This window comes from Sphingomonas sp. LC-1 (genome assembly GCF_025371035.1).
In the GTDB taxonomy this organism is placed as follows: Bacteria; Pseudomonadota; Alphaproteobacteria; order Sphingomonadales; family Sphingomonadaceae; genus Sphingomonas; species Sphingomonas sanguinis_E.
The window spans coordinates 115,343-173,013 of the sequence record NZ_JANZXB010000005.1 but is presented as its reverse complement, the minus strand read 5'-3'; the positions used below and the strand labels follow the sequence as shown (position 1 = coordinate 173,013).

At 63.6% G+C, this 57,671-nt stretch carries 48 protein-coding genes and 1 pseudogene (2 of these 49 running past the window's edge); 23 read left to right on the top strand and 26 right to left on the bottom strand.

All coding sequences use genetic code 11. The features are described from left to right. Window positions 1-635, bottom strand: the 5' portion of a protein-coding gene (locus NZL82_RS09410; protein ID WP_261269498.1) for a hypothetical protein. The gene continues 394 nt to the left of window position 1, outside the view; the window shows 635 of its 1,029 coding nt (coding positions 1-635); its start codon is at window positions 633-635; its stop codon lies beyond the left edge, outside the window. 184 nt (window positions 636-819) lie between these two features. Here NZL82_RS09410 and NZL82_RS09405 point away from each other — a divergent pair, with 184 nt between their 5' ends. The 6 genes from NZL82_RS09405 to NZL82_RS09380 all read left to right on the top strand — a co-directional run bounded on the left by NZL82_RS09405 (window position 820) and on the right by NZL82_RS09380 (window position 4,996). Next, window positions 820-1,593 carry an SDR family oxidoreductase gene (locus NZL82_RS09405; RefSeq protein WP_261269497.1) on the top strand — a complete coding sequence of 258 codons (774 nt, stop codon included), beginning with the start codon at window positions 820-822 and terminating at the stop codon, window positions 1,591-1,593. A gap of 40 nt (window positions 1,594-1,633) precedes the next feature. Beyond that, the gene (locus NZL82_RS09400) at window positions 1,634-2,029 is read left to right on the top strand and encodes a hypothetical protein (RefSeq protein ID WP_314732881.1); all 396 of its coding nucleotides are present in this window, start codon (window positions 1,634-1,636) and stop codon (window positions 2,027-2,029) included. Further along, window positions 2,026-2,580 carry a transcriptional regulator gene (locus NZL82_RS09395; protein WP_261269496.1) on the top strand — a complete coding sequence of 185 codons (555 nt, stop codon included), beginning with the start codon at window positions 2,026-2,028 and terminating at the stop codon, window positions 2,578-2,580. The genes NZL82_RS09400 and NZL82_RS09395 overlap by 4 nt, the downstream gene beginning before the upstream one ends. Further along, a complete protein-coding gene (locus NZL82_RS09390; protein ID WP_261269495.1) occupies window positions 2,577-3,437 on the top strand; it encodes an alpha/beta hydrolase in 861 nt (286 codons plus the stop codon). The genes NZL82_RS09395 and NZL82_RS09390 overlap by 4 nt, the downstream gene beginning before the upstream one ends. A gap of 102 nt (window positions 3,438-3,539) precedes the next feature. Continuing rightward, on the top strand, window positions 3,540-4,130 hold the full coding sequence (locus tag NZL82_RS09385) for an NADPH-dependent FMN reductase (protein WP_261269494.1): 591 nt from the start codon (window positions 3,540-3,542) through the stop codon (window positions 4,128-4,130). Between the two features lie 56 nt (window positions 4,131-4,186). Beyond that, window positions 4,187-4,996 carry a transporter gene (locus NZL82_RS09380; protein WP_261269493.1) on the top strand — a complete coding sequence of 270 codons (810 nt, stop codon included), beginning with the start codon at window positions 4,187-4,189 and terminating at the stop codon, window positions 4,994-4,996. Between the two features lie 3 nt (window positions 4,997-4,999). Here NZL82_RS09380 and NZL82_RS09375 read toward each other — a convergent pair whose 3' ends face one another. Both NZL82_RS09375 and NZL82_RS09370 read right to left on the bottom strand, forming a co-directional pair. Then, a complete protein-coding gene (locus NZL82_RS09375; RefSeq protein ID WP_261269492.1) occupies window positions 5,000-5,671 on the bottom strand; it encodes an anti-sigma factor domain-containing protein in 672 nt (223 codons plus the stop codon). Beyond that, the gene (locus NZL82_RS09370; RefSeq protein WP_261269491.1) at window positions 5,661-6,233 is read right to left on the bottom strand and encodes a sigma-70 family RNA polymerase sigma factor; all 573 of its coding nucleotides are present in this window, start codon (window positions 6,231-6,233) and stop codon (window positions 5,661-5,663) included. The genes NZL82_RS09375 and NZL82_RS09370 overlap by 11 nt, the downstream gene beginning before the upstream one ends. A 72-nt stretch (window positions 6,234-6,305) precedes the next feature. Between NZL82_RS09370 and NZL82_RS09365 the strand changes: the two genes are divergently transcribed. Next, on the top strand, window positions 6,306-7,208 hold the full coding sequence (locus NZL82_RS09365; RefSeq protein ID WP_261269490.1) for a Gfo/Idh/MocA family protein: 903 nt from the start codon (window positions 6,306-6,308) through the stop codon (window positions 7,206-7,208). Here the strand turns inward: NZL82_RS09365 and NZL82_RS09360 are convergent. Next, entirely contained in the window at window positions 7,205-7,585 is a 381-nt protein-coding gene (locus NZL82_RS09360; protein WP_261269489.1) for a helix-turn-helix domain-containing protein, read from the bottom strand. The genes NZL82_RS09365 and NZL82_RS09360 overlap by 4 nt on opposite strands. 91 nt (window positions 7,586-7,676) lie before the next feature. On the opposite strand from NZL82_RS09360, the gene NZL82_RS09355 reads away from it, so the two are divergent. Next, the gene (locus tag NZL82_RS09355; RefSeq protein ID WP_261269488.1) at window positions 7,677-8,738 is read left to right on the top strand and encodes an SDR family oxidoreductase; all 1,062 of its coding nucleotides are present in this window, start codon (window positions 7,677-7,679) and stop codon (window positions 8,736-8,738) included. Between the two features lie 4 nt (window positions 8,739-8,742). Here NZL82_RS09355 and ligD read toward each other — a convergent pair whose 3' ends face one another. Together ligD and NZL82_RS09345 are read right to left on the bottom strand one after the other, a co-directional pair. Then, a complete protein-coding gene (gene ligD / locus NZL82_RS09350) occupies window positions 8,743-11,184 on the bottom strand; it encodes a DNA ligase D (RefSeq protein ID WP_261269487.1) in 2,442 nt (813 codons plus the stop codon). Continuing rightward, window positions 11,177-12,058, bottom strand: coding sequence for a Ku protein (locus tag NZL82_RS09345; protein ID WP_261269486.1), 882 nt, complete (start codon window positions 12,056-12,058; stop codon window positions 11,177-11,179). Before NZL82_RS09345 ends, ligD begins: the two co-directional genes overlap by 8 nt. A gap of 67 nt (window positions 12,059-12,125) precedes the next feature. On the opposite strand from NZL82_RS09345, the gene NZL82_RS09340 reads away from it, so the two are divergent. Then, complete coding sequence (locus NZL82_RS09340) at window positions 12,126-12,659, top strand: hypothetical protein (RefSeq protein ID WP_261269485.1); 534 nt, start codon at window positions 12,126-12,128, stop codon at window positions 12,657-12,659. A 221-nt stretch (window positions 12,660-12,880) separates the two neighbouring features. Here NZL82_RS09340 and NZL82_RS09335 read toward each other — a convergent pair whose 3' ends face one another. Genes NZL82_RS09335 through NZL82_RS09320 form a run of 4 tightly spaced genes read right to left on the bottom strand, consistent with a single transcriptional unit; the run spans window position 12,881 to window position 16,135 of the window. Continuing rightward, window positions 12,881-13,441, bottom strand: a complete 561-nt coding sequence (locus NZL82_RS09335) for a class I SAM-dependent methyltransferase (RefSeq protein WP_261269484.1) — start codon at window positions 13,439-13,441, stop codon at window positions 12,881-12,883. A 14-nt stretch (window positions 13,442-13,455) separates the two neighbouring features. Beyond that, entirely contained in the window at window positions 13,456-14,106 is a 651-nt protein-coding gene (locus tag NZL82_RS09330) for a PIG-L deacetylase family protein (RefSeq protein ID WP_261269483.1), read from the bottom strand. Continuing rightward, window positions 14,103-15,107 carry an acyl-CoA dehydrogenase family protein gene (locus NZL82_RS09325; RefSeq protein ID WP_261269482.1) on the bottom strand — a complete coding sequence of 335 codons (1,005 nt, stop codon included), beginning with the start codon at window positions 15,105-15,107 and terminating at the stop codon, window positions 14,103-14,105. The genes NZL82_RS09330 and NZL82_RS09325 overlap by 4 nt, the downstream gene beginning before the upstream one ends. Then, entirely contained in the window at window positions 15,089-16,135 is a 1,047-nt protein-coding gene (locus NZL82_RS09320) for a glycosyltransferase family 2 protein (protein ID WP_261269481.1), read from the bottom strand. The genes NZL82_RS09325 and NZL82_RS09320 overlap by 19 nt, the downstream gene beginning before the upstream one ends. Before the next feature lie 178 nt (window positions 16,136-16,313). Here NZL82_RS09320 and NZL82_RS09315 point away from each other — a divergent pair, with 178 nt between their 5' ends. Then, window positions 16,314-18,491 carry a catalase gene (locus NZL82_RS09315; RefSeq protein WP_261269480.1) on the top strand — a complete coding sequence of 726 codons (2,178 nt, stop codon included), beginning with the start codon at window positions 16,314-16,316 and terminating at the stop codon, window positions 18,489-18,491. 52 nt (window positions 18,492-18,543) lie between these two features. Here NZL82_RS09315 and NZL82_RS09310 read toward each other — a convergent pair whose 3' ends face one another. Then, on the bottom strand, window positions 18,544-19,863 hold the full coding sequence (locus NZL82_RS09310; protein WP_261269479.1) for an MFS transporter: 1,320 nt from the start codon (window positions 19,861-19,863) through the stop codon (window positions 18,544-18,546). Between the two features lies 1 nt (window position 19,864). After that, window positions 19,865-21,076: a D-mannonate dehydratase ManD gene (manD, locus tag NZL82_RS09305; RefSeq protein WP_261269478.1), complete on the bottom strand. Its 1,212-nt coding sequence runs from the start codon at window positions 21,074-21,076 to the stop codon at window positions 19,865-19,867. Window positions 21,077-21,340: 264 nt separating this feature from the next. On the opposite strand from manD, the gene NZL82_RS09300 reads away from it, so the two are divergent. Next, entirely contained in the window at window positions 21,341-23,434 is a 2,094-nt protein-coding gene (locus NZL82_RS09300; protein WP_261269477.1) for an alpha-glucuronidase family glycosyl hydrolase, read from the top strand. A gap of 275 nt (window positions 23,435-23,709) precedes the next feature. On the opposite strand, the gene NZL82_RS09295 is transcribed toward NZL82_RS09300, so the two are convergent. Further along, window positions 23,710-23,892: a hypothetical protein gene (locus NZL82_RS09295; RefSeq protein ID WP_261269476.1), complete on the bottom strand. Its 183-nt coding sequence runs from the start codon at window positions 23,890-23,892 to the stop codon at window positions 23,710-23,712. Between the two features lie 56 nt (window positions 23,893-23,948). Between NZL82_RS09295 and NZL82_RS09290 the strand changes: the two genes are divergently transcribed. Then, window positions 23,949-27,095, top strand: a complete 3,147-nt coding sequence (locus NZL82_RS09290; RefSeq protein ID WP_261269475.1) for a TonB-dependent receptor — start codon at window positions 23,949-23,951, stop codon at window positions 27,093-27,095. Between the two features lie 54 nt (window positions 27,096-27,149). Here NZL82_RS09290 and NZL82_RS09285 read toward each other — a convergent pair whose 3' ends face one another. Next, the gene (locus NZL82_RS09285) at window positions 27,150-28,736 is read right to left on the bottom strand and encodes an amidase (RefSeq protein ID WP_261269474.1); all 1,587 of its coding nucleotides are present in this window, start codon (window positions 28,734-28,736) and stop codon (window positions 27,150-27,152) included. A 220-nt stretch (window positions 28,737-28,956) separates the two neighbouring features. On the opposite strand from NZL82_RS09285, the gene NZL82_RS09280 reads away from it, so the two are divergent. From NZL82_RS09280 to NZL82_RS09270, 3 genes are read left to right on the top strand one after another with little or no spacing between them, the layout of a single operon-like run. After that, entirely contained in the window at window positions 28,957-29,826 is an 870-nt protein-coding gene (locus NZL82_RS09280) for a CDP-alcohol phosphatidyltransferase family protein (RefSeq protein ID WP_261269473.1), read from the top strand. Next, window positions 29,823-30,914, top strand: a complete 1,092-nt coding sequence (locus NZL82_RS09275; protein WP_261269472.1) for an inositol-3-phosphate synthase — start codon at window positions 29,823-29,825, stop codon at window positions 30,912-30,914. Before NZL82_RS09280 ends, NZL82_RS09275 begins: the two co-directional genes overlap by 4 nt. Window position 30,915: 1 nt before the next feature. Beyond that, window positions 30,916-31,641, top strand: a complete 726-nt coding sequence (locus NZL82_RS09270) for an NTP transferase domain-containing protein (RefSeq protein ID WP_261269471.1) — start codon at window positions 30,916-30,918, stop codon at window positions 31,639-31,641. Between the two features lie 45 nt (window positions 31,642-31,686). Here the strand turns inward: NZL82_RS09270 and NZL82_RS09265 are convergent, their stop codons facing one another. Then, complete coding sequence (locus tag NZL82_RS09265; RefSeq protein ID WP_261269470.1) at window positions 31,687-32,532, bottom strand: oxidoreductase; 846 nt, start codon at window positions 32,530-32,532, stop codon at window positions 31,687-31,689. 275 nt (window positions 32,533-32,807) lie between these two features. Here NZL82_RS09265 and NZL82_RS09260 point away from each other — a divergent pair, with 275 nt between their 5' ends. The 5 genes from NZL82_RS09260 (at window position 32,808) to NZL82_RS09240 (ending at window position 39,681) form a co-directional block, all read left to right on the top strand. Then, window positions 32,808-33,794: a serine hydrolase gene (locus NZL82_RS09260; RefSeq protein WP_405051362.1), complete on the top strand. Its 987-nt coding sequence runs from the start codon at window positions 32,808-32,810 to the stop codon at window positions 33,792-33,794. A gap of 150 nt (window positions 33,795-33,944) precedes the next feature. Further along, window positions 33,945-34,457: a GAF domain-containing protein gene (locus NZL82_RS09255; RefSeq protein ID WP_261269468.1), complete on the top strand. Its 513-nt coding sequence runs from the start codon at window positions 33,945-33,947 to the stop codon at window positions 34,455-34,457. After that, window positions 34,454-36,505: a bifunctional diguanylate cyclase/phosphodiesterase gene (locus tag NZL82_RS09250; RefSeq protein ID WP_261269467.1), complete on the top strand. Its 2,052-nt coding sequence runs from the start codon at window positions 34,454-34,456 to the stop codon at window positions 36,503-36,505. The genes NZL82_RS09255 and NZL82_RS09250 overlap by 4 nt, the downstream gene beginning before the upstream one ends. 101 nt (window positions 36,506-36,606) lie before the next feature. Next, complete coding sequence (locus NZL82_RS09245) at window positions 36,607-37,518, top strand: hypothetical protein (protein ID WP_261269466.1); 912 nt, start codon at window positions 36,607-36,609, stop codon at window positions 37,516-37,518. 120 nt (window positions 37,519-37,638) lie between these two features. Further along, window positions 37,639-39,681, top strand: coding sequence for a M13 family metallopeptidase (locus tag NZL82_RS09240; protein ID WP_261269465.1), 2,043 nt, complete (start codon window positions 37,639-37,641; stop codon window positions 39,679-39,681). Window positions 39,682-39,725: 44 nt separating this feature from the next. On the opposite strand, the gene NZL82_RS09235 is transcribed toward NZL82_RS09240, so the two are convergent. Further along, the gene (locus NZL82_RS09235) at window positions 39,726-40,994 is read right to left on the bottom strand and encodes an amidohydrolase family protein (protein WP_261269464.1); all 1,269 of its coding nucleotides are present in this window, start codon (window positions 40,992-40,994) and stop codon (window positions 39,726-39,728) included. Window positions 40,995-41,022: 28 nt separating this feature from the next. On the opposite strand from NZL82_RS09235, the gene NZL82_RS09230 reads away from it, so the two are divergent. Beyond that, window positions 41,023-43,206 carry a penicillin acylase family protein gene (locus NZL82_RS09230; protein WP_261269463.1) on the top strand — a complete coding sequence of 728 codons (2,184 nt, stop codon included), beginning with the start codon at window positions 41,023-41,025 and terminating at the stop codon, window positions 43,204-43,206. Here the strand turns inward: NZL82_RS09230 and NZL82_RS09225 are convergent. The 6 genes and pseudogenes from NZL82_RS09225 to NZL82_RS09200 form a co-directional block, all read right to left on the bottom strand. Beyond that, the gene (locus tag NZL82_RS09225; protein WP_261269610.1) at window positions 43,203-43,505 is read right to left on the bottom strand and encodes a hypothetical protein; all 303 of its coding nucleotides are present in this window, start codon (window positions 43,503-43,505) and stop codon (window positions 43,203-43,205) included. The genes NZL82_RS09230 and NZL82_RS09225 overlap by 4 nt on opposite strands. A gap of 84 nt (window positions 43,506-43,589) precedes the next feature. Next, window positions 43,590-44,036, bottom strand: a pseudogene (locus tag NZL82_RS09220) (alpha/beta hydrolase family esterase); the annotation flags it as partial. Between the two features lie 141 nt (window positions 44,037-44,177). Then, complete coding sequence (locus tag NZL82_RS09215) at window positions 44,178-45,386, bottom strand: MFS transporter (protein ID WP_261269462.1); 1,209 nt, start codon at window positions 45,384-45,386, stop codon at window positions 44,178-44,180. A 232-nt stretch (window positions 45,387-45,618) separates the two neighbouring features. Beyond that, window positions 45,619-46,488, bottom strand: coding sequence for a formylglycine-generating enzyme family protein (locus NZL82_RS09210; protein ID WP_261269461.1), 870 nt, complete (start codon window positions 46,486-46,488; stop codon window positions 45,619-45,621). After that, window positions 46,485-48,257, bottom strand: a complete 1,773-nt coding sequence (locus NZL82_RS09205) for an arylsulfatase (protein WP_405051356.1) — start codon at window positions 48,255-48,257, stop codon at window positions 46,485-46,487. Before NZL82_RS09205 ends, NZL82_RS09210 begins: the two co-directional genes overlap by 4 nt. Window positions 48,258-48,389: 132 nt before the next feature. Then, on the bottom strand, window positions 48,390-49,658 hold the full coding sequence (locus tag NZL82_RS09200) for an MFS transporter (RefSeq protein WP_261269459.1): 1,269 nt from the start codon (window positions 49,656-49,658) through the stop codon (window positions 48,390-48,392). A 212-nt stretch (window positions 49,659-49,870) separates the two neighbouring features. Between NZL82_RS09200 and NZL82_RS09195 the strand changes: the two genes are divergently transcribed. Continuing rightward, entirely contained in the window at window positions 49,871-50,536 is a 666-nt protein-coding gene (locus NZL82_RS09195) for a phosphatase PAP2 family protein (RefSeq protein WP_261269458.1), read from the top strand. On the opposite strand, the gene NZL82_RS09190 is transcribed toward NZL82_RS09195, so the two are convergent. The 3 genes from NZL82_RS09190 to NZL82_RS09180 form a co-directional block, all read right to left on the bottom strand. Further along, complete coding sequence (locus NZL82_RS09190; RefSeq protein WP_261269457.1) at window positions 50,434-51,528, bottom strand: YdcF family protein; 1,095 nt, start codon at window positions 51,526-51,528, stop codon at window positions 50,434-50,436. The genes NZL82_RS09195 and NZL82_RS09190 overlap by 103 nt on opposite strands. 5 nt (window positions 51,529-51,533) lie before the next feature. Further along, a complete protein-coding gene (locus NZL82_RS09185) occupies window positions 51,534-54,062 on the bottom strand; it encodes a TonB-dependent receptor (protein ID WP_261269456.1) in 2,529 nt (842 codons plus the stop codon). Window positions 54,063-54,187: 125 nt separating this feature from the next. Continuing rightward, on the bottom strand, window positions 54,188-56,212 hold the full coding sequence (locus NZL82_RS09180) for a glycoside hydrolase domain-containing protein (RefSeq protein WP_261269455.1): 2,025 nt from the start codon (window positions 56,210-56,212) through the stop codon (window positions 54,188-54,190). A 207-nt stretch (window positions 56,213-56,419) separates the two neighbouring features. Here NZL82_RS09180 and NZL82_RS09175 point away from each other — a divergent pair, with 207 nt between their 5' ends. After that, window positions 56,420-56,707: a hypothetical protein gene (locus tag NZL82_RS09175; RefSeq protein ID WP_261269454.1), complete on the top strand. Its 288-nt coding sequence runs from the start codon at window positions 56,420-56,422 to the stop codon at window positions 56,705-56,707. Between the two features lie 75 nt (window positions 56,708-56,782). Here NZL82_RS09175 and NZL82_RS09170 read toward each other — a convergent pair whose 3' ends face one another. Further along, window positions 56,783-57,671, bottom strand: partial view of an exo 1,3/1,4-beta-D-glucan glucohydrolase gene (locus NZL82_RS09170; RefSeq protein ID WP_261269603.1) — the end only. It continues 1,589 nt past the right edge of the window; 889 of the gene's 2,478 nt are visible here — the last part of the coding sequence; its start codon lies beyond the right edge, outside the window — the gene reads right to left on this strand; the stop codon is at window positions 56,783-56,785.

Genomic DNA, 57,671 nt, shown 5'->3' with positions numbered 1-57,671 from the left:
TCTCGCCGGGGATCGGACATGTCCCAATGCATCGCTAGAGAGAATACCCCGATGCCGCACAACAACAGGATCGGCCAGACGCCCTGTTTAATGTCCGGGAAAGCCGCCATCAGCAAGCCGATCGCTACCACGACCAGCGCCGCCGCCCCCGCCGCGACCGTGATCGGGACCATGAAACGACGCCAATGCAGCCAGGCCGACCCGGCCGAGATCAAACCGATACCCGCAGCCGCCAGCGCACCCGCCGTGCCGTCGATATGGGGCCAGACCGTGTCGATCAGGCCGATCAGCCCACCTGCCACGCCACCGACAAATGCAAGCAGCAACAGGATGCTCGGCAAGCCCATCCGCCGCCGTTCGGTAAAATAAAAGGCCAGCATCCACGCCGCCGCAGCGATGAATGCCCCGCCCAGTCCATGGCTGATCCGAAAGCCGATCTGTCCCAGGGCCGCGAGCAGCAACGCGATCGCGATCGACACGAATATATCGTTGAAGCCGGTGAGCAGCCGGAAATGCTCCTCGTCTACGGTCGGTGCGGCGTGAACCGTGGCGACATGTCGCCGCAGCGCGGCTGCGGCATCGGGGGAAATGGCCCCCGCCGCCACCGCACCGTCAATGTCGCTCTCGCTATACATGGACGTTCTCCCTGTTGAGGAATCGGACGATCGCGCATGTGTGTTATTTAGTCAATACACGCTGCCGATGTAGCTTCCGCTTATGCCTGGCCCGCAGGATGCGTGACCTTTAGTTCATGCAACCGGAACGCTGCCCAACAGCTTGAGTTGACACGAATTGACTCCGGCCAAGGGACAGAGACCCATGAAGACCACTGGCAACACGATCCTGATGACCGGCGGCGGAAGCGGTATTGGGGAAGCACTGGCCCATCGGTTCCATGATCGCGGCGACTCCGTGATCATTGCCGGCCGCCGCCAGGACGCTCTGGACCGCGCCGCCGCCGGGCGCGATCGTATCCATACGGTTTTGCTCGACGTCGAGGATGTCGGCGCAGTGGACGCTTTCGCCGAGCGGATCGTCCGCGACTTTCCGGCGCTGAATGTGCTGTTCAACAATGCTGGCATCATGAAGTTCGAGGATTTGACGCAGCGGCGCGACCTGGCTGACGCCGAGGCGACACTGGCGATCAACATTCTGGGCCCCATACGCCTGACCAATGCCCTGATCGATCATCTGACCCATGTCCCCGACGCGGCCATTGTCAACGTGACGTCGGGGCTCGCCTTCGTTCCTCTGGTCGCCGCCCCCACCTATTCGGCGAGCAAGGCCGCGATCCATTCCTATACCGTGTCGTTGCGGACGCAGTTGGCCGGCAAGGTAGAGATCATCGAACTTGCGCCGCCGGGAGTTCGGACCGACCTGACACCAGGACAGGCCAATCGACCGGGATATATGCCTTTGGAGGCGTTCGCCGATGCCGTTGCAGCACAATTCGCGCTGCAGCCCACACCGTCCGAAATCCTGGTCGATGAGGTCCAGTTCCTCCGTCAGGCGGAGCGGGAGGGACGGTTCGACACGACGCTGAAGACATTGACCGAGCGCGCGGCACAGCAGCGCGAGGCGGGCAACCGGTGAACTGGATGGTGCGGCGTGGATCCGGTGGACCGGCCAACCGATGCGGCACCAACTGCCTCGCAGCGGCATCGTGAATAAAGCTGCCGAAACGTTGCCTGCCGCCGCCAGCGGAGGCCAGCCAAGAATGACGCCGGACGGACGCTATATCGTCGTTCGAGGACGCTTGTGGCGCAGGAGCAATCCTCATCTCGGCGCGAGCGAACGACAAACCCTGGTCGACACGCTGATACAGGCGCGGCGCTTCGTTCAGAAGGCATTGCGCAGTGGGGACGATGTGGAACTCCGCCTCGCGCGGTCACAGGTTCAGGCGGCCAAGGTGGCACTGGGCGAACGCGGCCCGGTCTGGTGGACAGATGGCAGCCCTGACCTCAACCGGCGAATGGCTCGGAATACCGGCTATGCCGAATGGTATGCGGCATTGGAGGAGGAGCGATGAACGTGTTCCTGGATTTCGAGGCCTCATCCCTTTCGGATCGAAGCTACCCGATCGAGGTCGCCTGGATATTCGAAGACGGCCGGTCCGAAAGCCATTTGATCGCTCCTGCCCCCGGCTGGGACGATTGGGACGATGCGGCCGAACATATTCATGGTCTCTCCCGAGACCTTCTCGTCGGCGAGGGCGTCTCGCACGAGGTGGTGGCACAGCGCATGGTGGAAGAATTGTCGCCTCACGCGCTGTTCGCCAGTGCGCCCTCTTGGGACGGTAAATGGTTGAGCCTGTTGCTACGGACGGCGGGGCTGCCGCGCCACGCTTTGCGGCTTCGGGATACGGATGTCGCGCTTCGAGAGAGTGCGGCGCTTATCCTCCGTGATGCATGTCCTCCGGATCGGGTCGAGGCCCTGATCGATGAACTCGTCGCTTGGGCGAACGCGACCAAGGACAAATCGCCCGCTCATCGGGCTCTCGCTGACGCGACAGAGGAGTTGGCTGTCTGGCAGAGGTTGCGGGACCGTGCTTCGTCGGTCGCCCGAGCGGATCGCCCATGAGGCGTTCGGGCGTTCGCGCAGGCGTGACGGCATTGCTGGCGGTATTGGCGGCGAGTTGTTCGCCGCTGACGACCTTCGACGCCCTTGTGCCAAAGGATCGGGGCGGCATCCGGGTGGCGAAGGATGTCGCTTATGGTCCCGATCTGCGGCAGCGGCTCGATGTCTACGTTCCCCGTGTCCCGTCGCAAGGTCGACGCCCCGTGGTCGTGTTTTTCTACGGCGGGAGTTGGAACAGCGGCACGCGTGCGGGCTATGCCTTTGTCGGCCGCGCGCTCGCCGCCCAAGGGTTCGTGACCATCATCCCGGATTACCGGCTCGTACCGGCTGTCGAATATCCGGCCTTCGTTCAGGATGGAGCGGCGGCGGTGCGCTGGTCCGCCACCCATGCCGGGAACTATGAGGGCGATGGTCGCTCGATCGTCTTAATGGGCCATTCGGCCGGCGCGTACATCGCTGCGATGCTGGCCGTGGACCCGCGTTGGCTGGGCGACACGCGAGCCGTCGTGAAGGGATTGGTCGGGCTCGCCGGCCCCTATGATTTTGCGCCATTCAATGTGGATGCGAGCCGGGCGGCCTTCGGTCGTTTCCCCAAGCCCGCCGAAACGCAGCCAGTGACCTGGGCCGGAGCGGGAGATCCGCCTGCCCTTTTGCTCTACGGGGCGGACGACAAGGTCGTAGAGCCCCGGAACAGCCTGGCGCTCGCCGCGAAACTTCGTGACGGGGGTGTCGCGGCCGAGCTTCGGTCCTATCCAAAGCTCGGTCATGTGGGCATCCTGCTGGCCCTCGCACGACCGTTTCGCGGGCGTGCTTCGGTATTGCAGGATGTGACCGGTTTCGTTCGTCGGGTAACACATTGATCCGTCGCATGGAATGGCGCCCGAACGAAGGGCGCTTCACTGCCCCCGGATCATCCCCGGCTCGGCAGCGTTATGCGATGGTCATGATGTTCGAGATAAGCGATGGCCGACCGCATTTTGGTCTTCTACGGTTCCTATCGATCGGATCGACAGGGCATACGTTTGGCCAACTATCTCGTCCGATCCTTTGCGGAGCGGGGCGCCGACGTCGAGTTGATCGATGCACAGGCCATCGGCTTGCCGATGCTAGACCGTATGTACAAGGAGTATCCGGCCGGAGAGGCCCCTTTGGCGATGGAGCGGCTCGCCAGCCAGATTCGAGACGCTGACGCCTTCGTCTTCGTGACGGGCGAATATAATTGGGGCCAACAACCGGGCCTGAAGAACCTGACCGATCATTTCCTGGAGGAATGGTTCTGGCGACCCGCCGCCATCGCGAGCTACTCGGCCGGGCGGCTGGCCGGTGCCCATGCCAGTGTCGCATGGCACGGTAGCTTGTCCGAGATGGGCATGGTCGTCATCTCGACTACGCTAGCTGTGGGGGGTATCGGTCAGGCGCTCGATGCGGATGGTCGGCCGATCGGAGACGGCGGCCAGGCACTGACGCGCACCTTTCCGCGTTTCGCCGACGACCTGGCATGGTGGACATCCGCCGCGCGCGAACAACGGGCTCGTGCCACGCCCCCCTATTGACGCGTTGCGCCCTGCTAGCCAAAGCGGCAGGTAATTCAGGCAGTTAGGGGGTGATCATGCGAAGAACAGTGATGGGGTTGTTGGGCATCATGGCTGTTGCGGCGGCTGCCCCCGCTCTTGCCGAAGACGATGAGCCCCGCTTCTGTCCCACCCGGCCCAGCATTGGCGGCTCAAGCTGCACCACCGAGCCCGGCCGCGTCCATGTCGAGGTCTCGACCCTGGACTGGCAACGCGACGATCAATCCGATCAGCGTGACGATCGGATCATCACGGCGGATATTTTGACCCGCGTCGGGATCGGCAAGAATACCGAGTTGCAATTCGACTGGGTCGGTTACGGCCACGACCGCACGCGGGACAAGACGGATGGCAGCGTCGATACCATCACCGGTACCGGCGACATGACATTCGCGATCCGCCAGCATCTGGCCGGGCAGAAGGGCAAGGCCTTCTCGGCGGGCGTGCAGGCATTCTTCACCGCCCCGACAGGGCGCTACCCTGTCGGCGAAGGCACCTGGTCGACGGGCGTCATCGTCCCCGTCCAATATGAACTGACCGAAAAGCTTGCGATTGCGCTGACCGGAGAGGCCGATGCTGCGGCCAATGAATCCGGCATGGGCCGTCATCTGGCCTATAGCGAGATTACCGGCCTGCGATACAAGTTCACCGAGAAGGTCACCGCCACCGCCGAACTATCGCTGGAGCGGGATGACGAACCCGACCAGCATGAGACCATGGCGCTTGCCGCGCTATCCGCCGCATGGCGGCCGACAAAGGTCATGCAACTCGACATTCTCGCTGTTGCTGGACTCAATCACGCGTCACCGGGCTTGCGTCTCGTGACCGGTGGCGCGTTGCTCTTCTGATCGTCAAGTCGTCGCCAAGGTGCCAGTGGCCACAACCGGACCTGTCGGGGTCGGTTCGGGCGATCCTCCTGGCGGTTCGATCGAAATGGCGAGTACCGCGCCGGTCCGAAGGTCTTGGCGACGGGCGGTCGGAACGATGATGCGCGTCGCACCGTCTCTGTTCAACAGACCCAGCGAGTAAGGTTTTCCTTCGCGAAGCACCCAAAGCTGCGCGATCTTGCCCTCCGGGGCCAGCGCATTGCCTGCGATGCGGAGCTCGCCGCGATCCATATTCACCGTCGTGCCGATCGGCTTGGCGTCCTTTGCCTCCGGGGCCAGCGCCGCGATCATCAGATTGGGTGAGCGAGCCTCAGGAAGCGGAAGTGATACCGGCTCGGGGCGTGGCAACAGGAACAGCAGCAATATGGCAGCGATCGCGACTGCGGCCGAGGCGGTCGCCCATATCGGCGTGCGCGGCTTGGCGGCAGGCGCAGCGACGATCTGCGCTGTGATATGGGCAGGCGCATCTGCGGGACGATAATCGTCGAAGAGATGGGCGAAGTGATTGCGCCACCATTCAACCTCCGCCGCGAAATGCGGGTCGGACAAGATCCGACGAAGCGCGGCTGCGCGTTCCTCGCCATCGAGCAGCCCCAGCACCAGTTCGCCGGCCATCATATCGGGATCAGTCGTCACCGACGCACCCCCGCAATTGCATCAGGCCTCGCCGGACCCATGTCTTCATCGTGCTCAGCGGCACGCCCTTCGCATCGGCCAGTTCGGCATAGGTCTTGCCGTCGAAGAACGCGGTTCGGATCGCGTCGCGTTGGCGGACTTCCAATGCTTCGAGGCATTCGTGAAGCCGTTGTGCCGTCTCCGTTCGCTCGACGGTCAGGGACTGATCGGGTGAGTCATCCGCGATCTCGGCGGCGGCGTCTATCGGCGAGGTCGGCCTTTTGCGACGCGCGCGCACCCAGTCGATTGAGCGGTTGCGTGCGATGGTGGCGAGCCAGGCCATGGGGCTCGCCTGCCCCGGTTGAAACGCCCCTGCCCGTTTCCAGATGGTGGTGTAAACGTCGTGCAGGACATCCTCGGCGGAACTGCGATCACCGCATATCCGAAGGCAGATGCCGAACAGCTTGGCGGATGTCATTCGGTATAATTCGCTGAGCGCGTCCTGATCCTCCGCCCCAATACGGTCCAGCGCGTCGCACAATTTGACACGCGCCTCGATGGGATCGGTTGGGATAGAGTGCACCGGGATTTGGTAGACATTCGGGCCTGCGGACGCAATCCGTCATGGCTCCCGAAGAGGAGCTAGGAGACGGATATGCGCGTGCTAGTCATTGGTTTGGGCGACATCGCCCACAAGGCCTATCTGCCCGTTCTGGCGACCCGCCCCGATGTCGAGCTGCACCTCGCCACCCGCAACGCGCGAACCCTGACGGAAGCCGGACGCGCCTTTCACGCCGTTGGCACCTATTCCAGCCTGGACGATGCGATGGCCAGCGGGCATTTCGACGCCGCCTTCGTCCATGCCGCAACCGAGGCGCATCCGTCCTTGGTGCGACACTTGCTCGATCGCCGCATCCCGACATTCGTCGACAAGCCCTTGGCCGACAATCTGGCGGAGGCCGAGCAGCTGGTGGCTTTGGCGGAGCGTCAAAGGACATTGTTGGCCGTCGGTTTCAACCGCCGGTTCGCACCCGCCTATACCGCGCTCAAGGGGTCGGGGGCGAACCTGATCATGATGGAGAAGCACCGCCACCGCCAACCGGATGTGCCGCGCCGCGTGATCTTCGACGATTTCATCCATGTCATCGATACGCTGCTGTTTCTCGCACCGTCATCGGTGACCCGTCATAGCATTGAGGTCCATGGCGAAGGCGGATCACTATCTGCCATCATCCTGACATTGGCGGGCGAAGGCTTCACCGCGATCGGGACCATGCACCGCGATAGCGGGCTGAACGAGGAACGGCTGGACGTGATCGGAAACGGTCTGCGGCAATCCGTGCTGAATATCTCGGACCGAATTCGCCTGGACGGGACCGAATGTCATGAGCGCCGGGGTGACTGGACGTCAGTCGGGCAACAGCGTGGTTTCGACGCAATGTGCTCCGATTTCCTGTCGGCGGTCCGCGAGGGACGGCCTACACGTGCCGACGACATTCTGGCCACCCACACGCTTTGCGAGGTGGCGACCCTCCAGGCCGAGCAGTCGGTCGCCTAGCTTCGCCGCGACGTTGCGCGAGGGACGAGGCGATCCAGCGCATCCTTATTGTCCCTGCCCCAGCCATACAGCATCTCGACCGGCTCGACGAAGCGCTGGCCCAATTCGGTCAGCTTATACTCGACCATCGGCGGGATGGCGCTATGGACATGGCGGCTGATCAAGCCGCTCGCCTCCATGTCGCGGACCGTTTGGGTCAGCATCTTCTTCGAGATGCCGGGAAGGCTTCGCAGCAAGGCGCCGGTCCGCGCCGCCCCTTCATGCCGGGCGTGAAGCGTGTGAAGGATCATGCTGGTCCATTTGGTGGCGAACAACTCCAGAATGCGGCGCGGCGCGCAGTCTTCGCGCCATTCCTCATCCGGTGATCCGGGTTGCATATGGTTACTCCCTGGTGCCTGGGTCACCAAATGGTGCCTTCTGGAAGCCCTGTCCAGCTATGCCTAACTTGTTCGCAAAGTGGAGTTATTCATGGCTAAGACGGCATTGGTGGTGGGCGCTAGCGGGATCGTGGGCAGCGCGACGGCTCGGTTGCTCGTGGAGCAGGGCTGGAAGGTCCACGGCCTTGCCCGGCGTCCGACCGCGCAGGCGGGCGTCGAACCAGTCGCGGCAGACCTTCTGAACGCTCACGCTACAGCCGAAGCATTGCGCGATCTGGACCCCGATGCCGTGTTCATCACGACATGGCTGCGGCAGGATAGCGAAGCGGAGAATATCCGGGTCAACGGTGCGATGGTCCGCAACCTTTTGGACGGCCTACCGAAGCCGAACCGCCCGCGCCACGTCGCGCTGGTCACCGGTCTCAAACATTATCTCGGTCCGTTCGAAGCCTATGGCAAGGGGACGCTTCCGCAGACCCCCTTTCGCGAGGAACAGGGGCGCCTGGACGTCGAGAATTTCTATTATGCGCAGGAGGACGAGGTGTTCGCCGCCGCCGCCCGCGATGGTTTTACGTGGAGCGTCCACAGGCCGCACACGGTAATCGGCCTAGCGGTTGGCAACGCGATGAACATGGGCACGACGCTGGCCGTCTATGCCACCTTATGCCGTGAAACAGGCCGTCCCTTCACTTTTCCGGGTTCGGCGGCGCAATGGGCCGGCCTGACGGACATGACCGATGCGGGTCAGTTGGCCCGCCATCTGCTTTGGGCGACCGAAACGGAGGCGGCACATGACGAGGCTTTCAACGTCGTCAACGGCGACGTCTTCCGTTGGCAGTGGATGTGGGGCCGCATTGCGCAGTGGTTCGGCCTGGAGCCCGCGCTGTTCGATGGCGTCGTGCGTCCGCTCGAGCGGCAGATGGTAGACGATGCGCCGCTGTGGCGTCGGATTGCCGAGCGAGAGGGGCTGGCGGAGTTTGACCTCAACCGTTTGGCATCACCCTGGCATACCGACGCGGATCTGGGCCGCCCGATCGAAGTGGTGACGGACATGAGCAAGAGCCGCCGTCTTGGCTTCACGGCGTATCAACCGACGGACGATGCGTTCTTCGCCCTGTTCGAACGGCTCCGGGCCGACCGTCTGATCCCCTGAGCCGTCACAGTTCCGGCAGCGTCTGGCTGGCCAAGCCCCAGCCAGACAGCGCCCTTCCGGAAGCACGCTCGATCAGGGCGGCAGCGTCATGGATCGTCCAGGCCGCCGCGGTCTCGATATCGCGCAATTCGGTCCATGAGACCGGCACTGCCACCGGTGCGCCATTTCTCGCCCTGGCAGAATAGGGCATCACCGCGGTGCTGCCGCGTTGATTGCGAAGCCAGTCGATGAAGATGCGGCCCTTGCGACTGGCTTTGGACATGGTCGCGACGAAGCGATCGGGCTCCAGAGCGGCCAGAGCGCGGGCAAACCGTTCGGCGAAGCTCTTGACCTCGGCCCATTCGGCAAGGGGCTGAAGCGGTACGACCACATGCACGCCCTTGCCCCCCGATAACATCGGGAAGCTGGTGAGGCCGACCTCCGCCAGTTGCTCCTTTAGGTGCTCGGCCGCCTTCTTGGTGTCGGTGAAGGCCAGGCCCTCGTCCGGGTCCAGATCGAACACCATTCGGTCGGATTTCTCCAAGGTGGCGACCCGCGAGCCCCATCCATGGAACTCAATGGCCCCCATTTGTACGCAGGCGACCAGGCCGTCGGCGTCTTTCACGTAAAGATAATCGTCGCTCTTGCCGTCCTTGTCGCGGATCGGCACGCGGTGGACATGCTCCCCGAAGCTGCCGGCGTCGTGCTTTTGGAAAAAGCATTTCCGCGCCCTGCCCTGCGGACAGCGAACCAAGCTGATCGGACGATCGCCGATGAAGGGCAGCATCAACCCGGCCATCCTGGCATAATATTCCGCGAGTTGCCCTTTGGTGATATCACCGTCTGGAAAGATGATGCGGTCGGGATGCGTCACCTTCACACTGGTTTCGCCGTCGGCGGGTTCTGGTGCATCTTCACGGCCCGGTTCACTGCCTAGCCCCAGAAAACTGGCATGGCGCAGCAGTCCGTCAGGTGTCACTTCCGCATAGGCTATGTCGGCCGCCAGGCTGGGCGTCACCCAATGCGCACCGCGAACCATCGCGCGGGGGGCGTCGACGGTTGCCGTCGTGCGCTCCAGTCGTTTCAATTTCCCGACGATCGCATCCATGCCCGTCGTATCGAAGCCCGTTCCGACCTTCCCTGCATAGGCAAGACCCCCCGGCCCTTCCTGCCCCAGCAAGAGCGATCGAAACCCGCGACGCTTGTCGGACGGCAACCACCCGACGATCCGAAAACGGCCACGCTGAACGCATTTCACCTTGATCCAGGCCCTGGCGCGGCCCGAGCGATAGGGCGCGTCCGCACGCTTGGACACGACCCCTTCCAATCCGTCTCGACACATTTGCTCGAGCAGGGCTTCCCCCTTCCCGATGACGTGTTCCGCGAAACGGATGGCGTTCGGCGCGTCGTTCAGCAGCGCACGAAGCCGCTCCTTGCGATCAAGTGTCGATAACTCGCCGATGTCGTCGCCATCCTGTTCGATCAGGTCGAAGGCCATGAAAACCATCTCGCCACCTTCGCTGATGGCGGTCTTCAGAGCCGAAAAATCGGGGCGGCCGTCTTTGAAGGCCACGACTTCACCGTCGATCAGGGCCGCCGCGGGGAGGCGCGCGGCAGCCTTTGCGATCGCCGGGAATTTGTCGGTCCAGTCCAGCCCGGTCCGCGTGAAGATCGTCGCTTTCCCGCCCCCTGTGGCGATCATGACCCTGTAGCCGTCGAACTTGATCTCATGGAGCCAGGCGTCCCCGGTGGGAACCGTATCGCGCAAGGTGCAGAGTTGTGGCTCGCGAAAACCCGGCATTGCCACGGCTCTCTTGACGTTCCGTTTGATCCGTTTCGGCGGGGCCTTAGCCTTCGCCGCCTTCCCGTCTGAAATCTCGGCCATGGTCCGGCCGGAAGCGACGCTGGTCAGCCCCTCTTCGACGAGCGCATCGGTCGCGCCCGCGAAGTCATCCTCGACCTTGCGCAGTAGCCAATTCTCGCGCTTTTCCCGGCCCCGCGGTTTCAAGCGGATCAGCATCCACTCGCCGCGCATGCGTTCGCCGTCCAATACGAAATGGAGATGCCCTTTAGCGAGATCGGCGGCCGACTTGCCCGCGACAGGCGACCATGTGCCCCGGTCCCAAAGCATCACCGTTCCGCCGCCATATTCTCCCTTAGGAATGACCCCCTCGAAATCGGAATAGGAAAGCGGGTGATCCTCGGTCCGCACCGCCAGACGCTTTTCATTGGGGTCCAGGCTTGGGCCACGTGTGACCGCCCAGCTTTTCAGCACACCGTCCACTTCCAGACGGAAATCCCAATGCAGCCGGGTGGCATCATGCTTCTGCACGATGAAGCTGTTGGCGTGACCGTGCGCCAGCGCCCCGGCCGGTTCCGGCGTTCGCGAAAAATCCCGCTTGGCGTTGTAGATCGCCAGCCTATCGCTCTCCGCCGCTGCGATCGAGGCTTTGCGGCGATCAGGCACGCTTCTTCACCGACGACTTTGCGGGCGCGCGTTTGCGGGGGGCGGATTTCTTGGCCGGCGCCTTGTTCGCGGTCGAGCCGCCACCCTTCCCGTCCATCGACTGACGGAGCGCCGCCATCAGATCGACGACGTTCGACGCCTTTGGGGCATTGGTCGCGCCATCATCCTCGATGACCTTCTTGCCACGCGACTTGCGTTTCCGCTCGATCAGATCCTTCAGCGCATCGACGTAGCGATCGTGAAATTCCTGCGGATGGAACGCCGCGCTCTTCCGGTCGATCAGCGCCTCCGCCAGGTCCAGCAACTCGCCATCTGGGTCGTCGTCCGGGATTTCGCGAAAATAGCCTTGCGCCTTTTCCATTTCATCGGCGTAGCGGAGAGTTTCGAGCACCATGCCGCGCCCGGAGGGTTTGAGGCTGACGACATATTCGCGCCCCCGCAGCGCCAACTGGCCCAGCCCGACCTTCTTGGTGCGCTTCAACGCCTCGCGAAGGACGATAAAGGCTTCGTTCGCCAGGTCGTCCGCCGGGACGACGAAGAACGGTTTTTCGTAATACAGCACGTCGATGGCGTCCGCGTCGACGAACTGGGTCAGTTCCAGGGTCCGTTTGGATTCGAGCTTTACGGCGTCGATCTCATCCTGTTCGAGCAGGACAAATTCGCCCTTCTTCACCTCATAGCCCTTCATGATCTCATCCTTGTCGACGGGACCAATGCCGGTCACGACCTTCTCATAATGGATCGGCTTGCCGCTAGGTTCGTGGATCTGCTTGAACGAGATGGTGGCGCCCGAGCGGGTGGCGGAATAGATTTCGACCGGAATGCTCACCAAGGCGAGCTTGATCTGTCCCTGCCAATAGGCGCGAGCGGCCATAAAGCGTTCTCCTTGCTCGATTATCAACGTACGAGACCCAAAGCGGGTTCACGCCCGAGGAGGCATGATGGCCAGGACGCCCAAGCTGAAGGTTTTCACCACACCCATCGGTTTCCACGATGTCTATGTCGCGGCGCCAAGCCGGGCCGCCGCGCTACGCGCCTGGGGGAGCGAGCGGGACCTGTTCGCCCGCGGCCTCGCATCCGAAGTGTCGGACCCGGAGTTGATCGCGGAAGCGCTGGCCAAGCCCGGCGAGGTCATCCGTCACCTGCGCGGCTCCGAAGCGGAGCAATTCGCCGAGCTGTCGAAAATGGATAAGGATTACCCCCAAAAGGCTGATTCACCGCCGAAAAAGCCAGCGAAGCCAAAACCACGCCCAAGCCGCACGGCGGTGACGGAGGCGGAGGCCGCGCTGAACGCTGCGGAGTCCCGGCACCGAGCCGAAGATGGCGAGGCCAAGGCGCGGGTCGAGGAAGCCCAACGGCAGCGCCGAGAATTGCAACGCCGTCATGCCGCCGAACGGCGCGATTTACAGTCTGCGTTGGACGAGGCGCAGGATCGCTATGATCGGGCCGTCGAACGCTGGCGCAGCGACGCTTGAACCAATCCCGGTTTGCGCATCCTAGCGTGACGGCGTCCGAAACCGATGAGCGTGGCTATGGCGTTTGCGCTCTGCTTTCCGACCAGCGTGTGACTCGCAGATATGGCATCGCCAAGCCCGCGATAGCGACGAAGAACGACGGTACGACAGACGGAACGCGATGCAGCCAATTATCGGGTTTGGATCCGTGTTGCAGCTCTATTCCTGTGCCAAGAGGTCGATCATTTCTTTCGGGCTACCGAAACGATCCAGCGCGCGCAGCGTCGAACGACCTTGATGCGCCAGTCGCATCCGGTCTCCTCGAGAAAGCGTTCGTGGATGCCGCGCGCGTGCTGGGCGAAATCATAATAATCGACCTGGTGGTGCGCGAGCACCAGTCGCCCGCCCGACCGCAATACCTTGCCGACACAATCCGCGACGCGCGCCATGTCCAAGGGGGACAGATAATAAAGCAACTCGGCCACAACGATCGCGTCATAGGGCCGCGCGGGAAGGCGCGCGGGCAGAGCCAGTTCGATCGCCCTCGCCCGTGGCCACGCCGCGATCGCGCTGGCGGTCAATCGCGTCCCGGCGGCAGTGCCCTCCGTCGCGTCGAGGCGAAGCACCCTGGGCGCAATGGCACGGCTGTTCGATCCATTGCCGCTCGCCAATTCGAGGACGCGCCCCATTGGGGCAGGACCGAGCGCATGGAGGATCGCCGCGCGCTTCACGGCTTCGTCGCGATTGCTGAAGGTCGACCACGGATCGCCGTCAGCCGCGAACTTCGCGGCAAAGCTGCTCAAGTCGGCCGCTTTCATCATCCAGCTACCACAAAGCGTTCGACCGGATGCGCGAAGACGGTCAGTTCATGGGGGGCGATGGCGAACCCCTGTGGGTCATCTTTGATCGCGCCCAACTGGGTACGATGGGCTCGGATCAGCGAGCGCTTTGCCGCCGCTCCGCCCGGCATCACGATGGTTCGGCAACGGCCCTGCCTATGTCGTAGCGGAGGCCAGACCTGATATGTCCAACATGATGCCGTGACCGGAATCCGGCTCAGCGCTTCTGCCACCGCCTGGTGATCGGGATGCGCGTCATGTGGTGAGGGACCGACGATCAGATCGATGCCCCGGCGTCTCGATAGCACCCGTCGAAGCTGCACTCGGCATCGGTCGAAATTGGCTGGAAGTCCACCGTCAGGCAGGTCGAGGAACGTGACGTTTCCCCGCATCACGTCCAGCCTCGCCAACGCATTCCTGCTTTCCCGTCGCCGTGCCGCGATCAGGCGGTTGCGGGGCCAGGACACGCTCGCCGGATGCGACGCGGCACCGTCACTGACGATGACGACCTGCACGTCGCTGCCCTGACGGCGCAGCGTCCGGATCAATGCCGCCGCGCCGATGATCTCGTCATCGGGATGCGGCGCGACGATCACGGCTCTGCGAACGCCCTTGATCGCCAACCTCATAGCGACGGCGCCAGCAAGCCACCCTCCACCGCCCGACCAACGCGAAGACGTTGCGCGTCCGGAACCGGCTGGCGGAGGTAGACCGCCAAGTCGCTAAGCATGGCCGACAGGGGGTGGGTGATGAACTGGCTGGCGAGACCCACGGCCTCTCGTGCGATCACGATCGACCGCTCGGCGGCGTCGGTCACGGCGAGGCGGGCTGCGGCGATCCGCGCCAACCGTGCTTCGCCCTGCTCCTCGAACCAGCGTGTCGCGGCACGACGCACCACCGCGCCCGCGCCATCGGCCAGCGCGAACAACTCGGCGAGCCGTGCCGCCTGAAAGGGATCGGACGCTCGATCGGTCCGGACGAGATGGTCGCGCACCCGGTCGGAAATCCCGGCAATGCCACCAGCATGAACCGCGACGAAGCGCAACGCGCCACCGCTGAAATAAGGCTCTTGGGCATAGACGTTCGGGATGCCGATTAGATCATCTTCGTCAGTCAGCACCCCGTCCCAGCGGACCCGATGCGTTTCGGACCGCTGCATCCCCGTCACTTGCCACCAGCCGCGATCGATCTCGGGTTCCGTTCGTGCGAGGTCGAGCAATATCAGTTGCACGCCGTCGAGAACGTCCGCCGTGACCAAGGCATGGCTCAACACGCCTGCTCCCGACGCATAGCTCTTGCCCCCCGTCAGCCGCCCGCCGTCCAGCCGAAGCGGCTCGCCGGGCAGCCCGGCATTCCAAACGCCGAGCGTTGCACCCTGTGCGACCAATTCCCGCAGTCGCTCGACTTGTTGCATTGTGCCATGGCGGCCGACGATCTGTACGGCATCGACATGCCCCTCGACCAATCGCGCGAGCGGAAGGTCGCGGCGCCCGATCTCGTAGAGCGTCCTCAACAGGGCGACATATTCCTCGGCCGTTTGCGGGTCGCGAGCGGGATTATGGGCCCAACCGGACGCCTCGATCGTATCCCGCACGAGTTGCGCCATCGCGATCATGCCGCGATCTCGCACGATTGCCTTTCCATCGCGGACAACAGATTTTCCGCTTCGGCGAGGCCGACCAGGTCGGTGTAGATGGGGGATGCGGGAACAATCCGCATCGCAAAGGCTTCGCCATTGGGACAATCGCGTGCGACGCCCAGGACATGATCCGGCGTCAGACCCAGTCGATCGCCGAGCGCCGCTCGGATGTCGGCTCGGTCGATAATCGTGAAACTCTGCCTGGCCGCTGCCTGTGCGCTCCATTGCCATGCCGCCGCCGCCGGGTGAGCGACGCGCCGATCCTCTCCGGCATCAAGGGCACGCAAGGCTCCAGCGAGACCGTTCGCCGCTCGACCCTCGCGGCGGGAGGAGGTCTCGACGACCATGGCGCGATCGCGCCGGACTCGAAGCCCCGCTCGCGCCGCATCGTCGAGGAAGGTCGCGTCCTCGGCGGTGGCCAGAGGTTTGAAACCGCCGACGGCGCGATAGGCCGAGGCGCGCATTGCCATGTTGGCGCCGCCGCCGAAGTGATGCGTGTCGCGCGCTTCCCAGGGGACGGGGTCGAGGAGACGGCGATAGCGATGCAGGCGATCATAATAACGCTCGAGCCGACCTTGCTCGGGATCGGCGAGCGCGCCGCTTCGTGTGATGCGCCCCGCGACGACATCCGCTTCCGCCAGCGCTTTCTGGCCCGCCATGATCCAATCCGGCTGCGGGATGCTGTCGGCGTCCGTCACGAACAGCAATGCTTCGCGGCCCTGTAGAGTGTCCAGCGCCATCGTCATGGCGGCATGTCGGGCGACACCGGCATTGGGGCCGCCCCTCCTTCGCCCCGCCGTCACGCACAGCCGGAACGGACGGTCCGAAGCCGCTCGATCCAGCAGCGTGGCACTGCGATCCTGACAATCGTCCAGATAGATGCAGACGGTCAGCCGCCCTCCCTCGACTACGAGTGAACTCAAGGCGCTGAGCAGGGTCGGCAGCGACGCCTCTTCATTCCGGGCCGGGATGCACAGAATGACGGGAAGGGTATCGAGCAGGTCCGTTCTCCCGAGCACCAGCGGCCGATCCGCAGGCCGACCAACCACAAACCATGTGGCTAATCATCATCAATCAATCGATTATTAGACTAATACAGGTGAAACCGACTTGATAAAAATCAATCATTTACTTGTAGGGCGATCTCGCAATCCGCGCGTTGACGATGTGATCCGATCAACAGCGAGAGACGACGATATGGCGACCAAGACCAGCAAGGGCGATGCGGGCAAGATGAAGGGCGAAAGCCCGGCCAAGGCACCGCCCCTTCCCGCAGGTGCCGAAGTGCCGACCCATTATGCCGAGCCCCAGGGTCATGGCGGCGAGACGCACCAGACGACCGACGACCCCGCCCGTACGCTGACCACGCAGCAGGGCGTACCGATCGCCGACGATCAGAACAGCCTGCGCGCAGGGGAACGCGGCCCCACGTTGCTCGAAGATTTCATCCTGCGTGAGAAAATCTTCCACTTCGACCATGAGCGAATTCCGGAGCGCGTCGTCCACGCGCGCGGCTATGGCGCGCATGGGGTCTTCGAACTGACCGACAGCCTGGCCGACTATACCCGCGCCGAGGTTCTCAGCCAAGTCGGGCAGCAGACGGAGGTGTTCGTCCGCTTCTCGACCGTGGCGGGCAACAAGGGATCGATGGACCTCGCCCGGGACGTGCGCGGCTTCGCGGTCAAGTTCTACACCAAGGAGGGCAATTGGGACATTGTCGGCAACAATATCCCGGTCTTCTTCATCCAGGACCCGATCAAGTTCCCCGACCTGGTCCACGCGGTGAAGCAGGAGCCGGACCGCGCGTTCCCGCAAGCCCAGTCGGCCCATGACAATTACTGGGACTTCGCCAGCCTGACCCCCGAAGCGTGGCATATGGTCATGTGGCAGATGTCGGACCGGACCATCCCCCGCTCGTTCCGCACGATGGAAGGCTTCGGCGTCCACAGCTTCCGACTGGTCAACGCCGAGGGGAAGTCGACGTTCGTGAAGTTCCATTGGAAGCCGCGACAGGGCTTGCAGTCGGTTCTGTGGAACGAGGCGGTCAAGATCAACGGGGCCGATCCTGACTTCCACCGTCGCGACCTGTGGCAGGCGATCGAGGCCGGCGATTTCCCGCAATGGGATTTGGGCGTGCAATTGTTCGATCAGGAGACGGCGGATCGCCTCCCCTTCGATCATCTCGATTCGACCAAGCTGATCCCTGAAGAGGATGTGCCCGTCCGCATCATCGGCACACTGACCCTCAACCGCAATGTCGACAATTTCTTCGCGGCGACGGAGCAGGTGGCTTTCTGCACGCAGAATGTGGTGCCCGGCATCGACTTCTCGGACGATCCGCTCCTGCATGGGCGTAACTTTTCCTATCTGGACACGCAGCTGAAGCGGCTGGGCGGGCCGAATTTCACGCATATCCCGGTCAATGCCCCGCGCTGCCCGGTCATGAATTTCCAGCAGGACGGCCATATGGCGATGCGCAATCCCAAGGGCCGCGCCAATTACGAGCCGAACAGCTGGGGCCCCGAAGGTGGCCCACGCGAGAACCCGACGGCCGGTTACCGCAGTTACCCGGCCGAGGTTCGGGGAACCAAGCAGCGCATCCGGGCGGAGACATTCTCCGACCATTATAGCCAGGCGCGGCAATTCTTCGTCAGCCAGTTGCCGATCGAGCAGAAGCATATCGGCGACGCCCTGGTATTCGAGCTGTCGAAGGTCGAGCGGGTCGACATCCGGGCACGCGCGGTGTCGCACCTCCGCCTGATCGACGAGGGTCTGGCGGCGACGGTGGCGGACGGGCTGGGGCTGGAACTGCCCGAGCCGGCCAAGGCGGCCAAGCCGACGCTGGACCTGTCGGCGTCGCCGAAGCTCAGCATCCTGGCCAATGGGCCGAAAAGCTTTGCGGGTCGCAAGATGGGCCTTTTGCTGACCGATGGCTCCAGCGCGGACCTGTTCAAGGGGCTGACCAAGGCGCTCGACGCCGAGGGCGGCTTGTGGGAGGTCGTCGCGCCCAAGATCGGTGGCGTGACCCTGGACGACGGGACCAAGGTCGCCGCCAAGCAGAAGATCGATGGCGGCCCCTCGGTCCTCTATGATGCGGTCGCAGTCCTGCCATCGGCGCAAGGGGCCGCGATGCTGGCGAAAGACGCCACGGCGAAGGACTTCGTGGCCGACGCCTTTGCGCATTGCAAGTTCATCGGTCACACAGCGGATGCGAACAATCTGTTCGATGCGGCCGGGGTCAAGGACCGCGATGACGGCTTCGTGCCGCTCGCCAAGTCCAAGGACGCGAAGACTTTCGTTACGCAATGCCGCGACTTACGCTTCTGGGCGCGCGAATTGGAAGTCGATCTCGATGCCGCCTCGCTAAAGGCCTGACGTCACTGCGATCCCGGTCATCGGGCCGGGATCGCATCCCATCGAAAGGACGTCACCTGTCCGCTATCTGCACATTGCGATAACGGGGGTTGAGCAGCTGGAAGACGAGCAGTGCGAAGAGGTAGGCGATGCCGCACGCGATGAAGAAAGGCTGATAGCTCCCCACGCGGTCCAGCAGAACGCCCAAAGCCTTGGACGCGATGAACCCGCCGGTCGCCCCGGCAAAGCCACCCAGGCCAATCAGCGTGCCTTGGGCGTAGCGCGGAAACTGATCACCCGGCAGCGCAAAGAGATTGGTCGAGAAGCCCTGATGCGCGGCACAGGCCAGGCCGATCATTGCCACGGCGATCCAGATGCTGCTCGCCTGTGCAGCGAACATGACCGGGAGGGCGAACAAAGCGCAGGCGAACATCGCGCGCTTGCGGGCCCACCCCGTCTCGGCCCCGCGCTTGAGCAGGCGCGACGAATACCAGCCACCGACGATCGCCCCGACATCGGCCATGATATAGATGGCGACCAGCGGCGGTCCGAAACTTTTCAGGTCATAGCCATAGCGGCTATGGAAGAAGTCCGGCAGCCAAAACAGGAACGTCCACCAAACGGGATCGATCAGGAAGCGGCCCGTCATATAGGACCAGGATTCGCGGTGGCGCATCACCGTCAGAAAGCCCGCGCGGCCCGACGTTTCGACCGGCTCGGCTTCGATCCAAGCGCGTTCCTCCGGCGTGATGCGCGGATGGGCGTGAGGGGGATGATAGAGCCGCCACCATGCCGTCAGCCAGATGAGGTTGAAGAGCCCGGTGATGATGAACGCCCAGCGCCAGTCGAGCACCATATCTGCGATGAGGAAGCCCACGAGAAGCGGCGTGACCACCGCACCGACATTGGCACCGGCGTTGAAGATGCCGATCGCCAGCGCCCGTTCCTTCTTCGGAAACCATTGCGATGCTGCGGCGAGAGCGGACGGAAATGTCCCCGCCTCGCCAAAGGCCAGCGGGATACGAGCCAGCGCGAACCCAGTGGTCGAGGTGACGAGTGTCTTGGCGAAATGCCCGACCGTCCACGCGCCCATTGCCAGCAGATAACCGGCCCGAGGCCCGATCCGGTCGATCAGCCAGCCGAACAACAGAAAGCCTAAGCCATAGGCAACCTGAAAATAGCCGGTGATGTCGCCATAGCCGCTATTAGTCCAACCGTAGAGCGCGGTCAGCTGCGGCTTGAGCACGCCCAACACTAATCTGTCGATATAGCTGAGCACGACCGCCGCGAAGAGCAGGCCGCAAATGACCCAACGGATCCGGCCGCGTGGCGGCGGAACGGCGTGAACGGCAGTTTCCGGCGCGGTCGCGGCGGCTTGGGTCAGGTCGCTCATCTTACCAACTCCACAGCGTACCATCCTCAAGCCGGTTCACCGGCAGATAGGCCCGTTTATAGGGATAGGTCGCCGCCAGTTCTTCGTCGATTGCGACACCCAGGCCGGGCGCATCGCCGGGATGCATCATGCCATCGTCGAACCGATAATGATGCGGGAAGACCGCATCGGTCTCGTCCGTGTGGGGCATATGCTCCTGAATACCGAAATTCGGCACCGACAGGCCGAAGTGAAGCGCGGCCGCCATGGTCACGGGCGACAGATCGGTTGCGCCGTGACAGCCGGTACGCACCTGATACAGGTCGGCAAGCCCCGCGATCCGCCGCAAATGGGTAATGCCCCCCGCATGGACGACCGTGGCGCGAATATAATCGATCAACTGATTTTCGATCAGATGCTTGGCGTCCCAGATCGAATTGAACACCTCCCCAACGGCGATCGGCGTCGTCGTATGCTGGCGGATCAGGCGGAAAGAGTCCTGATTTTCGGCCGGTGTGGCATCCTCGATCCAGAAGGGGCGATAGGGTTCCAGGTCTTTGCCGAGCCGCCCCGCCTCGATCGGCGTGAGGCGGTGGTGCACGTCGTGCAGCAGATGGACGTCCCACCCCAAGGCCTCACGCGCGGCGGCGAAGAGCTCCGGGACGATCCGCAGATATTTTTCCGTCGACCAGACACTCTCGCTCGGCAGATCGGCGTCGGCCGGCTCGTAGCGCTGCCCCGACTTGGCGACACCATAGGTCGACGCCAGGCCAGGCACGCCGCATTGCAGACGGATTGCGCGATACCCTTCGTCGCGGTGTCGGATCGCCGTGGCGATCGTGTCCTCGATCGTGGTGCCGTTTGCATGACAATAGACCAGGCATCCGTCACGCGCGGCCCCCCCCAGCAACTGATAGACGGGGAGGCCCGCAACCTTGCCCTTGATGTCCCACAGCGCCATGTCCACGGCCGCGATCGCCGTCATGGTCACGGGGCCGCGACGCCAATAGGCACCTTTGTAGAGATACTGCCAGATATCCTCGATCCGATGCGCGTCGCGCCCGATCAGGCAGGGTAGGACATGGTCCTCCAGATAGCTCGCCACCGCGAGTTCGCGCCCGTTGAGGGTCGCATCACCCAGCCCGAACGTACCGTCGTCGCATTCGATCTTCAGTGTGACGAAATTGCGGCCCGGCGACGTGACGATCAGGCGGGCGGCGATGATCTTGGGCATGCGGGGTCCTTTAGACGAAGTCGAAAGCAATCGATCGCGGGGCGCGATCCACCGAATTACGGGTCCAATCGGAATGAGGAGCCGATACGCGCGCAGGTTCGGGCACTACCAGCGCAACTGCCGCGTGAGGAGTATCCGGTCTGCGGGCCATGGCACCCCTCCTCTGTCCAAAGCCGTTTAATCGACTTGCCAATTGGTCTGATAGCGGTACCCTGATGGCCAAGCGCCAGCTTGTCAATTGGCGGCGCATCGGGAGAGTATGGCATGAACAGAGTGCGCATATGGCTGGGGGCTCTGTCTATCCCATTGATGACGGTGCCATTGCCCGCATCAGCGGAGGATGGTTACGCGCTTTGGCTGAAGCCAGCCGCTTCATCGGTCCGACAGATGAAGGCAAACCGGTTAGGCGACTCCGCCACGCTGATGCTCGCGGAGCGTGAACTTCGCCATGCACTCTCACCCGACGCGCCGCCGGTCGTCCTTGCTACCGCCTCAAGCCCCTCCCTCAAAATGCTAGGCCTGAAATTTAAGGGGCTGGGAGATGAAGGCTATCTCATCCGCAGCGTGACACTCGATGGGCGGAAGGTGATACTCGTTGCGGGGAATAGCGATCGGGGCGCACTTTACGGCGCGTTCGCGCTGATCCGTCACCTGAACACTGGCGGTCCCGCTGAGTCGATCGACCTGCGATCCAGCCCCAAGGTCAAACTGCGCGTCCTCAACCATTGGGACAATCTGGATGGTTCGGTCGAGCGCGGCTATGCGGGGCAGTCGCTCTGGGATTGGTGGACGCTCCCCGATTTTCGCGATCCTCGTTACACCGACTATGCGCGCGCCAATGCGTCGATCGGGATCAACGGCACGGTCCTGAACAACGTCAATGCCAAGGCCGACAGCCTGACCGCACCCTATATCGCGAAGGCGGCGGCGTTGGCCGATATATTCCGCCCCTGGGGCATTCGCGTCTATCTGTCGGTCCGGTTTTCGGCCCCGATCGAACTTGGCGGACTAAAGACAGCCGACCCGCGTGATCCCGCAGTTGCGGCATGGTGGCGGGCCAAGGCGGACGAAATCTACCGTGCCATACCCGACTTTGGCGGCTTTCTGGTCAAGGCCAATAGCGAGGGGCAGCCGGGTCCTCGCGATTATGGCGCCAGCCATGCGGATGGTGCCAACATGCTGGCCGCTGCAGTGCGCGACCATGGCGGCATCGTGATGTGGCGGGCCTTCGTCTATGCGGAAACCGATCCGGAGGATCGTGCCAAGCAAGCCTATTCCGAGTTCAAACCGCTTGATGGCAAATTCGCCGACAATGTCCTAGTACAGGTGAAGAACGGCGCGATCGACTTCCAACCTCGCGAGCCATTCCACCCGCTGTTCGGCGCGATGCCCCGCACGCCGCTGATGATCGAATTCCAGATCACCAAGGAATATCTCGGCTTCGCGACGCATCTGGCGTATCTCGGGCCGTTGTTCACCGAGGTCCTGGACGCCAGGACGGGCCACCGTCCTGGAGAGACGGTGGCCGATGTGGTCGACGGCAAGGCGGAACACCATAAGCTTACCGGTATGGCAGGCGTCGCCAATATCGGGCGCGATCGCGATTGGAGTGGATCGACCTTCAATCAGGCGAACTGGTACGCCTTTGGCCGCCTTGCCTGGGATCCTGACCTTTCTGCGGAGGCGATCGCGCGCGCCTGGGCCGCACAGACCTTCGGCCCGGACCGCCAGGTGATCGATACGGTAACCACGATGATGATGGGATCGCGTGAGGCGGTGGTGGACTATACCGGCGCCCTGGGGCTGGCGCATCTGATGGCGACCGGCCATCATTATGGTCCCGGGCCCTGGGTGTCCGAACTGGCTCGTCCGGAATGGAACCCCGTTTATTATCACCGTGCCGATGCCGCCGGGATCGGGTTCGACCGTACCGAGTCGGGCAGCAACGCCGTCGGACAATATGCCGGTCCGGTTGCCCGGACCTTTGCCAAGCCGGGAACGACGCCAGAGTCGATGCTGCTATGGTTCCATCATCTGCCGTGGACGTACCGCGTGGCGGACGGGCGGTCTCTGTGGGAGGATTTGGTGGCCCATTATGATCGCGGCGTTGCCTATGTTGCGAACATGCAGAAGCAATGGGGCGGCCTGCGGGACAAGATCGATGCCGAGCGGTGGCAGAAAACGGCGACCTATCTCGCCATCCAGAATCGTGAAGCCCAATGGTGGCGCGATGCCAGCCTGGCCTATTGGATGTCGGTCAATCACCTCCCGCTGCCAGCGGGTGTGCGCCCACCCGAGCATGATCTGGCATGGTACAAAGCACAGCAGTATCCGCATGCGCCTGGACAAGCCCATTAAGCTGTTGTGCCGATGCGGATTAAACGGCGCGATGGATAGCTGGATCGATCTCGACTGCGGCCAAAGGCGCTGCCTGGCCAATCTGGTCGGGCCGATCTGCATTCGATTTCATCACTGCCGCGGGCATCATTGAGGAAAGTGTTGCCACCTTTCGAGAATCGTGGTGGGACACGAGGCATAAGCCATGAATTTCCGTTCATCCATTCCGGCCTAACCAATTTGCATTTGACTTACTAACCAATAGGCGTATCGATAGCGCTATCAGTAAAACCGCATCAGACGGTCTTGAGAGGAAGCGGAATGGTTTCCAAGGCAATAGCGCGTCGAAGGCGATCAGGCGTGACGTCCTGTTCGGGGCTTATGGCTGCCGCCCGATCATCCTGCGAGCATCGCGCCACCCTTCGCCGTTGCTGCTCGACCGCCTGAGCGCCGCACCCCCCGACCATCTTCATCATCATTCCAATATCCTCGCATGCCGCGACGAACGGCAGCGGGTCGACAGAGAGGATTTGCCATGAGAACGACGCCCAACGTCCGCCTGCGCCGCTTCACCTTGCTGTGCGCCACGGCGGTCGGCGCGATGACCGCGTCCACGGCTCTGGCGCAGGCGGTTCCCCCGCCGCAGGAACAGGCCCCGGCCGATGGACAGGACAATGGCCCGGCGGTCAGCCCCCCGCCCCAGACCGATCAGACTCAGGGCACGACGAGCGAAGACATCGTCGTCACCGGCTATCGCTCCAGCCTTGCCAAGTCGACCAACGCCAAGCGCGCCTCGACCGGTTTCACCGACTCGATCTTCGCCGAGGATATCGGCAAGTTCCCGGACACCAACATCGCCGAGTCCTTCAACCGTATTCCGGGCGTGACGATCACGCGCGATGTGACGGGCGAAGGTACGAACGTCGCCATCCGGGGACTAGGATCGAACTTCACCAACGTCACGCTGAACGGCGCTCCGATCGCGGTGGCGTCCTCAGGCGCGACCGATGCGCAAGGCACTGACCGTTCGGTCGATCTCAGCTTCTTTCCGACCGACCTGTTCACTAAGTTGACCGTGAACAAGAGCTATACGGCCGACCTGCTCGAAGGGGGCGCCGCCGGCAACATCGACCTCCGCTCAGCCCGGCCCTTCGATCGGCAGACATCGTTCGTCGCCTATAATATCCAGGGCACGAAGCAGACGCCCGAAGACCGCATCGGCGCGCGCGGTTCGTTGATCGGAAGCTGGCGGAACGACAGCTTCGGCATTCTGGGAGGCGTATCGGCGCAGCGCATCTTTACCGATACGCGCGGGTTCGAGACGATCGGCTACACCAATCCCGCTTTGACGGCCGCCCAGTGCGGTGCGACAAGCGGCTGCAACAGCACGGGCGGCGGCAACTGGACGATCCCGGCGGTGGTCCCGCAGGGGGCCGGCGCCGGACTGGTGGCGGGCACGACGATCGACAGGGCCTTTCTGCTAGCCAATAATCCAGGCGCCACGATCCAGCAGATCGACAACGGACTGTTGCCGCGCCTGGGTCGCGTTACCAGCATTCGCGGCCCGCGTGACCGCGTGAACGCGATCGTCAGCGCCGAATATCGGCCGTCGGATACGCTGCGTTTCTATATCGACGGGCTGTACGGCTATAAGCAGAACGAACTGACGCGAGAGAATATGGCGTGGATCGTTCGCAACGGCGCGATCATCCCGACCAATCTGACGTTCGACAAGGCGGATTGCAGCGCTGGCTGTACGGTCACCGGCGGCACCTTCGCCAATGTCCAGTTCTTCAACGAATTTCGCCCCTATACCGAAACGACCCGCCTCTGGAGCGTCAATCCGGGCGGGGAATGGGAGATCAACGACAAGCTGAAGCTGAACTTCCAGGGCAATTATGCGCGCTCGACCTTCCACCGGGAAAGCCCGACCGTCGGGATGACCACGCCGCTGGGCGTCGGCAACACCGTGACCTATTCCAACAATGGCGGTATTCCGACGATCACCAGCGCGCTGGACCTGAACGACCCTAAGAATTTCGGCTGGAATGCAGGCAGCCGCGTCAATTTGCAGGACGAGCGCCGCCTGAATATCAACAAAGGTTTCCGCGGCGACCTGACCTGGGGCGACACCGCGCTCAATCTGAAGGTCGGTGGCGCTTATGACGATACGTCGCGCCGCATTCGCGGCTTCGACAACAGCCAATATTGGCAGAATGCGGTCTGCGGCAACAATCCGAATGTCGCGGTCCCCTCTCCCAATTCGCAGCCGCCCTGCACCGGCCTGAACGCCCCCGGCGCTGCGCCGGCAGGCTATCCCACCTATCCGGGATATGGCACGGGATCGACCGCGGGTATGAGCGGTCCGGTCAGCTATGGCGGATCGCTGATCCCCAACAACCTAGCGCCCACCTATCTGATGCCGGGGCCTGCCGGCTTCGTCACCGTCAACTGGCCCGCCTTCGCCGCAGCGAGCAACTACAACTATTTCCACGACAATGCGCCGGAGAGCGGCGGTGCCAATACCGGTGCCAGCGGCGGCTTCATTCGCGAAGTCGTCAAGTCGGCCTTCGCGACGATCAACGGCGCACAGGAGTTGGGCGGCAATACGCTGCGCTTCAATGTCGGCGTGCGCTACGTCAACACGATCCAGATGATTTCGGGTCGCGTCTCGCTTCCCGATCCACGCAATTCGCCGGCCGGTGGCGGATCGCTGCCCGATGGCAGCCGCTATCCGAATATCGTCAATATCGCCGAAACGCGGAACGTCTATTCCGAATGGCTGCCCGCCGCGACGTTTGCCTATGACGTCGGCGAGCATGCGGTCGTACGCGTTGCCGGGTCGCGCACCATGACCCGGCCCGATCCCTCGGCCCAGCTGCCCGGCGTCAATTTCGGCGCGCCATCGGCGGATCAGGCGTCTATCGGCAACCCGGCGCTGGCGCCCTATCTGTCGACCAATCTCGACCTCGGCTTCGAATATTATACCGGACGCGAAGGCGTCATCAGTTTCAACGCCTTCCGCAAGTCGATTGAGGGTTTCACCACCACCGCGATCAATACCGTGCCCTTCTCCAACCTGGGCCAGTACGGCATTACCTATGACACGTTGAACCCGACGCAGCAGATCGCGATCGACGCACGTGGCGGGCCCAGCCAGGCGCAGGTACAGGTGACGTCGCAGGTCAACGTGCCCAACAAGCTGACCATCAACGGCTTGGAATTCCAGTGGGTTCAGCCGCTCGACTTCCTGACCCGCGCCATCGGTATCACCGGCTTCGGCTTCAACGCCAACGCCACGATCGTCGACCAGCGGAGCGACGGACCGGCCATCGCTTTCGGTGTGGCGCCCTTCACTTACAACATCACAGGCTATTACGAGAAAAATGGCGTGATGCTGCGCGTCGCGACCACCTCGCGTCAGGGATCGCAGAACAGCGGCGCGGCCCAGAACGGCATTCCCGCCGCCGCGCTGTTCGGGACCGACTATACCACCTATGACTTCTCGTCGGCGTTCGACCTGGACAAGATCTTCGGCATTCCGGGCGCGCCGCAGCTGACCATCAACGTCGCCAACTTCACCAATGCGACGTTGCGCTCCTACTTCCAGTTCGAAAATGCGACCTTCACCCAGTATAAGCCGGGTCGCCAGTTCCTGATCGGTCTGCGCGGTACCTTCTAAGGCCGGTTCTGCTCGATCAACAAAGGCCCCGGTTTTCGCCGGGGCCTTTACCATTTATGTCGCTTGCCGACCGTCCAGACCCTTGCCCGCATCGGTTTGGGGCAGATAGCGCGGCACCTGCCGGGCCTTGGCTCGCTGCTCATAGGCATAGCCCGCACCCAGGACGACCGCATCGGCATCCTTCGTCGCGATGAAGGACAGGCCAACGGGCATGCCACGTACCAGCCCCATCGGCACGGTCAGATGGGGATAGCCCGCCACCGCGGGCAGTTCGGATGCCGACGGCCCGCTATATTGATCGCCATAGATGGGGTCGCTTAGCCAGGCGGCATCATAGGTCGGCTCGACCAGTATCTGAACGCCCGCCGCCTTCAGCATCGCGTCCACGCCCTCTTTACCCGCCAGGCGAAGCGATTGCTGCCGGGCTGCGAGATAGGCCGGATCGTCAAGGCCGCGTGTCTTGGCCGCTTGCTCGAACAGTTCCTGCGCGAAGAACGGCATCTCTTCCGCCGCATGGGCACGGTTGAACACGATGACCTGATCCAGCGTCCGGGTCTTCACGGCTGGGGGCGTGGTGGCAAGATAAGCGTCCAGATCAGCCTTGAGTTCGGTCATCAAGACGGTCTGTTCGGCCTCTCCCAGCCCCTTGAGCTCGGGGACGCTGACCTCGACCAGGACGGCGCCCGCCGCTTTAAGCGTTTCCAGTGCCTGATCGTATCGCACCGAAAGCGTATCCGACATGGACTTGGGTCGGATGACCCCGACGCGCATTCCGGACAGCGCGCTGGTCGAAAGCCCTGCCGTGTAATCGCGGGGGGCCGCTTTCACGGTTGTCGGATCGGCCGGATCGCTCCCGACCATGGCCGACAGCATCAACGCGACGTCGCGGACGCTACGGCCCATGGGGCCGGGGGTATCCTGGCTGTGGCTGATCGGCACGACATGGGTGCGGCTGACAAGGCCGATCGAGGGTTTGAAACCGACCAGCCCATTGACCGAGGAGGGACAGACCACCGACCCATCCGTCTCCGTGCCGACCGCGATCGCCGCGAAGCTCGCCGCAATGGCCGCCCCCGACCCGGAGGACGAGCCGCATGCGGTGCGATCCAGACCATAGGGATTGCGGACCAACCCACCAACGGCGCTCCAGCCGCTCATCGAATGGGTCGAGCGAATATTGGCCCATTCGGAAAGGTTCGTCTTGCCCAGAATGACCGCCCCGGCCCGACGCAGCATCGCGACGACCGGCGCATCGCGACCGGTGACATTGTCGATCAGCGCGAGACTTCCGGCCGTGGTCGCCATCCTGTCAGCGGTCTCGATATTGTCCTTGATCAGGATGGGTATGCCATGCAGTGGCCCCCGCACCCTGCCCCCGCGACGCTCTGCGTCCGAGGCGCGGGCCTGGGCCAGTGCCTCAGGGTTGATGGCGATGACGCTGCGCAATGTCGGCCCCTTGCGATCCATGGCCGCGATCCGCGCGAGATAGGCGCGGGTGATATCGACGCTGCTGGCGCGACCGTTGGACATCATCGTCTGCAACTGGTCGATCGACACCTCCTCGACCTTGACCGATCGCGCCGCGACCGGCTGAGCCGCCGCGCACGCCATGACGGCCAACCCCAGCATCAAGCCACGCATAATTCCCCCTTCTGTCATGTCACCTCAAGCTATCGCGAGGAGATCGGCGCGCAAGCCATTGATTGGGGGCGAAGACCGCGGCCCAATCACCCCGCCCGGCGCACGAAGTGAAATCATGCGGACGCTCGGGAACAAAAGCGACGCCATCGGCTCTTTTTTATCGCCTCGAATTGGCAAACCGCTTGCCGGACATTGACGACGCGCTGTATGTGACAACCGCATGACACGTCCTCCACCGGACCGGTCGCGGGATCGCCGGATCGAGGATCCGACCAATCTCTGGATCGTACACCCAGCAGCCTATTCGCTGCTGCCCTGGTTCATTGCCCGCCGTGTGTCGGCGAATATGGTTTCGGTCGGCGGCCTGATCCTGGGGGCGCTGGCCGCTCTCTGCTATGCGCAATGGCAGGATTGGCGCTTCGTCCTTTGCGGTCTCATCCTGTCCATCGGCTGGCTGATCGCCGATGGACTGGACGGCATGATCGCACGTGCGACGGGCACTGCGAGTGCGCTAGGACGGGCGCTGGACGGCTTGTGTGACCATGGCGTGTTCGCGCTGATCTATGTTTCGCTCGCATGGTCGATCGGAACGGTGGGTGGCTGGGCACTGGCGGTCGCGGCTGGTGCAGCTCATGCCGTCCAGTCGAACTTCTACGAAAGCGAGCGGGCGCGGTTCCATCGCCGGTGCAAGGGCATTGCCGCGTCCTCGCCCTTGCCGGTCAGCCGCAATCCCCTGGTCCGGTGTTACGACCATGTCGCCGCCACTCTGGAACGCTTCGCACGCCGCTTCGACGCCGTCCTGGGGCGCGAGTCCGATCCCATGCCGCTCGCGTCGGTTTATGGCCGTGCATCGACTCCACCCATGCGGCTGATGAGCCTACTGAGCGCCAATGTCCGCGTCTATACGATTTTTCTGGCCTGTCTGGCGGGCGATCCCCGCTGGTTCTGGTGGGTGGAGCTCGGGCCGTTGACCCTGATCCTGCTTACCGGCTTGGTGTGGCACCGGCGCGTCGAGCGACGCCTGATCCCAGCCGACGCCCGCCCCTTTTCATCATCTATGATCCACTCGAAGGACATGAACACCCAATGACGAGCATCAATATCGCCGTGGTCGGCGTCGGCAATTGCGCCAGCTCACTGGTTCAAGGATTGTCGCACTATCGCGATGGCGCCAATGAGACGATCGGGCTGATGCACTGGGATCTGGGCGGTTATCGCCCCAGCGACATCAAGGTCGTCGCGGCCTGGGACGTCGACAAGCGCAAGGTGGGTAAGGATGTGGCTGAGGCGATCTTCGCCAAGCCCAACTGCACCGCGATCTTCTGCGAAACGATCGAGACCACCGGCGCGACCGTGCGTATGGGCAAGGTCCTGGACGGCGTGGCCGAGCATATGGCCGAATATCAGGACGATCGCACCTTCCTGCTGGCGGACGCGCCCGAGCCGACCAAGGAAGAGGTCGTCGCCGCGCTCCGCGAATCCAACACCGACGTGCTGATGAACTATCTGCCGGTCGGCAGCCAGAAGGCGAGCGAGTTCTACGCCGAATGCGCGCTGGAGGCGGGCGTCGCCTTCGTCAACAACATCCCGGTCTTCATCGCCAGCAATCCCGAATGGGCGGCACGGTTCGAGGCCGCCGGCGTGCCGATCATCGGTGACGACATCAAGGCGCAGCTGGGCGCGACCATCGTTCACCGCGTGCTGACCGATCTGTTCGCGAAGCGCGGCGTCAAGCTGGAACGCACCTATCAGCTCAACACCGGTGGCAACACCGACTTCCTCAACATGTCGAACCACCGCCGCCTCGCCTCCAAGAAGATCTCGAAGACCGAAGCGGTGCAGTCCGTCGCCGCCGAGCGTCTGGAAGACGAGAACGTCCATATCGGTCCGTCCGACTATGTGCCGTGGCAGAATGACAACAAGGTCTGCTTCCTGCGCATGGAAGGCGCGATGTTCGGCGGCGTGCCGATGAACCTGGAACTGCGGCTCTCGGTCGAGGACAGCCCGAACAGCGCGGGCGTCGCCATCGACATGATCCGTTGCGCCAAGCTGGCCAAGGACCGTGGCCTGTCCGGCCCGATCGACGCGGCATCGGCCTATTTCTGCAAGCACCCGCGCACGCAGATGACCGACGATCTCGCCGCGCAGGCGGTCGAAGACTTCATCACGCTGCAATAAGGTGATCGATTCCGCAATCCTGCTCGCCGCGGGCGAAGGCAGTCGCCTTCGCTCCGCTGCTCCCTACAAACCGCTCTGCCGCGTCGGCGATCGCGCCTTGATCGATCATGCGTTGCACGGCCTGGCGGAGGCGGGATTGCGGCGTGCGGTGGTGGTGCTCGGCTATGGTGCCGACAGCATCGAACGCCACCTCGCGAGCGCGAATTGGCCGATCGCGGTCGGGACGGTGCGGGTCGCGGATTATCGAAAGCCGAATGGCGTGTCCGTCCTGGCGGCCGAACCGTTGATCGGCGGCCAGGACGCCTTGCTGGCGATGTGCGATCATCTGGCCGATCCCGAACTCTACCGCCGTACCGCCACTGCGGGTACGGGCGGCGGGGCCCGATTGGCCATCGATCGGCGCATCGACAGCGATTGGGTCGATCTGGAGGACGTGACTTGTGTCCGGACCCAAGGCGCGCGGATCGTCGCGATCGGCAAGGGCCTGACCGACTATGACTGTTTCGACACTGGCGTCTTTGCGATCGGAAGCGGCCTTTTCCAGGCTCTGCACGGACTCGAGGCCCCCTCGCTGACCGAAGGAATGCGCGTCCTCGCAGCGCGTAACGCGGCATGGACGCTGGATTGCACCGATGTCGACTGGATCGACGTGGACGACCAGCCCGCTCTGGCAAAGGCCGAGGCGTGGATCGATAGCAACGCTCGATCGCTGTGCCGCGTCGCGTAACACCCGTTCGACTTGGTTCGGGCAGTCTGTCTCAGGACGGAACGCTTAGTTGGTCGGATAGTCCGCACTCAGGCTTCGTTCCCGATTCGCCTCGATTTCCGCCGCGCGGTGCTTCAGCCTGTCGGTGACGGCATCATAGCCCCATTTGCCAAGGACGAGGTGACGGGGCGGCTCTTTCTCTTCGGTGATCGCAATCATCGCGCGGCCGGCGCGAATGGGGTCACCCGCTTGCGAGCCGCTGACCTCACGCGTGCTCGCAAGACGCTTGCCCGCCGTCTCCGCATAGTCTTCGATCCGGCTCGGCGTCTGCTGCAGCGAGCGTCCGGCCCAATCGGTGCGAAATGGCCCGGGCTCGACGCAGGTGACATCGATGCCCATCGGCTGGACCTCGGCGGCGAGCGAGTCCGACCAACCCTCGACCGCATGTTTGGATGCGGCATAATAGCCCGATGCCGGAAATCCGACGAGCCCAGCCACCGACGTGATGTTGATGATATGCCCTCGGCGCGCGCTCCGCATGATCGGCAGGACGGCCCGCGTCAGCGCGAACAGGCCGAAGACGTTGACGTCGAACTGCGCCCGGATCGCACGATCCTCGCCCTCCTCGATCGTGCTCTGGTAACCATAGCCGGCGTTGTTCACCAAAACATCGATGCCGCCGAACCGATCTGAAGCCGCCGCCACCGCAGCGGCGATCTGGGCGTCGTTCGTGACATCCAGTTCCAGCGCCAAGGCCGTATCGTCATAGCCCTCGACGATGTCCACGACGTCGCCGAGCCGCCGGGCTGTGATGACGGCGCGTTTGCCCTGTTCGAGAACGAGTTTCGCCAATTCGCGACCGAAGCCGGTCGAGCAGCCCGTGATGAACCAGATTGGCGTAGAAGAAGACATGGAAGCGCCTTTCGCTGTTTGAGAGAGCAAGCGATCCCAAGGCCATAGGTTCCCAGCCAGGTAATTTCCCGATGAGCGGTGCGTCAGGCGCGTCGAGTATCCCGTCCGGTCGGGTGCCGCCCCGCGACCGGTCCGCTACAAACCCGCAAAAAAGGGACGCTCCGTTGTCACTTCCATCGTCATTGGGCACGGCCGTGCTGATCGCCGGCGCGGCCTTGTTGTCCGCTTGCGTTCCCACCGTACAGCGGCCTGTGCCGCCCGCAGCACCCGTTCCCATCACGGTGCAGACCGTCAGACCGGCCGCTCCGGTTACCCGACCCGCCCCGGTTCGGCCGCAGCCGTCCGCTGACCTGTTGAATGTCATTCAGGCGCTTGGCGCTGGCTTCAACGGTGAGGTCGGGATTAGCGTTCGTGACATCGACGAAGGCTGGGTGGTGGCGTGGGAAGGCGATCGCCCCCGCCCCCAGCAGAGCGTCAGCAAGCTTTGGGTCGCCATCGCCGTCATGGACGCGGTGGATCGCGGCGACCTGTCTCTGTCCGATCCCGTCACAGTCACTCGGTCCGACCTGACCGTTTTCCATCAACCGATCCGCGCGCTCATCGGCAAGACCGGTTATCGGACGACGATCGGCGAACTGCTGCGCGGCGCGATGACCCGCAGTGACAATACCTGCAACGATGTCCTTCTCTGGAAGGTTGGCGGCCCGAGCGCGATCAACCGCATGCTCGCTAGAAAGGGTATCGCCGGCGTTAAGTTTGGTCCTGGCGAGCGCGTGTTGCAGGCGCGAACCGCCGGGCTGGAATGGCGGCCGGAATGGGCCGGGGGTTGGGGCTTTCTGCAGGCCCGCGCAGCGATGAGCTATGAAGCCCGCGACAAGGCGCTGCGTCGCTATCTCGCGGCCCCTATGGACGGTGCATCGGCCAGTGGCGTGACGCTCGGCTTGTCCCTGCTGGCGCAGGGCAAGCTGCTGACCCCGCGATCGACCGATTCACTGCTCACGCTGATGCGGTCGAGCAAGACCGGCCCGCTCCGCCTGAAGTCCGGCCTTCGCCCCGGCTGGACGTTGGCGCACAAGACGGGAACGGGCCAGGAACTGGGCAACCTCGCGACCGGCTATAACGATGTCGGTCTGCTGGTCGCGCCGGATGGTCATCGTTATGCCGTCGCAGTCATGATCGGCAGCACGCGACAACCCATCCCCGCACGGATGCGGCTGATGGGTGACGTTACGAGAGCGGTGGTCGCTTCGGCGAACCGATAAGCGCCGCCACAGGGCAAATGCTTCGACGTGAAAACGGACGCCATCCCGTTTTGCGAAACGTCGCTCGCTTAACATGTTTCGGGGAGGGCACGATTTCTTAAGGCTTTGATGCGACCAAAATGGGCATATAACGATTGCGTACGAGAGACGATGCTCAAAAGCCTGTTCCAGGAGCGGCGACGCTCCCACGCCGTGCATGCCTTGAGCATTTTGGGGACCCCACCCGAGGCGTCGTTCGATCGCTTCGTCTCGGCGGCGGCGAGTTCGTTCGATGCGCCGCTGGCCCTGCTTTCGCTGATCCATGCCGATCAACAATGGTTCAAGGCGTGCCACGGTGTGGATGTCGCATGCCATCCCCGTAACAGAAGCTTTTGCAACTTCGCGCTCGATCGGCCCGACACTCTGGAAGTCTGCGATCCCTGCGGCGACTCCCGTTTTGCCTCCCTGCCTGCGGTGACGGGCGCGCCCCATATCCGCTACTATATCGGCGTCCCGTTGCGGGTGCGCAGCGGAATCGATGTCGGGGCGCTGTGTGTGCTCGACACGCGGGAACGCAAACCCGCATCGGCTGACCAGAAGGCCTATCTTCTCGCCCTCGGCCGGCAGGCCGCGACCGCCCTGGAAGCGCGTGCGGACCTGCTCAGGATTGGGGGCGTCGCATGATCGATGTCGTCCTCTGCACCGTCCAGCAGCATGATCTGCGACTCGTCGGAATGGCCCTGCTGATCTGCCTGACCGGTTCGATCGCCACCGTACAGTTGTTCAACCGGGTTCGGGCGTCCTTCTCCTATCGCCGCTTCGGCTGGATCGCCCTGACGTCGGTGGGGGCTGGAACGATGGTATGGGCAACGCACTTCGTCGCGATGATGGCGTTTCGAACGACAGCACCCGTCATCCTCGACCCCATCCTGACGCTATCCTCGCTCCTGGCGGTGATCGGCATTGCCATGCCCGGCCTGGCTCTGGCGGCTCATCGACGTCGATGGGCGGGCGCCCTGGGGGGTGCCGTCATTGGCCTTGGCATAACCGTCATGCACTATATCGGCATGTCAGCGTACCGCGTCGACGGCATCGTCACCTGGAATTGGAATTACGTCGCCGCCTCGGCGTTGCTGTCAAGTGGTCTGGCCGCCCTTTCCTTTCATGTGCTGACGGGGCGGAGCGCATGGCGAAATGCCAACGCCGTAAGCCTGCTCAGCGCCGCCGTGGCGGCGCTGCACTTCACCGGGATGACCGCGATGAGCATCACGGTCCTGAAGCTGGGTCACGGCCTGTCCGATCTCACCATGGTCACGCTCGCGACGACGACCACCGTGGCGACCGGCATCATCGTCGGTTGCGCGGCGATCAGCGCACTGATTGACGGCCATACCCAGTCCGAAACCTATCGTCGTCTTCGCTATCTGGCGATGCATGACAGTCTGACCGATCTCCCGAACCGGATGTGCTTCATCGAGGAATTGGAAAGACGCTTCCTCATTAAGGACGGCTATCCCTGCATGGCCGTCATCATGATGGACTTGTCGCGGTTCAAGGTCGTCAACGACACCTATGGCCACCAGGCGGGAGACCAGCTGCTCGTCGCCTTGTCGACGAGGATGACGGCGATGGTGAAACCCGGCGAGTGTATCGCCCGGTTGGGCGGCGACGAGTTTTCGGCGGTGATTTCCTATAATGAGCCAGTCGATCTCGAGGACTTCCTCGCCCGGCTGACTGCGGTTTGCAGCGCACCCTTTCTCTTCGATCGGTTCACCGCATCGATCGGCGCGAATATTGGCGTGGCCCTGGCGATACACGATGGCTTCGACGCCGATGCGCTGCTCGCCAAGGCCGATCTTGCGATGTACCGGGCGAAATCCATCCACTCCAACGAACCCTGCTTCTACGATTCGGAGATGGACGATGCGGTCAGGGAAGGACGTGAACTCGTCGTAGACCTGCGCACGGCTCTGGATGAAGGCGCGTTCGAACTTCATTATCAGGTTCAGGCGTCCGTCACCACTGGCGAGATTTGCGGTTACGAAGCGCTGATCCGCTGGCACCATCCCGTACGCGGCATGGTCCCGCCAGCCTCGTTCATTCCCTTGGCCGAGAAGAGCGGCGACATCGTCCCGCTGAGCATCTGGATATTGCGTCAGGCCTGCTTCGAGGCCGCCTTATGGACCAACCGCCATCCGGTCTCGGTGAATTTGTCGCCTATGCATCTGGCCGATCCGCGCCTGATCGAGACCGTGCGGTCTGCACTGAGCGATAGCGGATTGCCGCCCGAACGCCTTCTCCTCGAACTGACCGAAAGCGCCATCATTCACGACCGCCGCTTCGCGCTGGAGCAACTCAAGGCGCTGAAGGCGATGGGCATCGCCATCGCCCTGGACGATTTCGGCGTCGGCTATTCCTCGCTCGACGTGCTGCGATCGTTCCCGTTCGATCGCATCAAGCTCGATGCTTCGTTCGTGTCCGAGATCGAACATGACGAGCAGGCCGTATCGATCCTGCGCTCGGTAGCAGCCTTGGGCGCGACGCTGAACATGCCGGTGCTGGCAGAGGGCGTCGAGGAACCGGCTCAGCTTTCCATCGTCGCGCGGGAAGGTTGTACGGCGATCCAGGGCTATCTGATCGGCAGACCTTCGCGACGCCTGACAGACCCGGATCACGTACGGCGGATCGTGACATTGCGCCCCCATCCCGTCGAAAGGGAAGCTGTCGCCTAAGCTATCGCCTCGAACCTGTTGCGAATAGGACAAAACTCCATAACCTTCCGTTCGATAGAGCGCCGGTCGTCGAACGGGCCGGCGCCAAGGGGAGGAAACTCATGTCGAATGGTTGGCTCTGGCGGTTCGCGCCGATTGCGCTACTGAGCGTTGCGACGGTGGCGAGCGCTGCGCCAGCCGAAACCGAGCGCGGAACGGGTCGCTTCCCCGCAATATTGGAAGAGCGAGCCGACCTGCCCGACCACGTCGTTTATCGTCCAGCCGACCTGGGCGCGCTGGGGCGGGACAAGCTCGGCATCTATGTTTTCGGCAACGGTGGATGCGGCGCGGATGGTACTGCGTCGCGCAATCATCTGCTGGAGATCGCATCCCATGGCTATCTGGTGATCGCGTCGGGCACCATCCCCAAGAGCGCAGCGGCCAAGCCTTCGCCGGGCGGCGATGGCGGATTGCAGGTCCAAACGGCAACCCATTTGCTGGCCGATGCCATCGATTGGGCGGTCGCGGAGAATAGCCGCCAGGGCAGCCCGTTTCGCGGGCATATCGCGATCAAGGCTATCGCCGTATCCGGCTGGAGTTGCGGCGGGCTTCAGGCATTATCCGTTGCGGCGGATCCGCGCGTGCGAACATCGGTCATCATGAACAGCGGCTTCTTCCCCGCTGGTGGCAATCCCATTCCCGGTATCGTGTCGGACAAGGCCCTGCTCGCCAAGCTCGATGGCTCGACCCTGTATGTACTGGGCGGCCCGACCGACATCGCGCACGGCAATGGGAGCGACGATTTCCAGCGCATCACCCATATTCCCGCCGCATTGGTCGATGTACCGGTCGGCCATGGCGGCACCTATATGCAGCCCCATGGCGGTGTCGCCGCGCAGGTCGTTACGGCATGGCTGGATTGGCGATTGAAGGGCGACGCGAAAGCCGCTCGGCACTTTACTGGCGCCGACTGTACCTATTGCCGCGACCCGCGGCTGACCCTGATCCGAAATGCCCGGTTGAAGGCCGAATAGGAACGCCTCCTGCGGGCCGTTCGCGTCGAAGATCATGAAGCGAAGTTCATACTATCGGTCTTGACTTGGCCTGCGCAATGGCGGCTCCATTGGGTATATATTTGTGATCACGGGATACCCATGAAGCGCTTTGCCATTGTCCTTGCCCTGCTCGCTTCCTCCGCCATTGCACAGACGGGCTTCCAGCCCGGCGTGGACAAGGCGCTGATGGATGACAGCGTCAAACCCGGTGACAACTTCAACGATTATGCGAACGGCACCTGGGCCAAGACTGCGCAGATCCCGGCCGACCGTTCCTCCATCGGCGTCGGCCTCGACGTATCGCTTCGGGCGGAGGGGCGCACGGCCGCTATCATCAGGGGCGCTGCCTCGGCAAAGGGCGCGCCGGGCAGCGATCAGCAGCGTATCGCCGACTATTATGCCGCCTATACCGACGTGACGGGTATCGAGGCGCGCGGTCTGAAGCCGATTGCGGGCGATCTTGCCGCCATTGCAGCGATCGCAGACAAGCATGGCCTGTCTCGTGCCATCGGTGCGGCGATGCGCTCCGACACTGATCCCTTCAACAATAACAACTATGCCAGCACCAACGACCTGTTTGGCCTGTTCGTCAGCCAGGACCTGAACCGTCCGACCCGAAACGTGCCCTATCTGATGCAGGGCGGGCTCGGCCTGCCCGACCGGGACTATTATCTTTCCGACAAGCCCGAAATGGCGGAAATCCGGACGGCCTATCGCGGCTATCTGACCGAGTTGATGCGGCTTGCCGGATTGTCGGACCCACAGGCTCGCGCCGATCGTGTCTTCGCCTTGGAAATGCAGATCGCCGCCGCGCAGACCGACATCATTACCAGCCAGGATGCGCATAAGGGCGACAATCCCTGGACCCGTACCGATTTCGATACGCGCGCGCCGGGAATCGACTGGGCCGCGTTCTGGAGCGCGGCAGGCATTCCCACGAGCCAGCGGGACTTCATCGCCTGGCAGCCCGACGCGATCATCAAATTGTCCGCGCTCGTCGCCAGCGAACCGTTGCAAAGCTGGCGGGATTGGCTGGCGTTCCACACGATCAATCAGGTTACCGGTTCGCTGCCCAAGGCGATCGACGATGCCTCGTTCGGCTTCTACGGCCGCACGCTGAACGGCACACCCGCCCAGCAGCCGCGCGAAAAGCGCGGCATCGCCGCCGTCAACAGCGCACTGGGCGAGGCGGTCGGCAAAATCTATGCCGAGCGCTACTTCCCTGCGTCGTCCAAGACCGAAATTCAACAGATGGTGACGAACATCGTCGCCGCCTTCGATCGCCGGATTGCCGCGCTCGACTGGATGGCCCCCGCGACCAAGGCCGAGGCACGGCGCAAACTGGCGGTGCTGAAGGTCGGCGTCGGCTATCCCGACCATTGGTGGAATTATCCCAAATTCACGGTGCGCGCCGACGATCCGGTCGGCAATGCGCAGCGGGCAAGGCTCGCCTTGTATCGCTATCATCTGTCCAAGCTTGGAAAGCCGGTCGATCGCAGCGAATGGTGGATGACGCCGCAGACGGTGAACGCGGTCAACCTGCCGCTTCAGAACGCGCTCAACTTCCCCGCCGCGATCCTCGAAAGCCCGTACTTCGATCCCAAGTTCGACGCCGCCGCCAATTACGGCGCGATCGGATCGGTGATCGGGCATGAGATCAGCCACAGCTTCGACAATCTCGGCAGCGACTTCGACTCCACCGGACGGCTGCACAATTGGTGGACGGCCGCCGACCTCAAGCGCTTCGAAGGGGCCGGTCAGGCACTGATTGCCCAATATAGCGCCTATGAGGCGTTGCCCGGCCTTCATCTGAACGGCGAACAGGAACTGGGCGAGAATATTGCGGACGTCGCCGGCCTGACGGCATCCTACGAGGCCTATCGGGCGTCGCTCGGCGCCAAGCCCGCACCCGTGATCGACGGCCTGACCGGGGATCAGCGGTTTTTCCTGGCCTTTGCCCAAAGCTGGCGGACCAAGATGCGCGAAAAGGCGCTGCGGGCGCGGATCGCCACCGATGTTCACGCGCCGGCTCCGTGGCGTGTCCTGACCGTCCGGAACCTCGACGCGTGGTACGCCCCGTTCAAGGTCGAGCCCGGCCAGAAACTGTATCTGACGCCCGAGCAGCGCGTTCACGTCTGGTAAGGTCAGAAGGGTCAGCGGCCATGGCTCGTCGTTGACCCTCGATATCAGATCGCGATTACCCTACCGTTCTTCATGACCATGCGGACGGATCGTATCGCGCCAATCTTGATCGTCGGATCTCCCTCGACGGCGATCAGATCGGCAAGCAATCCGGGCGTCACCGCGCCCAGCCTATCGCCTATACGCATCCAGCGTGCGTTGCCCGAAGTCGCGGCGATCAAGACTTGCGCTGGCGTCATCCCGGCCGCCGCCATCAATTCCATCTCACGCGCGTTCGTCCCGTGCGCGAAGACGCCCACGTCGCCGCCCATGCAGATGGGCACCTTCGCGGCGAGCGCGCGCCGAAAGCTCTCCCGGCTGATCCGCACGCTCGCGGGCGCAGGCTCGCTCCCATTCCAGCCGCGATAGCGGGCGCTCGCATCGGCGGCGGCGAGCGTCGGGCACAATGCGATCTTCCTGGCCGCCATTGCCGCAAAGATGGCTACCGTGCCGCCATAGCCATGTTCGATCGTATCGACCCCCGCCTCGATCGCCCGTCGCATTCCCTCAGCCGTCGCCGCATGGACTGCCACCGGGCGTCCTGCGTCATGCGCGGCGTCTACCGCTGCCTTGATTTCATCGATGCTCAACGTCGCGCGGCTTTCCTCGCCCGCGCGCCAACGATAATCGGCATAGAGCTTCACCCAGTCGGCACCAGCCGCGATCTGCCGCCGGACCGCCGCCACCATCTGTTCGGTGCCGGATACCTCCTCGGCCCCTTGCGGAATAGCCACACCCGGTTCGAATCCCTTCGGTCCATAGGCGCCCAACGCCACGATCGCCCGCGTCGCGACGCTCAAGCGCGGCCCTTCGACAATTCCCTGATCGATTGCGGCCTTCAGGCCGACATCGGCATATCCGGCGCCCTCGGTGCCGAGGTCCCGCTCACTTGTGAAACCGGCTCGCAATGTCGCTCGCGCATTGGCGACCGCACGGGCGGTCCTCAGGGCCAGAGGCTCATGGAGCACCTGATCATCCCAACTCGCCTCGTCATAGGGATGGAGGAACAAATGGCCATGCCCCTCGATCATCCCCGGCATCAGCGTATCGCCTGCGAGGTCGATGATCCGAGCGCCCGCCGGTGCCACAAGCGAAGGACCAACGGCCACGATCCGATCGCCTTTGACCAACACCTGCCACCCGGCATGAACCCTGCCGTCCACCCCGTCGAATATCGCCGCAGGACGCAGCAGAATGGAAGAAGAGTCGGGCGGCGGCGCGCTCGCACCGCCCAGCGCCAGCGTTGCCATGATCGTCAGCCAACGCATGGCCATTATCCTACCTCCGTCCTAAGCTGGGTTCATGAATAAGCCCGTGCGACGCTTACGCAATCCGCTGATCCTCATGACGATGCTGGCGACGGCGGCGGCCGTGCCCGATCCGGACCGGACACGCTGGCAGGAACGGGCGGCCCGGGTCACGATCGCCCGAGATGATTGGGGCATCCCCCATGTCCGCGGACACAGCGACGCCGATGCGGTATTCGGCATGATCTATGCGCAGGCAGAGGATGATTTCGCGCGGATCGAAGCCAATTATCTGACCGCGCTAGGGCGGACCGCCGAGGCGGAGGGCGAAGAGGCGATCTGGGCTGATTTGCGCCAGCGTCTCTATGTCGATCCGGCGGAGCTACAGGCGCAATATGCCGCCAGTCCCGCTTGGCTGCGAACGCTCATGGACGCCTGGGCCGATGGGCTGAACTATTATCTGGCGACCCATCCGGAAACGAAGCCGAAGGTCCTGACCAAGTTCGAGCCATGGATGGCGTTGAGCTTCACAGAGGGCAGCATCGGCGGCGACATCGAACGCATTTCGCTGGCCGACCTGAAGAGCTTTTATGGCCGGCCGACGCCGCCCAGCCCCGAGGAATTGGGAATGGTTCCGCGCGAGCCGTCCGGGTCCAACGGAATTGCGATTGCTCCCAAGTTGACCCGAGCGGGCCACGCGCTCCTGCTGATCAACCCGCACACCAGCTTCTACTTCCGATCCGAAGCGCAGATGACAAGCGACACGGGGCTGAACGCCTATGGCGCCAGCACCTGGGGGCAATTCTTCGTCTACCAGGGTTTCAATGCGCATGCCGGCTGGATGCATACCTCGTCCACGGTCGACAATGTCGATCAGTTCGCCGAGAAGATCACGCGCGGGCCCAAGGGGTGGGCGTATCGCTATGGCCGCGAAACACGGCCCGTCACCCAGCGCGCCGTGACGATCCGCTTCCGCAGGTCCGATGGCAACATGGGTGAGCGGCGCTTCGATACGTGGCGAACCCATCATGGCCCGATCGTAGCGGCGAAAGACGGTCGGTGGATCGCCACGGCGCTGATGTGGTGCCCCATCCCGGCACTGGAGCAAAGCTGGCTTCGCACCAAGGCAACCAATCTGGCCGACTATCTGAAGATCGCGGAGCGAAAGGCGAACTCCTCCAACGATACGTTATTCGCCGACGACAAGGGCGAGATCGCATTCCTGATGCCGCAATTCATGCCGGTGCGGGACAATCGCTTCGACTATACCCGCCCCGTCGATGGCAGCGATCCCGCGACCGACTGGCAAGGCCTTCACCCGCTCGCCAGCCTGCCCAGCGTCGCCAATCCACGGGTGGGCTGGGTCCACAACACCAATGACTGGCCCTGGAGTTCTGCTGGTCCCGATAGTCCGAGGGCCGCCGACTATCCGCGCTATATGGATCAGACGGGCGCGAACGCGCGAGGTGACCATGCAGACCTGTTGCTGACGGGCAAGCGCGACTGGACGCCCGACAGCCTGCGTAAGGCCGCGTATGATCCCTATCTGCCTGCCTTTGCTCGACTGTTGCCCGGCCTAGTGGCGGCATGGAAGAGCTTGCCGCCTGGCGATCCCCGTCGGTCGGCGCTGGCGGAGCCCGTCGCGACGCTGGCGGGCTGGGATCATCGTTGGGGCTATGACTCGGTTGCAACCAGCCTTGCCGTGTTCTGGGGCGATCAGCTCTGGCGAGAGTTCGGCGGCTTTGCTCAGGCCCAGCGGATGAACGTCCCGGACTATATCGCCACTCATGTGGATGTCCCGGCCAAACTCGCCGCCTTGGAATCGGCTGTCATCCGCCTTACGCGCGATTTTGGCAGTTGGCGCACCCGCTGGGGGGATATTAATCGCTTTCAGCGGCTGGACGATGCCATCCAACCGCATTTTGACGATGCGCGACCCTCGACGCCCGTGCCCTTCACCTCCGCCCAGTGGGGCAGCCTGGCCTCGTTCGGTGCGAAGGCCTGGCCGGGCACCAAAGCCTATTATGGGACCAGCGGGAACAGCTTCGTCGCGGTTGTGGAATTCGGTCCGCGAGTGAAGGCCATGGCGGTCATGGCTGGCGGCCAGAGCGGCGATCCCGCCTCTCCTCATTTTGCCGACCAGATCGAGCGCTATGCCAATGGGCGATTGCGCCCGGTCTATTTTTATCCGGACGAGCTCACCGGTCATGTAGAGCGGACTTACCGCCCCGGAAGCTAGGGTGCCGTTGGGCGTGTATATCGGGACAGGAACGTCCACATCGCCTCATTGTCCACCACCGACCAGCTATGCCCTCCACCTCGTTTCACACGCGCCGCAACGGCGACGCCACCCCGGCATTTGGCATAGCCCTGTTCATAGATGTTCGCGGCGATGTTCCGGGCATAGGGCGCGGCGCATCCGTTCATCTGCCCCCAGCGCTGAAGCGCCGTAGCCTGCGTATATTGCCAATAGGGTGCGCCGCCACCGGCTATCGGATTGGTCGTATCGGCATCGCCGGAAAAGGCGAGAAGAGCCAAGGGGATGGGCGGGCGGCAGGTCGAAGGGTCGGCACGGCTGCTATCGCCCTTGAGAGGACGACCGGCTCGCAGCCCTACGACTGGCGCAATCGCGGCTAGCCGGTCCGGTATGCGACAGCCTAGCAAGGACGTCATCCGACCACCCCCCGATAGACCCGTTGCGTAAACGCGGCTCCGATCGACGCACCCTGTTGCGATCATCCGGTCTACGAGCCGGGCGAGATAGGCCACGTCATCGCGCGCATCCTTTGGCGGCAGAGACCCCGTTACGGTCGGGACTCCGGGAATATTCCAGACGAAGCCACGGCCTGCGGGAATGCCGCCATTGGGGGCAAGGACGATGAAGTCGTGTCGATCCGCCGTATCGGCAAGAGCACTGTCCCGAAGCATCTCGGCACCGTTGCTCGTGCTGCCATGAAGCAACAGCACCAATGGTCGGGGTCCCATGGATGGCGTCGTGGGAAGGTGAATTGCTGCCTCACCCTTGATAATGGCATCCAGGGAACCGGGACGGCATTGGGCCCAAGCCATCGTCGAAGACAGGAACGCGGTCAGCGTCAGCAGGAGATGAAATAGTCGCGCCATTCCTAAACGTTACGGCCCAATCTCCCTAAAACCTAGTCCAAAGGGCCCAAGCCCATGGCGGAGCTGGGAGCTAAGGGCACCGGATCATCATCGCCATGCCCTTACCCCCAGTACTGCCAGCCCACCCGAAGCGGTGAGGAACCCCAGGACCAGCAGGATCACCTTGAAATCCTGCGGCGTTGCGAACGTCCAGGTCAGCGCCGCCCCCAGGAAACTCGGCAACGTATTGGTCAGGTTGAACAGACCAAGATCCCGCCCATGGTGACGCGGATCGGGCAGCAACTGGAAACTGAGGCCCCAGTGCAACGCCACGAAGACAGAGGATCCGGCGGCGTAGAGGATGAATGCCGCAGCGCCCGCTTCCAGGCTTTGCGCCAATGCCATCGCGAACAGGCCGATCGCGGCAACCAGCGCGGAGGAAAGTAGCACATATTTCCGTCGCTCGGTCCGGTCCGCCAAACGCCCGAAGATCAGCGCAAGCGGCAGCGGTACGACAAAGGCAAGCGTCAGAAGCTGCCCGACCGAGCGTGGCAGGTTGGCCCATTGCGAGGGCGGCACGATCGTCTCGAAATAATAAAGCAGATAGCATTGGGTAGCGACGACGGCGACTTGGACCAGCAGGCGTGAGACACCGGCGATCCAGAAATCGCGCCGCGGCGGGCGCCGCGGCGCGACGTCCTGAACCTTCGCCGGGGTGATGAGCCGCGCCCGTGTCGCGATCAGCGGCAGGGCGCAGGCCGTCACCATCGCAGCCACGACGGTCAAACGCCCCGCCTCGCCCAGCACCGCCTCCCCAACCAGCCAGGCCGACAAAGCGGATGCCGCCGGATTTCCCAGGGCGATCAGGCCGCCAGCCATGCCGCGCTTCGCGTCGGGAATCTCTTCGGCCATGATCGCCAGCAAGGGCGCGAGCAGCGCATTCACCGCGAACTGGAAACACAGGACCGCCGCGACCACGGAAACGGGAGTCGCGGCCCAGGCGATCAGGGCATAGCTGACCGCGATCCCACCCAGGCCAATCGCCATCCATCCCCGCCGGCCCCAACCGGTTCCTGCGGAGCGATCGCTCAACCAGCCGAACAGGATATTGGCCAGGCTGGCGACCACCGCGCCCGCGACCGTGAGCAGAGATAGCAGGGTGATCCGTCCCTCCGGGCTGATCGCCTCCACCTTGAGCGGCACGAGTAACGTCAACAGCGGCAGATATGCGATCACACCGCCGACATTCGCCAATGCGAAAATCCATAGGGGAAGGAACGAACGTGACGAGATCGGGTCGGGGCCAGATGGGGACATGTCCCACCCCTGCCCTCGATTGTCCTGTCCGGCAATGTCCTTACGACTTGATGGTCCGTGTCTTGACCGTGGCAGTGCTGACGCCCGCCGCGTCATGGGCCATTGCCACCCGGTACTGGCCGCCTGCTATCCGACAAGCGGGCAAAGCAATGCCATAAACAGCGACGATGTGCCGCTTCTCAATTGGGAAGACCCGGCGCGTTTCGCGGGGCTGTCACGATTGCTGATCCCGCTAGAGCCGCCGCGCGACTGAAGGTCCCGCGATCGGATAGGCGACACGAAAGCCGATATGCGATGTCGGCAAGTCATGCTCCTGCGCCTGAAACGCGGCCGGGCGGAAGTTGGCGCAATAGTTCGTCGCGCAAAGATAGCTTCCACCCTTTACCAGCCCGACATCGCCCTCGCCCGCCACCCATTCCCAGACATTGCCGACCATGTCGTATATGCCCAGGTCATTGGCTTCGAAGCATCCCACCGGCGCGATCCCGGCATAGCCGTCATCGCCCGTGTCACGGATGGGGAATACCCCCTCCCACACATTGGCGCGCGGCTTGCCGTGGTCGAATGCCCATTCGATCGGATCGCGCGTCGCATTCTGGTTGCCACGCGCCGCACGTTCCCATTGCGCCGTCGTGGGAAGCGCGCCGCCCGCCCATCGGGCATAGGCCAGCGCATCGTCGCGATCGACATGGACCACCGGCTGATCGCCACGCCCGGTCAGGTCGCTGCCTGGACCCTTTGGGTGCCGCCAGTCCGCCCCTGGAGTCCAGCGCCACCAGCGCGAGGCGTCGTCGAGCGACACCGGCTGATCGGGCGATACGAACAGGGCCGAAGCACCTTCCCGCTCGGCGCGTGTGCGGTAGCCGGTCGCCGCGACAAAAGCGGCAAATTGCCGGTTGGTGACTTCATGAGCATCGATGCGGAAGGCAGCGACCGTGGTCGGCTCACCCGGTCGATCCGCCCCGTCCTCGCCCAACAGGACGGACCCGGCGGCAATCGTCACCACCGCATCCCGAGCCACGCAGCGCCGAACCGGCTCCGCCGCCGGTGCGCCGAGCGGCACACTCGCCAATAGCAGCAGCAGCGCCGCCCCCCGCCTCATGGTCGTGCCGCCGGAGCCGGCGACGCCTTAGCATTTGCGGGCAACGGCACGACGCCCTTGGCCTTGGCATATTGGTCATAAGCATCCACCAGTTCGGCCAGCTTGGTCGGTTCCGCTGCCGCCAGGTCCTTCGTCTCGCCGGGATCCGCCGCCACGTTGAAAAGCTGCCACCGTCCTGTGCTGACGCCGCCCCGCGTATAGCGGTCGGTCGGAGTTGGCAGGAACACGACCTTCCAGTCGCCCTTGCGCAGGGCCCGGCGGAAGAACAGCTCATAGCCCAGCGTCTCGTCGGCCGGGCGCACGCCGGCTGCCGTTTGGGCGAGTACCGGCCGCAGGCTATGCCCCTCGAATGGTAGTACCGCACGACCCGCATATCGGCTCGGCTGGCGGAGCCCCGCATAGTCGAGCAGCGTCGGCGCCACGTCGCGCACGTCCAGATTGGCGTTGGCGATCCGTCCGCCGCCGCTGATCCCACGCCCCGCCGCAAAGGCGCTGACCCGGATACCGCCCTCGGTGGTGTAGCCCTTGACCAGCCAGGACGGCGTCGAATTGGCCTGTGCCCAACCAGGGCCATAGCCGACATAGCTGGTCGGCTTGCCGATATTGCCCAGGCTGTTGTCGATCCCCAAGGTCTCGACGGACGGAAGGGCCGTCGCAGGCGATCCGACCTTGAACTTCGGGCTGGGCGCCTCGATGACGTTCCCTTCCGGCCCATTGTCGGCGAAAAAGAGGATGATGGTATTGTCGTATCGGCCTTGTGCCTTCAACGCGGCGATGACGCGGCCGACATTCTGGTCCATGCGATCGACCATCGCGGCATAGACCTCCATCTTGCGTGCCTCGATCGCCCGCTCCGCCTTGCTGAGCGAAGCCCAGGGGCGTGCCAGTTCCAGACTATGCGAAACCGTATCCGCAGGCACCAGCCCGAGCGCCTTTTGCCGCGCAAGCCGCTCGGCCCGTAGCGCCTCATAGCCCGCGTCATAGCGGCCCTTATATTTGGCGATCGTCTCCTCCGGCGCCTGCAGCGGCCAGTGCGGTGTCGTGAAGGGCAGATAGGCGAAGAAAGGCCGGGCGTCCCTGGCCTTGGTCGCGGCGTCGAGATAGCCGATCAACCGATCGGCGAAATAGTCGGCCGAATAGGCGCCGTCGGGCAGGACGGCGGGCTTGCCATCGTCGCGATAGCTGGGGGCGAGTCCAGCCTTGGTCCAGGCCTCGTTCTGGTCCGCGCCGAAATGGTTCGACAGGCCCTGAAGAAGGGCGAAGCTATGCTCGAAGCCCCGCGCGGCGGGCTCGCGATCCGGCGTCAGGCCGAGATGCCATTTGCCCGCCATCAACGTCGCATAGCCGCCCGCGCGCAGCAGTTCTGCGATCGAGGCGACGCGGTCGTTCAGATACCCTTCGTAACCGGGGCGCCCTTCCGTCGCGGGACCGAGAAGCTCGGCCATCGTACCAAGTCCGGCTTCGTGATTGTCCACCCCGCTCATCAACATCGATCGGGTCGGCGAACAGGTTGGCGCGGTATGGAAACCGGTGAAGCGCACCCCGGACAAGGCCAGCGCGTCCAAGTTGGGCGTCGCGATCTCTCCCCCAAAGGCTCCCAGATCGGACCATCCGAGATCGTCCGCGACTATGATCAGGAAGTTGGGCGCGTCCTTGGGCGCTTGCTGCTGCCCGGCCTCCTGTGCTGCCATGGGCACGGGCTTGGCCAAAACCGGAGTAGCCGCGATCAGGGCCGGGAGGGCCACTGCCAACAATCTTCCACCGATCATATCTGCTCCCTTTTCGCGCCGTTCGGGCGGCTGCTCGCCAGGGATAGACCTCATCCTGAGGGAGCCAACGAATAATCTCTACTGATTAGATAGGATTTACTTCTTTCGTTTCCGGCGAGCTTAGACCGTTCCTCAGGCCTGGGGTGGAACCACCGCGGCCGGGCCGGGCTCGACCGCCAGGGGGCGAACGAAGACCAGCAAAAGGCTGCCCGCGATCGCCAGTGCGCCCAGAGCGATGCAGAAACCAACGACACCGGGCCAGCCCATGCGGGTCCAGGCGATCCCCCCTGCGGAGCCGAGCACGCTCGATCCCATATAATAGAAGAACAGATACCAAGCCGCCGCCTGTCCGCGTCGCGCACCACCCCGTCGCCCGACCCAGGCGCTCGCGATCGAGTGGGCGCCGAAGAAGCCGACCGTTGCGATGGCGATGCCTGCAACGATCGCCCAGAGCGGGCTGGCCAGCGTCAGACCGACACCCGCGATCAACAGGGTCGTGGGAAGCCAGAATATCCGGCGGCGGCCGACCTTGCCCGCCAGTCCGCCGAACAGGCTCGAACTTACCGAACCGAGAATATAAAGGAGGAATATGGCGCCGACCGTTGCCTGCCCCAGTCCATAGGGCGGCGCGATCAGATGGAAACCGGCATAATTGTAGATGGTCACGAAAATGCCCATGAGCAGGAAGCTCTCGGCATAGAGCAGGCGCAGGGCAGGATCGCGAAACAACGTCATCGCGCCGCGCGGCAGAGACAGCCAGTCCGCCTCGCCCGGTACGAACCGGCGGGAGACAGGGGCCAATCGGCGAAAAGCCTCTGCCATCGCAAGGCCAGCCAGACCCACGGCCCCGATTGCCCAACGCCAATCCGCCACCGCCGCGACCAGGCTGGCAACCAGCCGCCCCCCCATTCCGCCCAGCGCGCTGCCCGCGATATACAGCCCCATGGCCGATCCGATCGACGCCGCATCCACTTCCTCGGCGACATAGGCCATGGCGACGGCGGGAACGCCCGCGAGTGCAAGCCCGGCCAGCAGCCTGAGCGCCAGCAGGGCATACCAGCCCGGCGCGACTGCGGTGGCAAGGGTCAGGATCGCGGCTGCCATCATCGCGGCGGTCATCAGCGATCGACGCCCCATTCGATCGGAAATGGCCCCGGCGACCAGGATACCGAGGGCGAGCGGCCCGGTCGCCATCGAGACGGCCAGCGAGGCGGCTTCGGCACTGAGGCGAAAATGGCTCGCGAGTTCGGGCAGCAAGGGCTGCACCGCGTAGAGCGTTGAGAATGTCGCAAAGCCGGCAAAGAGCATGGCAAGGGTGAGGCGGCGGTAATCCGCCGTTCCTTTTCGAAGCGCGAGTGGCATCTCATGCGCCTCGACGGTCCGATGTCCGTGTTCGTTCATAGCTCTGACCTCGACCCGCATCGACAGCCAACGATATGGTGGCGTCTATCTTCGTCCCGTGCGGCGTTTACACGGGGCACGCGATACAGGGCTTTGGGCCGGCACCAAAGCGCCAAGTCGGGGAAGATTGCGGCCGATGACCGTCGCAATGGAGAGGGCGGATCGGCGGCTCCCTTCGGAACCGAGCGGCTTCGTCTGCGCTCATGCGATCGATGGACACTGATATAGAGCAAGTCGATCGTTCGATCGCGCAAACCGCGGCACCGGCCCGCACCTCGACTCCGATCAGATTGCTAGGCTGGCTGAGCGAGGTCGCCGATCAGCCGCAACTCATCACTCTATGCACCAGCGTTCTGGCGATCGGCTTGCTCAGGAAGGATCGCCGGCTGGCGGTCGCGGGCGGCAACATGTTGGCGGCCGAACTGCTGGCCACTGCCGCCAAGGATATGATCAAGCACCGTATCGACCGGACGCGGCCAGAGGCGGTGCAGGACGGAAAAGGCTATGAAATGCGGCCCGGTCGCAGCCGGCAGAGCGATCGAAGCAGTTTCCCATCCGGTCATACCGCCGGGGCTGTGGCGGTGGCCCATGCCTTTGCCGATGCCTATCCCGCTCAGCGCTTGGCCGCCTATGGCGTCGCGGGGGCCATTGCCTTGATCCAGATACCACGAAGCAAACATTATCTCAGCGATCTGGTGGCAGGCGGGGTGATCGGAATGGCCGCAGGCGGAGGCATAGTCGCCTTGTCGAAAATTGCGATCGACCGGCCCGCCCCTCAAGGGTCGAGCGGATCGCCCGGATCGACGCGGAGCGAATCGCCGGATGGCCGCATCGCGATAGCGGTGGACGCCATACGTTCGCCCGCCACCGCAGGCTGATACCCCAATTCGCGCCGGTTGCGGTCGACAAAGGCCGGGCTGGCGATCGCGTCGATATGCGGCGCGTTGCTGACCACCAATATGTCGCGATCGAGCGGCGCACCCATCGCGATCAGGCGCCGCGTGGCGTTGCGCAAGTTGGTGGTGGTATGCCGGGCATATGGATCGATGACGATCGCCTCCGCCGGAATGCCATAGCGCTCGATCAGGGCCCGGCGCATCTCCATCGCCTCGATATGCGAGGTTCCTCGCGGATGCACCGCACCGCCGCTGACGATCAGGAACGGCGCCAGCCCTTCCGCATAGCGCTCGGCCCCTGCACGCACATTGACCTTTCCCTTGGCGCTGAGCGGGGTGGCCAGATCATCTGGTCCCACGCCCAGGACAAGGATCGCGGTGTAGCGATAGCGGCTCCAGTTCAGCTTGCGGGCCTTGGCGAAAGCGGCGGCGTTGTGGAGCCGATCGAGTGGTTCGAAGGCCACCGCCGCGTCTTTGCCATTGGCGTCGAGCAACGCAAGCGCGAGCGACAAGCTGATGTCCCCGCTAATGGCCGGGTCGCTCCGCTGGGCCGACGCCATCGCGACCGCATCGGCGACCTTGGCCGCAAAACCCTCGCTGCCGAATGGTTCGTCCGATCCGTCGATCAGCGGATAGTGCGGCAGCTTCCCGACGCCATAGACGCGCAGGACTTCGTTCAAGCCATCGACCTGCCGCCGCACATCATCGCCGCGGGGGCCCGACCGCGCGGCCAGGGCATCGCGCTCCCCGTCCTGCACGATCGCCGCTGCGACGATGCAGGCCGGCGCACCGGCGCAGGCGGCGACACGCCGGTCGCGCGCCTCCCCGGCCACCGACTGACCGAGAAGCGCCGGGAAAAGCCGGGCCGCCATGGACGCCAGATGGGCATCGCGCACCGGCTGCCCCGCCGAAACCGGCCGAGCCCCGATCATCAGCAGCGATACGACCAGCCCGGCGACGCGCCACCCGCTCATATGGCTCACCAAGCCTTGCTGACGACGAAGCGGACGCTGCGGCCAAAGATCGGGCGGCCGTAAATGGCATCGCGCGAGGTCTGCCCGTCGAGCTGGTCGGTACGCGGATTGCCTTCCGTCAGGCCCTTGTTGTTGAAGATATTGTCGCCGACGACCTGGAACTGGAACCCGCCATGGGTCAGCGTCCCGCCCAAGCCGAATGTGTTGTAAGCGGGAAGGCCGGTATTGTTGAAAAGGTCGACATAACGGCGGCCGACATATTCGTAGCGGCCGTAAATCTCGACCTGGTCACCCCCCGCGTCGAAGGCGAAGGTCGGGCGGATATTACCGAACACCTTGGGCTCGCGGATGATCTGCTTGCCATTGACGGCCGAAGGATCGGCCCCCGCGCTGTTCTGCAAATTCTTGTACTTCGGCTCCTGATAGGTGAACGAGCCGGAGACGAAGAACCAAGGTGTCGGGGCCAGCGTTCCGTCCACTTCGACGCCCTTCACCTCGGCCTGGCCGATGAACGGGACAGCCTGATCGTTGCGGCCGGTCGTCGGGTTGAACGCGACGAACGAGGCGTTGAAGGGATCGAACTTCGTATAGAAGCCGGTCATATAGAGGTAATTGCGGCCGAACGACGCCTTCAGCCCAGCCTCATATTGGTCGGCCTGCGTTTTCACCAGCACCGGGTTGATGTTGTAATAGCTGGCGGACTGGGGCGGCACCTCCAGATGCGAGGCGCGGAGGTAGCCGCCGAAGTGCGAGCTCACGTCATAATTGACGCCGATCGTCCAGTTGGTCGCCACCGGGCTGTCCTTGCGGGTCTGGCGACCCCCGTCGAAGCTACGGACATTATTGTCGGCCAGCGTCGTGGGATCGCCCAAATTGACCGAGGTCGAGGTCAGGCCGTAGCCACTGATATTGTACCATTCATGGCGAATGCCGCCATCGATCCGCAGCCCCGGAGTCACCTCCCAGGTATCGTTGGCATAGACCGCATAAACGGTGGAATCGACGTCGCCCTGGTTCAGGGTGGTGCCATAGCGCAGCACGCCCTTGTCGGTGACATAGCCCAAGACGGAACCGCTGGCGGAATAGGCGACCAGATCGAGCGTCCGGGGCTGGCCGCGCACCTCCATCAGATAATCCTGATAGATCGCCTTGTTGGTCAGGCCATAGGCCGAGGCATAGCCGCCCAGACGGAGGTCATGGGTACCGAAGCCGGTTTCGAACTTCCGGGTCACGCTGACATCGCCCTGGCCCGAATAGAAGCGGGAATCGACGCCACGATACTGCCCCTGAACCACCAGGCCGGAGGCGGAATACGGGTCATAGGCGGTGGCACCGTTGGTCCCCGACAACGCATAGCCCAGACGAGCCACCGGCCCGAAGGCTGTATTGGCCGCGCTCAGGAAACCATTGGCGAAGCTGTTGGCATCGACGGGATTGGAGGTCGAATAGAGCGCATCGAAACGCAGCTTGCCTTGGGTATAACCCGCTTTGGCCGCAAACTGCCAACCGCCGAATTCGGCGTCATATTGCAGGCCGATATTGCCATATTCCATATGCCGGCCATCCGCGAGGTCGCGCGTCTCGCTTCGTACGACCCCGGCCGAGTCCCGATATCTCAGCGTCACGCCACGAAATGCGGGCGAGTTCAGCGTGCCATGGAAGAAGTCGATATAGGGGTTGAGCGACACCGATGGATTGCGCGGATCGGCCACCGGGATCGGCAGGTAGAAACTGTTGTGATCGTTCAGATAGTTGACACTGATCTTCAGCGTCCCGTTGTCGAGATCACGCTTGATATTGGCGCGGATCTGGCCGCCGCGGTCGTTCGGGAAGCCGTTGTTCCGCTGGCCATTGTCCCGACGCAGATAGCCGCCGATCGCATAATAGGTCCGCTCGCCCAGCGGCCCCGCTTGCATCGCGTCCAGCCGATAGAGATCGGTCGTCCCCAAGGTCACCTGCACCTTGCCGCGCGTGGTGTCGGTGCCGGTGGCGGTGATCGAATTGACAATGGCGGCCGCCTGGCTGGCGAAGATCGGAGCCGGGCCGCCGCGAACCACCTCGACCCGTTCGGTCATCAGGTCATAGCGGTTCAGGCTGTCACCGCGGAAGAAATTGCCGTTGATGTCATGGAACAGCGGCAGTCCGTCCTGCTGGAACACCGCATAGCCATCGTCGGTCGGGATACCGCGAATACGGGTGACGTTCTGCACCTCTCCGCCAGTCGCCTCGACCTGGATACCGGGCAATTTGCCGAGCAGATCGGCGAAGTTCAGCGGGGCCAACCGCTTCACATCGTCCTGGCCCAGCGAGTTCACCGCATAGGACACGTCGAAGCGCCGCTGCCGCCGCGCAGAGCCGGTGACGATGACCTCTTCACCGCTGCCTGCCTGAGGTGACGTGTCGGCCTGAGCGGTGTCTTCGGCGGCCGCTGTCACCGGTTCGGCGGCGGTCTGTGCGCTGACGATTTGCGGTGCGGCGACCACGACAGCGGTCAGAACAGTGGCGCGGAGCAATGCGGCTTTGGAAAAGGTCATGGTTTCCCCCGTATTCGGATCGATTGCGCGCTCCGATGGCGGAATATGACGACAGTTTTGTGAAACTCGAAAGACTTATGACACCAATCTATATCAAATTGGATCGGGTATAGCGCGATTGGAGATCAGCGGGCACGGGTCGTGACGGTCAGGATACCACCCTTGGTCAGAGCGTGATGGTTTACCCGCCAATCCGCGAGCGTGGTGCCGTTCCAGTCGGCACGAACCACCAATCCATCGCGCGGGCCGACCCGACGGATCGTAACCCGGCGCCCCCCGCCCATATCGATCGTAGCGCGCGTAAAAGCCGGGACGGTCACGCTGTACCAGGGCTCGCCCGGAACCAGCGGATACAGGCCGAGCGACGCGAACACATACCACGCCGTCATCGCCCCTGCATCGTCGTCCATGCCATCGGCAAATCCTTGCGGTGCCAGCGCAAAGCTGGGCCCGACAAAGGGCTGAGGCAGCTTACCGGCGTTGGTATAAGGATGCGCCATCGGACGGGTCAAAATCGTCCGCACCAGATCGGCGGTGGCTTGCGGCTCTCCCAATGCACCGAACAGCCAGGGAACTTGAATATCCGGCTCATTGGTCATGTTGAACAATCCGGCATCGAAAAAGTGATGCAATTGCCGCAGCAATTCCGGCTTGCCGACCGTCGCCACCATCCAGTCGAGATCAAAGACGGGCGCCCAGCGATATTGCCACAAGGTACCCTGATAGAGCCCCCGCGCCTTCACCACATCCGCATCCTCCGCCAGCGTCTGGAAGACCGATCGCCACATCGGGCGATAGCCCTCCGCCTGTGTGGAGAAGCGGTTCACGACCCCATCATCGCCCAGATCGCGTCCGAACTGCGCGGTAGCCCAGTCGTCATAAGCCGCCTCGATCCTTTGATCGGGGGTATCGCGTTGCAGTGTGGCGCTGTCGGCCACCATGCCCTTCAACGCCGCGCGAGCGTCAAAACCGGCAATACCCTTTCGATGCATGTCGAGCAACGCGATCCCGGCATGTTCGGTGCGGACGGACAGGAACGGCTCGTTCATCGTCGCCCATTGCGCCTTGCCGCGAATGTAAAGGTCGGCCAGCGACCGAGCGATGTCCTGGCTCCGTTCGGGCTGCAACAGCGCCAGAAGCGGCAACTGGGTCCGGTAATTGTCCCAGAGCGACCAGCTCGCGTAGCGCGTCTGGCCGGCCGGGGAACGCGCGATCGACCCGTCATTCTCGCGGTGTCGACGATCGGGATCGTCGATCGCGACCGGCGTCTGGAACACCCGGAAAAGCGAGGTGTAGAACAACGCCAACTCCCTCCGGGAGCCCTCCGGCGCGACCCTGCCCAAGGCCGTGTTCCAGGCGGCCCGCGTTTCCGCCGCGATCGCCTGAAAGCGACGCGTGCCGAGTTCGCGCTCGCGGACCAGCGCGGCACCGTCGTCATCGACGCTCGACAAACCGGTGGCTACCGCGATCACGTCGCCGCGTCGCAGGTTTAACTGCAGCGTCGCCACACCGTCTGCGGCAGCAAGCGCCCGATGGAGCGGGCGACCGTTCACCGTGATACGGCTCGAAGAGAATAGACGGTATCGCCCCTGATCGCACACCGTCCCGGCGACCATCTCGGCCCTCAGGTCATCGCTGTCGGCCGTCCGCCACGCGGTCGAGATGCGCTTGGCATAGCTATGCCGCGCATCGATGCGAAGGACGAACGGGCCCGCCTGCGGAACGGTGAAGTGGAGCAGCCCCGCGCCACGCGTGGCGACGGCTTCGGCCGAAATGCCTCCGTCATAGGTCACGCGATAGGTCCCGGCCGTCGCGCGCTCGCTCCGCTTGTCCATGATCGCCGGCCCGCTGGCTTCGCCCTTGCGCAACGATACCAACAGGTCCCCGCCGCCACCTCCACAACCGACCCCGACGCCACGCGTATGCGAGAAGCCCAAAAGCCTGTCGGCCGCAAAATCATAGCCCGCGTGATTGGCGGGATCGGTATCGGGACCAAGTTGAACCATACCGAAAGGCGCAACCGCCGCCGGCGTCAACTGTCCGAAATCGGCAAGCGTACCCACAAAGGGATTGACCAGATCGGCAGGCGTTTCACGTGCCGTGACCGGCATCGCGGACACGGCTAGCGCCACCGCAACCATCCACCTCATCCGACCAGTCCCCTTGCCCGCAACCTCAGAAACGATGGCCGGAGCCTATAGCAGCGAGAGTGGACGACGATAGGACTAGGCGTCGAAAAAACATGCCTTTTCCCGGCTGGCCCCTGCGCCACAGAACGTGACAAGACGCTGCTGGGCGTTGCGAATTGCAACTTCCATGTCGGCCCAACGCTTTCACGGCCTATGAGGAGATCGACATTGGATGATGAATTCGCAGAGGCCATCGCAGGCACTTTGGCCGCCCATGGCTTCATCATGGAAAATCTCTATGCCTTGCTCCTTGTCGGGGACAAGGATCCGGTCGGCGCCTGCCGCGCCACGGCGCAGAGCATGTTGCGCGATTTCGGCAGCTTACGCGCGACCGGGGTTCAGGCGATGAGCGACGATGAGGTCGGGCGCATCAGACAATATGCGCTCGACCGTCTCGAACGCTTCTGGAACGGCGTCGAATTCCGCCTCGAAAATGCCGACCGGAGCGTGGACTGATCCGCCCGGCAGACATGATCGTCGCCCATCAGCGAATGATCATGTCCGAACCTCACAGGCGTTATGCCCGGCCGATCAGCGCACGCCGCAGCTCACCGGCCCAGGAGGGGCGCTGGCGATACGGATCGAGGAGATGTCGAGGGTCAGCTTGCCCTCGGTCGCGATGACCCAAGGCTTTGACACGGTCGCCATATCCACGCCGCCGTCCGCAAAGCAGCGCAACGGCACCGCCAATTGGCGCCATTCCCCTAACGCTCCCTTGAGTGCGCCGGTGATCGGGACGGACGCGGGCTTGCCACCCTCCATACCCAGGGTCACCGCATCCGTCGGCGCCACCGTCACCCGATAGTCCAGAAGCAGGCTGAGCTGCCCGTTCGCCTCCCGCGTCACGTCGATCGGTTTGGCCTCTTCGATCACGGCACTCCCCGGACCGCTGCCCGTAAAGGTGAAGCGCAGACTGTCCTCCTGCGCGGCGCGGTCGATACGCGTCTGCTGCACCGCCCCGGCCAGGTCGAGCCGAGCACCGGCCACGACGCGACCGCGCATGAACAGGGCGTTCTGGTCGCCTGCGGTCACCGCCGGGCGTGCCTCGCTGAGCGTCGGCAGTTCGCTACGCTGCGCATAGGTCAGGCCATAACCGATCGGGAACAGCGGGTCGTAGTTCGGATCGCGCTTGTTCAGGACATATTGGTCGAGCCGCTTGGGCCAAGAGAAGCTGAGCTTGCCGTGGAAGTCGTTACGCGGCTTTCCGTCGCGCCCCGCGATCAGGACATCGGCCACACCGCCGCCTTCCGTCCCCGGCAGGAAAGCCGCCACAAAGGCATCCGCTGCATTCAATTCCGGGTTCACCCAAAGCGGACGACCCGACAGGAACACCGCGACGACCGGAATGCCGGCTCCCTTCAGCTTTTTGAGCAAGGCGAGGTCGCTCTTGTCCTCCGGGCTGTATTCCAAGGTTGGGCGA

What these genes read in the sequence shown, in the direction of transcription:
- NZL82_RS09385 (WP_261269494.1), top strand. Translation starts at nt 3,540, where the DNA reads ATGGCCGACCGCATTTTGGTCTTCTACGGTTCCTATCGATCGGATCGA.
- NZL82_RS09275 (WP_261269472.1), top strand. Translation starts at nt 29,823, where the DNA reads ATGACGAGCATCAATATCGCCGTGGTCGGCGTCGGCAATTGCGCCAGC.
- NZL82_RS09295 (WP_261269476.1), bottom strand. Translation starts at nt 23,892, where the DNA reads ATGATGATGAAGATGGTCGGGGGGTGCGGCGCTCAGGCGGTCGAGCAG.
- NZL82_RS09210 (WP_261269461.1), bottom strand. Translation starts at nt 46,488, where the DNA reads ATGAGGCGGGGGGCGGCGCTGCTGCTGCTATTGGCGAGTGTGCCGCTC.
- NZL82_RS09315 (WP_261269480.1), top strand. Translation starts at nt 16,314, where the DNA reads ATGGCGACCAAGACCAGCAAGGGCGATGCGGGCAAGATGAAGGGCGAA.
- NZL82_RS09215 (WP_261269462.1), bottom strand. Translation starts at nt 45,386, where the DNA reads ATGTCCCCATCTGGCCCCGACCCGATCTCGTCACGTTCGTTCCTTCCC.
- NZL82_RS09195 (WP_261269458.1), top strand. Translation starts at nt 49,871, where the DNA reads ATGGACACTGATATAGAGCAAGTCGATCGTTCGATCGCGCAAACCGCG.
- NZL82_RS09340 (WP_261269485.1), top strand. Translation starts at nt 12,126, where the DNA reads ATGGCCAGGACGCCCAAGCTGAAGGTTTTCACCACACCCATCGGTTTC.
- NZL82_RS09190 (WP_261269457.1), bottom strand. Translation starts at nt 51,528, where the DNA reads ATGAGCGGGTGGCGCGTCGCCGGGCTGGTCGTATCGCTGCTGATGATC.
- NZL82_RS09365 (WP_261269490.1), top strand. Translation starts at nt 6,306, where the DNA reads ATGCGCGTGCTAGTCATTGGTTTGGGCGACATCGCCCACAAGGCCTAT.
- NZL82_RS09185 (WP_261269456.1), bottom strand. Translation starts at nt 54,062, where the DNA reads ATGACCTTTTCCAAAGCCGCATTGCTCCGCGCCACTGTTCTGACCGCT.
- NZL82_RS09200 (WP_261269459.1), bottom strand. Translation starts at nt 49,658, where the DNA reads ATGAACGAACACGGACATCGGACCGTCGAGGCGCATGAGATGCCACTC.
- NZL82_RS09360 (WP_261269489.1), bottom strand. Translation starts at nt 7,585, where the DNA reads ATGCAACCCGGATCACCGGATGAGGAATGGCGCGAAGACTGCGCGCCG.
- NZL82_RS09235 (WP_261269464.1), bottom strand. Translation starts at nt 40,994, where the DNA reads ATGGCCATGCGTTGGCTGACGATCATGGCAACGCTGGCGCTGGGCGGT.
- NZL82_RS09250 (WP_261269467.1), top strand. Translation starts at nt 34,454, where the DNA reads ATGATCGATGTCGTCCTCTGCACCGTCCAGCAGCATGATCTGCGACTC.
- NZL82_RS09285 (WP_261269474.1), bottom strand. Translation starts at nt 28,736, where the DNA reads ATGCGTGGCTTGATGCTGGGGTTGGCCGTCATGGCGTGCGCGGCGGCT.
- NZL82_RS09310 (WP_261269479.1), bottom strand. Translation starts at nt 19,863, where the DNA reads ATGAGCGACCTGACCCAAGCCGCCGCGACCGCGCCGGAAACTGCCGTT.
- NZL82_RS09245 (WP_261269466.1), top strand. Translation starts at nt 36,607, where the DNA reads ATGTCGAATGGTTGGCTCTGGCGGTTCGCGCCGATTGCGCTACTGAGC.
- manD (WP_261269478.1), bottom strand. Translation starts at nt 21,076, where the DNA reads ATGCCCAAGATCATCGCCGCCCGCCTGATCGTCACGTCGCCGGGCCGC.
- NZL82_RS09345 (WP_261269486.1), bottom strand. Translation starts at nt 12,058, where the DNA reads ATGGCCGCTCGCGCCTATTGGCAGGGACAGATCAAGCTCGCCTTGGTG.
- NZL82_RS09380 (WP_261269493.1), top strand. Translation starts at nt 4,187, where the DNA reads ATGCGAAGAACAGTGATGGGGTTGTTGGGCATCATGGCTGTTGCGGCG.
- NZL82_RS09280 (WP_261269473.1), top strand. Translation starts at nt 28,957, where the DNA reads ATGACACGTCCTCCACCGGACCGGTCGCGGGATCGCCGGATCGAGGAT.
- NZL82_RS09255 (WP_261269468.1), top strand. Translation starts at nt 33,945, where the DNA reads ATGCTCAAAAGCCTGTTCCAGGAGCGGCGACGCTCCCACGCCGTGCAT.
- NZL82_RS09265 (WP_261269470.1), bottom strand. Translation starts at nt 32,532, where the DNA reads ATGTCTTCTTCTACGCCAATCTGGTTCATCACGGGCTGCTCGACCGGC.
- NZL82_RS09355 (WP_261269488.1), top strand. Translation starts at nt 7,677, where the DNA reads ATGGCTAAGACGGCATTGGTGGTGGGCGCTAGCGGGATCGTGGGCAGC.
- NZL82_RS09180 (WP_261269455.1), bottom strand. Translation starts at nt 56,212, where the DNA reads ATGAGGTGGATGGTTGCGGTGGCGCTAGCCGTGTCCGCGATGCCGGTC.
- NZL82_RS09395 (WP_261269496.1), top strand. Translation starts at nt 2,026, where the DNA reads ATGAACGTGTTCCTGGATTTCGAGGCCTCATCCCTTTCGGATCGAAGC.
- NZL82_RS09205 (WP_405051356.1), bottom strand. Translation starts at nt 48,257, where the DNA reads ATGATCGGTGGAAGATTGTTGGCAGTGGCCCTCCCGGCCCTGATCGCG.
- NZL82_RS09390 (WP_261269495.1), top strand. Translation starts at nt 2,577, where the DNA reads ATGAGGCGTTCGGGCGTTCGCGCAGGCGTGACGGCATTGCTGGCGGTA.
- NZL82_RS09330 (WP_261269483.1), bottom strand. Translation starts at nt 14,106, where the DNA reads ATGAGGTTGGCGATCAAGGGCGTTCGCAGAGCCGTGATCGTCGCGCCG.
- NZL82_RS09300 (WP_261269477.1), top strand. Translation starts at nt 21,341, where the DNA reads ATGAACAGAGTGCGCATATGGCTGGGGGCTCTGTCTATCCCATTGATG.
- NZL82_RS09290 (WP_261269475.1), top strand. Translation starts at nt 23,949, where the DNA reads ATGAGAACGACGCCCAACGTCCGCCTGCGCCGCTTCACCTTGCTGTGC.
- NZL82_RS09230 (WP_261269463.1), top strand. Translation starts at nt 41,023, where the DNA reads ATGAATAAGCCCGTGCGACGCTTACGCAATCCGCTGATCCTCATGACG.
- NZL82_RS09240 (WP_261269465.1), top strand. Translation starts at nt 37,639, where the DNA reads ATGAAGCGCTTTGCCATTGTCCTTGCCCTGCTCGCTTCCTCCGCCATT.
- NZL82_RS09400 (WP_314732881.1), top strand. Translation starts at nt 1,634, where the DNA reads ATGCGGCACCAACTGCCTCGCAGCGGCATCGTGAATAAAGCTGCCGAA.
- NZL82_RS09405 (WP_261269497.1), top strand. Translation starts at nt 820, where the DNA reads ATGAAGACCACTGGCAACACGATCCTGATGACCGGCGGCGGAAGCGGT.